At 46.0% G+C, this 57671-nt stretch carries 49 protein-coding genes and 1 other RNA gene (1 of these 50 running past the window's edge); 22 read left to right on the top strand and 28 right to left on the bottom strand.

The genetic code is table 11. The features are described from left to right. Nucleotides 1-312: 312 nt before the first annotated feature. Nucleotides 313-849 carry a hypothetical protein gene (locus CAN90_RS13380; protein WP_143750839.1) on the top strand — a complete coding sequence of 179 codons (537 nt, stop codon included), beginning with the start codon at nt 313-315 and terminating at the stop codon, nt 847-849. Nucleotides 850-1751: 902 nt separating this feature from the next. On the opposite strand, the gene sigK is transcribed toward CAN90_RS13380, so the two are convergent. Next, nucleotides 1752-2438 carry an RNA polymerase sporulation sigma factor SigK gene (sigK, locus tag CAN90_RS13365; RefSeq protein WP_085834289.1) on the bottom strand — a complete coding sequence of 229 codons (687 nt, stop codon included), beginning with the start codon at nt 2436-2438 and terminating at the stop codon, nt 1752-1754. Nucleotides 2439-2606: 168 nt separating this feature from the next. Here sigK and CAN90_RS13360 point away from each other — a divergent pair, with 168 nt between their 5' ends. From CAN90_RS13360 to CAN90_RS13545, 3 genes are all read left to right on the top strand, one after another. Beyond that, complete coding sequence (locus CAN90_RS13360) at nt 2607-3014, top strand: Fur family transcriptional regulator (protein WP_085834288.1); 408 nt, start codon at nt 2607-2609, stop codon at nt 3012-3014. 17 nt (nt 3015-3031) lie between these two features. Continuing rightward, the gene (locus CAN90_RS13355; protein WP_085834287.1) at nt 3032-3871 is read left to right on the top strand and encodes a carbon-nitrogen hydrolase family protein; all 840 of its coding nucleotides are present in this window, start codon (nt 3032-3034) and stop codon (nt 3869-3871) included. 1914 nt (nt 3872-5785) lie between these two features. Continuing rightward, the gene (locus tag CAN90_RS13545; protein ID WP_143750838.1) at nt 5786-6025 is read left to right on the top strand and encodes a hypothetical protein; all 240 of its coding nucleotides are present in this window, start codon (nt 5786-5788) and stop codon (nt 6023-6025) included. A gap of 118 nt (nt 6026-6143) precedes the next feature. On the opposite strand, the gene CAN90_RS13350 is transcribed toward CAN90_RS13545, so the two are convergent. From CAN90_RS13350 to CAN90_RS13305, 10 genes are all read right to left on the bottom strand, one after another. Beyond that, a complete protein-coding gene (locus CAN90_RS13350) occupies nt 6144-6563 on the bottom strand; it encodes a sulfite exporter TauE/SafE family protein (protein ID WP_085834286.1) in 420 nt (139 codons plus the stop codon). Further along, on the bottom strand, nt 6563-6910 hold the full coding sequence (locus CAN90_RS13345; protein WP_085834285.1) for a TSUP family transporter: 348 nt from the start codon (nt 6908-6910) through the stop codon (nt 6563-6565). The genes CAN90_RS13350 and CAN90_RS13345 overlap by 1 nt, the downstream gene beginning before the upstream one ends. A 119-nt stretch (nt 6911-7029) precedes the next feature. Next, nucleotides 7030-7221: non-coding RNA, 6S RNA (gene ssrS / locus CAN90_RS13340), on the bottom strand. Between the two features lie 60 nt (nt 7222-7281). Beyond that, nucleotides 7282-7599, bottom strand: coding sequence for a DUF1292 domain-containing protein (locus CAN90_RS13335; protein ID WP_085834284.1), 318 nt, complete (start codon nt 7597-7599; stop codon nt 7282-7284). Nucleotides 7600-8549: 950 nt separating this feature from the next. Continuing rightward, nucleotides 8550-9620, bottom strand: coding sequence for a hypothetical protein (locus CAN90_RS13330; RefSeq protein ID WP_085834283.1), 1071 nt, complete (start codon nt 9618-9620; stop codon nt 8550-8552). Between the two features lie 188 nt (nt 9621-9808). Further along, nucleotides 9809-13276, bottom strand: coding sequence for a transcription-repair coupling factor (gene mfd / locus CAN90_RS13325; protein ID WP_085834282.1), 3468 nt, complete (start codon nt 13274-13276; stop codon nt 9809-9811). Nucleotides 13277-13386: 110 nt separating this feature from the next. Beyond that, on the bottom strand, nt 13387-13998 hold the full coding sequence (pth, locus tag CAN90_RS13320) for an aminoacyl-tRNA hydrolase (protein ID WP_085834281.1): 612 nt from the start codon (nt 13996-13998) through the stop codon (nt 13387-13389). Between the two features lie 142 nt (nt 13999-14140). Continuing rightward, nucleotides 14141-15100, bottom strand: coding sequence for a ribose-phosphate diphosphokinase (locus CAN90_RS13315; protein ID WP_085834280.1), 960 nt, complete (start codon nt 15098-15100; stop codon nt 14141-14143). 60 nt (nt 15101-15160) lie between these two features. Further along, nucleotides 15161-16207, bottom strand: a complete 1047-nt coding sequence (locus CAN90_RS13310) for a sugar phosphate nucleotidyltransferase (RefSeq protein WP_085834279.1) — start codon at nt 16205-16207, stop codon at nt 15161-15163. A 234-nt stretch (nt 16208-16441) separates the two neighbouring features. After that, a complete protein-coding gene (locus CAN90_RS13305; RefSeq protein ID WP_085834278.1) occupies nt 16442-17320 on the bottom strand; it encodes a hypothetical protein in 879 nt (292 codons plus the stop codon). Between the two features lie 747 nt (nt 17321-18067). Between CAN90_RS13305 and ppdK the strand changes: the two genes are divergently transcribed. The 4 genes from ppdK (at nt 18068) to CAN90_RS13285 (ending at nt 23278) form a co-directional block, all read left to right on the top strand. Further along, nucleotides 18068-20707, top strand: coding sequence for a pyruvate, phosphate dikinase (ppdK, locus tag CAN90_RS13300; protein WP_085834277.1), 2640 nt, complete (start codon nt 18068-18070; stop codon nt 20705-20707). A 306-nt stretch (nt 20708-21013) separates the two neighbouring features. Continuing rightward, entirely contained in the window at nt 21014-22267 is a 1254-nt protein-coding gene (locus CAN90_RS13295; RefSeq protein WP_085834276.1) for a glycoside hydrolase family protein, read from the top strand. A 137-nt stretch (nt 22268-22404) separates the two neighbouring features. Then, complete coding sequence (locus tag CAN90_RS13290; RefSeq protein WP_085834275.1) at nt 22405-22830, top strand: bacteriohemerythrin; 426 nt, start codon at nt 22405-22407, stop codon at nt 22828-22830. Beyond that, nucleotides 22823-23278 carry a chemotaxis protein CheX gene (locus tag CAN90_RS13285; RefSeq protein ID WP_085834274.1) on the top strand — a complete coding sequence of 152 codons (456 nt, stop codon included), beginning with the start codon at nt 22823-22825 and terminating at the stop codon, nt 23276-23278. Before CAN90_RS13290 ends, CAN90_RS13285 begins: the two co-directional genes overlap by 8 nt. A gap of 300 nt (nt 23279-23578) precedes the next feature. Here the strand turns inward: CAN90_RS13285 and CAN90_RS13280 are convergent, their stop codons facing one another. Both CAN90_RS13280 and CAN90_RS13275 read right to left on the bottom strand, forming a co-directional pair. After that, nucleotides 23579-24262, bottom strand: a complete 684-nt coding sequence (locus CAN90_RS13280; protein ID WP_085834273.1) for a trimeric intracellular cation channel family protein — start codon at nt 24260-24262, stop codon at nt 23579-23581. A gap of 113 nt (nt 24263-24375) precedes the next feature. Further along, nucleotides 24376-25161, bottom strand: coding sequence for an HAD family hydrolase (locus CAN90_RS13275; protein ID WP_242953661.1), 786 nt, complete (start codon nt 25159-25161; stop codon nt 24376-24378). A gap of 154 nt (nt 25162-25315) precedes the next feature. On the opposite strand from CAN90_RS13275, the gene spoVAE reads away from it, so the two are divergent. Continuing rightward, a complete protein-coding gene (gene spoVAE, locus CAN90_RS13270; RefSeq protein WP_085834272.1) occupies nt 25316-25672 on the top strand; it encodes a stage V sporulation protein AE in 357 nt (118 codons plus the stop codon). 66 nt (nt 25673-25738) lie between these two features. Here spoVAE and CAN90_RS13775 read toward each other — a convergent pair whose 3' ends face one another. Both CAN90_RS13775 and rpsT read right to left on the bottom strand, forming a co-directional pair. Next, nucleotides 25739-25891 (bottom strand): hypothetical protein, encoded by a 153-nt coding sequence (locus CAN90_RS13775; RefSeq protein ID WP_009060536.1) that lies wholly within the window; start codon nt 25889-25891, stop codon nt 25739-25741. Nucleotides 25892-26181: 290 nt separating this feature from the next. Beyond that, nucleotides 26182-26448, bottom strand: coding sequence for a 30S ribosomal protein S20 (gene rpsT / locus CAN90_RS13265; protein WP_085834271.1), 267 nt, complete (start codon nt 26446-26448; stop codon nt 26182-26184). 136 nt (nt 26449-26584) lie between these two features. Between rpsT and gpr the strand changes: the two genes are divergently transcribed. The 4 genes from gpr (at nt 26585) to CAN90_RS13535 (ending at nt 29885) form a co-directional block, all read left to right on the top strand. Further along, nucleotides 26585-27472 (top strand): GPR endopeptidase, encoded by an 888-nt coding sequence (gene gpr / locus CAN90_RS13260; protein WP_085834270.1) that lies wholly within the window; start codon nt 26585-26587, stop codon nt 27470-27472. A 61-nt stretch (nt 27473-27533) separates the two neighbouring features. Next, on the top strand, nt 27534-28706 hold the full coding sequence (gene spoIIP / locus CAN90_RS13255) for a stage II sporulation protein P (RefSeq protein ID WP_085834269.1): 1173 nt from the start codon (nt 27534-27536) through the stop codon (nt 28704-28706). 90 nt (nt 28707-28796) lie between these two features. Then, nucleotides 28797-29105: a hypothetical protein gene (locus CAN90_RS13250; protein WP_242953671.1), complete on the top strand. Its 309-nt coding sequence runs from the start codon at nt 28797-28799 to the stop codon at nt 29103-29105. A gap of 99 nt (nt 29106-29204) precedes the next feature. Beyond that, nucleotides 29205-29885, top strand: coding sequence for a hypothetical protein (locus CAN90_RS13535; protein WP_143750837.1), 681 nt, complete (start codon nt 29205-29207; stop codon nt 29883-29885). Nucleotides 29886-30267: 382 nt separating this feature from the next. Here the strand turns inward: CAN90_RS13535 and CAN90_RS13240 are convergent, their stop codons facing one another. The 3 genes from CAN90_RS13240 to CAN90_RS13230 form a co-directional block, all read right to left on the bottom strand. Then, complete coding sequence (locus CAN90_RS13240; protein ID WP_085834266.1) at nt 30268-31173, bottom strand: PhzF family isomerase; 906 nt, start codon at nt 31171-31173, stop codon at nt 30268-30270. Nucleotides 31174-31543: 370 nt separating this feature from the next. Continuing rightward, on the bottom strand, nt 31544-32320 hold the full coding sequence (locus CAN90_RS13235) for a TSUP family transporter (protein ID WP_085834265.1): 777 nt from the start codon (nt 32318-32320) through the stop codon (nt 31544-31546). Between the two features lie 320 nt (nt 32321-32640). Further along, nucleotides 32641-34935 carry a cell division protein FtsA gene (locus tag CAN90_RS13230; protein WP_085834264.1) on the bottom strand — a complete coding sequence of 765 codons (2295 nt, stop codon included), beginning with the start codon at nt 34933-34935 and terminating at the stop codon, nt 32641-32643. Nucleotides 34936-35221: 286 nt separating this feature from the next. Between CAN90_RS13230 and CAN90_RS13225 the strand changes: the two genes are divergently transcribed. From CAN90_RS13225 to CAN90_RS13210, 4 genes are all read left to right on the top strand, one after another. Next, nucleotides 35222-35845, top strand: a complete 624-nt coding sequence (locus CAN90_RS13225) for a potassium channel family protein (RefSeq protein ID WP_085834263.1) — start codon at nt 35222-35224, stop codon at nt 35843-35845. 109 nt (nt 35846-35954) lie between these two features. After that, on the top strand, nt 35955-36620 hold the full coding sequence (locus CAN90_RS13220) for a potassium channel family protein (RefSeq protein ID WP_085834262.1): 666 nt from the start codon (nt 35955-35957) through the stop codon (nt 36618-36620). Nucleotides 36621-36774: 154 nt separating this feature from the next. After that, the gene (locus CAN90_RS13215) at nt 36775-37311 is read left to right on the top strand and encodes a QueT transporter family protein (protein WP_085834261.1); all 537 of its coding nucleotides are present in this window, start codon (nt 36775-36777) and stop codon (nt 37309-37311) included. Between the two features lie 24 nt (nt 37312-37335). Continuing rightward, complete coding sequence (locus CAN90_RS13210; RefSeq protein WP_085834260.1) at nt 37336-38721, top strand: TrkH family potassium uptake protein; 1386 nt, start codon at nt 37336-37338, stop codon at nt 38719-38721. A 227-nt stretch (nt 38722-38948) separates the two neighbouring features. On the opposite strand, the gene CAN90_RS13205 is transcribed toward CAN90_RS13210, so the two are convergent. The 7 genes from CAN90_RS13205 to CAN90_RS13175 form a co-directional block, all read right to left on the bottom strand. Further along, a complete protein-coding gene (locus tag CAN90_RS13205) occupies nt 38949-39716 on the bottom strand; it encodes a TIGR03943 family putative permease subunit (protein WP_085834259.1) in 768 nt (255 codons plus the stop codon). Nucleotides 39717-39722: 6 nt separating this feature from the next. Beyond that, nucleotides 39723-41282: a permease gene (locus CAN90_RS13200; RefSeq protein ID WP_085834258.1), complete on the bottom strand. Its 1560-nt coding sequence runs from the start codon at nt 41280-41282 to the stop codon at nt 39723-39725. 4 nt (nt 41283-41286) lie between these two features. Further along, a complete protein-coding gene (locus tag CAN90_RS13195) occupies nt 41287-42285 on the bottom strand; it encodes a CobW family GTP-binding protein (RefSeq protein ID WP_085834257.1) in 999 nt (332 codons plus the stop codon). A gap of 19 nt (nt 42286-42304) precedes the next feature. Continuing rightward, entirely contained in the window at nt 42305-43099 is a 795-nt protein-coding gene (locus CAN90_RS13190) for a metal ABC transporter permease (RefSeq protein WP_423236547.1), read from the bottom strand. 143 nt (nt 43100-43242) lie between these two features. After that, complete coding sequence (locus CAN90_RS13185) at nt 43243-43989, bottom strand: metal ABC transporter ATP-binding protein (RefSeq protein ID WP_085834255.1); 747 nt, start codon at nt 43987-43989, stop codon at nt 43243-43245. A 44-nt stretch (nt 43990-44033) separates the two neighbouring features. Next, nucleotides 44034-45005, bottom strand: coding sequence for a metal ABC transporter substrate-binding protein (locus CAN90_RS13180; RefSeq protein ID WP_085834254.1), 972 nt, complete (start codon nt 45003-45005; stop codon nt 44034-44036). Between the two features lie 115 nt (nt 45006-45120). After that, nucleotides 45121-46098, bottom strand: coding sequence for a Gfo/Idh/MocA family protein (locus CAN90_RS13175; protein WP_085834253.1), 978 nt, complete (start codon nt 46096-46098; stop codon nt 45121-45123). A gap of 795 nt (nt 46099-46893) precedes the next feature. On the opposite strand from CAN90_RS13175, the gene CAN90_RS13170 reads away from it, so the two are divergent. The 4 genes from CAN90_RS13170 to CAN90_RS13155 all read left to right on the top strand — a co-directional run bounded on the left by CAN90_RS13170 (nt 46894) and on the right by CAN90_RS13155 (nt 52283). Continuing rightward, complete coding sequence (locus CAN90_RS13170) at nt 46894-49581, top strand: calcium-translocating P-type ATPase, PMCA-type (protein ID WP_085834252.1); 2688 nt, start codon at nt 46894-46896, stop codon at nt 49579-49581. Nucleotides 49582-50567: 986 nt separating this feature from the next. Further along, nucleotides 50568-51335 (top strand): SDR family NAD(P)-dependent oxidoreductase, encoded by a 768-nt coding sequence (locus CAN90_RS13165; protein WP_085834251.1) that lies wholly within the window; start codon nt 50568-50570, stop codon nt 51333-51335. A gap of 34 nt (nt 51336-51369) precedes the next feature. Next, on the top strand, nt 51370-51807 hold the full coding sequence (locus tag CAN90_RS13160; protein WP_085834250.1) for a DUF3783 domain-containing protein: 438 nt from the start codon (nt 51370-51372) through the stop codon (nt 51805-51807). A 23-nt stretch (nt 51808-51830) separates the two neighbouring features. Beyond that, the gene (locus CAN90_RS13155; RefSeq protein WP_085834249.1) at nt 51831-52283 is read left to right on the top strand and encodes a GNAT family N-acetyltransferase; all 453 of its coding nucleotides are present in this window, start codon (nt 51831-51833) and stop codon (nt 52281-52283) included. 160 nt (nt 52284-52443) lie between these two features. On the opposite strand, the gene CAN90_RS13150 is transcribed toward CAN90_RS13155, so the two are convergent. Continuing rightward, nucleotides 52444-53094 (bottom strand): HAD family hydrolase, encoded by a 651-nt coding sequence (locus tag CAN90_RS13150; protein WP_085834248.1) that lies wholly within the window; start codon nt 53092-53094, stop codon nt 52444-52446. A gap of 309 nt (nt 53095-53403) precedes the next feature. On the opposite strand from CAN90_RS13150, the gene CAN90_RS13905 reads away from it, so the two are divergent. Continuing rightward, entirely contained in the window at nt 53404-54561 is a 1158-nt protein-coding gene (locus CAN90_RS13905) for a CAP domain-containing protein (protein WP_085834247.1), read from the top strand. A gap of 264 nt (nt 54562-54825) precedes the next feature. On the opposite strand, the gene CAN90_RS13140 is transcribed toward CAN90_RS13905, so the two are convergent. After that, nucleotides 54826-56028, bottom strand: a complete 1203-nt coding sequence (locus tag CAN90_RS13140; RefSeq protein ID WP_085834246.1) for a homocysteine S-methyltransferase family protein — start codon at nt 56026-56028, stop codon at nt 54826-54828. A 122-nt stretch (nt 56029-56150) separates the two neighbouring features. Beyond that, on the bottom strand, nt 56151-57671 hold the 3' portion of the coding sequence (gene argS, locus CAN90_RS13135) for an arginine--tRNA ligase (RefSeq protein WP_085834245.1). 171 nt of this gene lie beyond the right edge of the window; 1521 of the gene's 1692 nt are visible here — the last part of the coding sequence; the start codon falls outside the window, past its right edge — the gene reads right to left on this strand; its stop codon occupies nt 56151-56153.

Below are 57671 nucleotides of genomic sequence, written 5' to 3'. Positions count from 1 at the left end.
GCTTTTACTTTGTTCAAACCCCAATGGTAAGATTACTTGCTACCCTTAAAATGGTCTTCATACTCTTTTTTTATTAACACAGTTTTCTTATAAAATACTAATATAAATATAATTTAATATTTTTTTAAAAATATATGTAACAAAACACACTGCTAAATCGTTCATATATATGAAAGAGAATTTAGAAGGTGTAAGTGTTTTCAAGTTCAAAGAAACTATTTTTAAAAACAGATTTGGAAGGAATGAAAAAGAGTAAAAAAAGTTATTAGTACAATTAGCGTATGTGCAATGCTAGTAGGGCCTACTGCAAACTTGGCTTTTGCCGCAAGCAGTTCAGAAAATGAGTATGCTGAAATTACAATTAATCAAACTAAAGCAAATTCTTATTTAAATGTTTCTGATGAAGAAAAAGCTGATATTTTAAGAAGTCATGGTTTTTCAGAGAAAGACATCCAATATTATGTGTGGCGTGAAAGCAACAAAAATCCAAACAGGATTATTTTTGGGCCCAAAGGAGCATCTAGTGGTATTAGTACTATGGGCTTTCCAAGCAATCCAAAAATTGGCGATACTTACAGACAATCGTTTAAAATTACAAATACAGAATTAGCAGCATTTGGAGTTATTCCTGAAGGAGCTTCCGTACAAGAAATAGCAAAAGCCTTGATGAAAAAAAAGAAGATTCCAATTCTTGCGGCTTTAGGAGTAGCGGCCTCAATTGCACAAATTTACGGTGATAGTCAAGGTTATCGTGGATATAACCTTGATATTAGATATATGTATACTTATGACAACGATGGATTTGCTAATTGGGTTTATAGTAAATTTGATATCAAAGGATATAGATAATTAGAGTCATGATAAATAAAGGAGTGCAGATGAATTCATTTGTTAGGTATTATGTCGCACAAATTTTATTGACTATTTTTTTAATTTTGTTGGGAATCCAATGTGTATTTCTATTACTAACTGGAAACTCAAACATTCAACTAAGTCTTATCGTCTTAATTTCTTTTTTGATTTTTTTAGTAGTTCAGCAAATTGTTTCCGGGAAACCTCTACAAGACGAAGTACAGAAGGAATTAATGAGCAAAAAAACATACTACTTTTAATAATTATTCAATATATATTTCAGCAGACTCATAATTACAGTAGCTATTCTAATATTGATTTATCTAGTTTTTGTTCAGAGAAAATAGTTTCGGTGGTACCTCAAAAAAAGAGGTGAAATGTATTAAAAAGTTAGGTTTTTATACGCTGCAAGTCCTCCCTATTCTTGTATCGATTCTAATGGTGGTATCTTTTATTAGCTTAATGAATGACCAATCAGTCAAATATTTATTAATAGTTGGAACGCTACTATTAATTGTACAGGAAATCGTTAAACGTAGAATATTAGGTAAAGAGCAAGAACAAGAACTGGAAGAATGGAAGGGAAGCAACAAATCTTATATACTTTTAGAAAAAATCAGTTCGTACTTTTCTAGGGTTTCGTTAACATTTATTCTGATAGGAATTTTGGTTTTATGGTCTCAAGGTCGGTTATAGAACACAGAACACAGAAAAGGTTAAACAAAAGAAAGAAGCCGAAGAGGAAGCATCTACGCTTTCTATTCGGCTTCTTTTATACAAATTTAATGATAATAGCAAATAAGCAACTACAAAAATAGAATTGATTCATATTTCTCTTTACTTAGTTAGAGAAATCTGGTATAATATGGTAAATTATGAGCATTTCTAACCCGTTTCGACTATTTATCAAATTGTTTGAACAGGGTTCCCAATGCTTTTTTCTCAATTCGAGATACATAGGATCGTGAAATATCCAGTGCGGAGGCTACCTCTCTTTGTGTTAACGGTGCCTGACCGTTAAGGCCATAGCGCAGCTCTATAATGGTTCTCTCCCTGGGTGATAGAGACTGGCAAATGTATTTTTTTAGTTGTTCCGATTTAATCTTGCAATCAAGGTTATCTACGATGTTATCTTCCGTAGACATAATATCGATGAGAGTAAGAGTATTCCCATCTTTATCGGTATCGATAGGCTCGTTTAGAGAAATGTCTTGCGCACTCTTTTTTCCGCTGCGGAAAAACATTAATACTTCGTTTTCAATGCACCGGGCCGCGTAGCTTGAGAGTCGTATGCCTTTATCGCTATTAAAGCTGTCTATCGCTTTAATCAGCCCAATGGTGCCAATTGAGATAAGGTCCTCTTGGTCGTTCAAATTAGAGTAGTACTTCTTAATAATGTGTGCAACCAAGCGCAGATTGTGTTCAATGAGTTTACTGCGCGCTTTTGTGTCGCCGTTTTTCCATCGTTCTAGGTACTCTCGTTCTTCTTGTGCGGAAAGCGGTCGTGGGAATGACCCATTACCAGTTACATGCAGCACAAAGAACATCAAATTTGAAATAGCTTCCCGCAGCAAGGACAGCAGCATCCATCATCCCTCATTTTCGGTGTTTTTAGCATCTTATGCGAATAACAGCCTGTATGTTGCAAGTCCTCGGTAAATTCAAAACGGAATCTTTACATTCCGTGAATATCATGATATGATAATCATAAGAAAAATAATGATTATCGTTTTCTTTTGAAAGGAATCGAGTTTATGCAAAGACGTCAGAATTTCAGTCGAAAAAGAAAAGCGATCTTAGATGTGTTGATGAATACCAGCACGCACCCCACAGCAGAATGGATTTATCAGCAGTTAAAGCAGGAGTACCCCGATTTAAGCTTGGGTACGGTTTACCGCAACCTTTCTCGTTTTAAAGAGGAAGGCAAAATCATGAGTGTTGGTGTTGTAAACGGGCAAGAACGCTTTGACGCCATTATTGACCCGCACGAGCATTTTATTTGTGAGGAGTGCGGTTCTGTTCGGGATTTAAAATATCAGCTTCTGCCGGATTCTGTGGACCAGCAGATGTCTCGCAGCTGTGGGTTGCAGGTAAACTCCCATAGCTTGGTATTCTATGGTGTTTGCCCGGAATGCGTGCAGGCAGAAACGGAAGCTCACTGATTTATCAGGAGGTTTGAATGAGAAAATATCAAGTTGGTATGGTTCAGCTAAATTCAGGAGAAGACAAAAAGCAAAATCTTGACCAAATTTGCGATTATATTCAGGAGGCTGCTGAAAACGGAGCACGCCTAGTTGTATTAACAGAGAATATGAATGTAATTGCTAAGGCGTCTTTACCTGCTACTGATTTTGCGGAAGACGAAACTGGTGAAACCTATGAGCGGATTTCTGCTGCAGCCAAACGGTTTGGAGTTTATCTTCATGGTGGCAGCTGGGCAGAAAAAATTCCCGGCGATACACGAGTGCACAATACCAGCTTTTTGTTTTCACCAAAGGGTGAGCTGTTGGCAAAATACCGCAAGCTGCACACCTTTGATATTATTCTTCCTACTGGCAAAGCAGTGCGCGAATCGGAAGAGGTTGCCGCGGGTGACCGCGTGGTAACGGTTGAAACGGAGCTGGGCGTGTTTGGTCTTGCCATTTGTTACGACCTGCGTTTTCCCGAGCTTTATCGCTTAATGGCGGAACAGGGTGCTCAGGTATTGTTTAACCCCTCAAACTTTACATTACCAACCGGCAAAGATCATTGGGAGCCGCTTTTGCGGGCGAGAGCCATTGAAAACAGCTGCTATATGATCGCCCCCAACCAAATTGGTCGAAATGCCCGTCTAACGGCATTTGGCGGCAGTATGGTAATAGACCCATGGGGAACGGTCATTGCACGCGCTAAAGAGGAGCCAGGCGTTACTATGGCTGAAATCGATTTAGATTATCTTGACCGAGTGCGCGCACGGATGCAAACCATGGAAAATCGCCGTTCAGATGTTTATCGGTTGGAAGAGATTTCACACCCTTAATCTATTAAATAGTAGTAAGTAATATAAAAACAGATGCTGTTATAGGCATCTGTTTTTTTGTTAGGTAATCTAGTTTGAATCGCTTGTTTGGTAAATGTAGTTTTGCGCTAGAACGCAGGGGTTTCTGCTGGCGCAGGGCTTTGCCCCTCATGCCGGGGCGGGCACCTACTTTCACGAAAGGGTGAAAGTAGGCAAAGGCCTTTCAAGGGGAGAGTATCGATTCTCTCCCCTTGAATCCCCTCTCAACGACCAAAGGCTCTGCCTTTGGAATCCGAGTGAGCTCCCGCTCTGCATCTCATTTCCGCACAGGGACAAGCCTGTGCGTTGCAGATTGTGCGTAGGGGGTTGCTTTACCACTCGTAAATGAAAAAAGAAACTAGCTACCGAGCATGCTTCTGCGAGGGGACAAGAGCGCTCTAAAAATGACCGCCGACGGAAGATTGCGAATTGCTATCTTTTTGAAATTGCAAAGGAGAGTGGGCATTTTTAATGGAGCGCCTTTACAGTAGCTTTTGTTTTGCGGTTTGGGGTCGTTTCCCAAACGGATTCCAAAGGCGGAGCCTTTGGTGAGTCTTTCCTCCTTTTCTTCTCATCAAGAAAAGGAGAGCCTGCCCCGGCTTGAGGGGCGAATGAAAAGAAAGAAGAAATTATTTGCGGGTCTAGCCGCTTTAAAATCTCTTATTATAAATCACTAGTTATAAATAGTGTTGCGCTCGGGCGCAAGGCATCTGCTGGCGCAGGGCTATGCTCCTAATGCCATATTCACTCCTCCTTTTGCTTTAGGAAGTAACGGCTTAATAGACAAAAGAAGTTTTGCGCTAGGCGCAGGGCTTCTGCTGGCGCAGGGCTTTGCCCCTCATGCTGGGGCGGGCACCTACTTTCACGAAAGGGTGAAAGTAGGCAAAGGCCTTTCAAGGGGAGAGTATCGATTCTCTCCCCTTGAATCCCCTCTCAACGACCAAAGGCTCTGCCTTTGGAATCCGAGTGAACTCCCGCTCTGCATCTGTTTTCCGCACAGGAACAAACCTGCGCGTTGCAGATTGCGCGTAAGGTTTTGTGTTATTGCTTACAAATTAGGAAAAGAAATGTTGCAATACATGTTTCTGCGGGAGGGTGCGAGCGTTTAAAAATAGAGCAAAAAAGAACGCCGTTCCAATCAAGGAACGGCGTGAGCCACACAAACAAAGTGTGCGGCTTATACTCTTACAGACATTAGCGCGGCGAAGCTGGAAAAAAATCTATTATCCCATATGCTCCAAGAGGTGCTCCCGTTTTTTTGCTCTTCCACAGGGGAGTGGAAAACACTGCTGATTCAAAAGTTACTTCCTCCATAACCCACACAACTGTGCGGGAATCCACTTCTGTGTAAGTGAATTCCATTTCCAGCTCCGCGTTGCCTTTGTCTGCAAGGCAATAAAAAAGCGCTTATCACGGAAACCCTCTTTGAAAAGGGTACTCCACAACAAGCGATACATTGCATATCGGTTTCAGTCCTCACATTGCCAAGCTTCGCAATCATAATTCCAAAGGCCCCATTTCTTTTCGCCCTCTATACAAAAGAAAGATAATGGGTTATAATTGTGTGGCAAAGCGCAGTGAAAACTGTTGTTATGGAGGCTACTTCTCCGTAGCAGGGGGTGGGTGGTCGCACACTCATTCCTGCTTTGCTTTTTAAATTACCTTACAACATGAATATTAACATTATTTACCATATAATGCAAGATGAAAATATAAAAATGGGAAAATATATCACAAAATCAATAATTTCGTGCTATTTCGTCGGATTTTTAATCCGGCTTTTTTATTTTATAAGGTAGTTTTGCTCTTTAACGCCAAACCGACTGGTAGGGCTTTCCTTTTGTAAGTGGTAAAGCAAGACCATACGCACAATCTGCAACGCACAGGCTTGTTCCTGTGCGGAAAGAAGATGCAGAGCGGGAGCTCAGTCGGATTCCAAAGGCAGAGCCTTTGGTCGTTGAGAGGGAATCCAAAGGGAGAGAATCGATACTCTCCCTTTGGAAGGCCTTTGCTTACTTTCGCCCTTTCGCGAAAGTAAGTGCCCGCCCCGGCATGAGGGGCAAGCTCTGCGCCAGCAGAAGCCTTGCGCCGATGCGCAAAACTACTTTACTAGCGAAGCAATTCCTTACTATATAAAAAGAAAGAAGAAATATCCTGTGATGGCAGCCGCTTCAAAATTTTATACTATAAATAACTTGATATAAGAAGTTTTGTGCCGTTCTGCGAGCAATAGTTAGCGCTCTCAAAGAATAAGCTATTTTTCTGTCTGCTGTTTGTCGCGCTCTTCTTTTTTCTCTTCTTCCTCTTCTCCCGCGGGAGGTTTCTTCGCAAACAGCTCACGTACACCAATAAATAAAAGCATAATCCCAAAAATGCGGCGAAGCCAAGCAACCTCCAGCCAACCGGAGAGGAATACCCCTCCCAGTGCGCCTACAAGGCCCGCTGCGGCTGCCGCCAATGCAGTGCGGAAATCAATCAGCCCTTTGCGAATATAGCAAACCAGAGCCAATATGGCACAAGGAATGAATAAGATTAGATTAATCCCCTGTGCGGCACGTTGATCGAGCCCGGCAATTAATGTGAGGTAAATGATGAGAACTCCGCCGCCGCCCATCCCCATTGAGCCCAGAATGCCCGATATTAATCCCGCCAAAGCCATCCATATCCATTCCATTAAAACAGCATCCTCCAAGCGGCCCACAGCATCAGTGCGCCAAACAGGCGGCGAAGCAGCATCCGGTTCAGCCGGGGCAATGCCCAGGAGCCGATGAGCGAGCCTGCCAGCATCCACGGCAGGTAGGGAATCGCCTGGCCGATGGTCACACTGCCGCGGGATAAGTACAGCCCGGCGCTTAATACGCAGATAGGCAAAATAATGGCGACGGAGGTTGCGTGGCTTTTTACAACGGGCAAGCCAGACTTTCGAAGCATAGGCACGATTACCATACCGCCGCCTGCACCAAGAAGACCGTTCGCCACGCCAGCGAGAAAGCCGCCCAGCACGCGAAAGCTACGTTTCATACCCACACTCCTTTACCGTGTTATTTTGCCCTTAAATCCAGCAAAAACACGCAAAGAATAGGGGAAGAAAGAAAAACGCCCTTGCAGCATATACATGCTGCAAGGGCAATTGTAGTTATAAAAGGCCCGCCTGGCCGTATCGTGCGAAATAAACCTGCTACTTAACAGCAGGTGGGTGCCCTCCCAACGCTTTCATGCTCCCTTCTTCCAGCCAGAGGCCGGGAGGTCTGCAATCCGTCGCCGGAGTCGGGGCTCCCGATTTGTACATTGTAGGGTTAATTTGCAACGGTCCACGCACCAGGCAGGATATTCTCTGTTCCTGCAAGCATTAGTATAACAGAAAAATACGAAAAAATATTCTTTAAAAGAAATTATTCGTCACTTTCGTCAGAAATATCTTCCTCTTCGTCATACAGCTCATCAAAATGGCTCTCAAAGAGCTCAGCAAGCTTATCCAGCAATTCTTCGTCTTCAACCTCAGCCAACTGCTGTTCGCCGTCTTGCTCGATTGCTTCGAAAATATAATAAGTGCCTTCAGATTCCACACTGTCCTGCGGGCTGTCAAAGGTGGGGAGCAAGGCATAGAAGCAGCCGTCTTCGTTGTCAATTACGTCCAACACTTCAAATTCATGCTCGTTACCTTCGTCATCCACCAGAGTCAAAACATCTGGGCCGAATTCTTCGTTCATATTGTCATCTCCTTATCTCTGTTAAAAGGTATCATTATTGTACCGTTGTTCAGAATGGAAGTCAATAAAAAAATTCCTATAAATAATTACAACATAATTTTACTGTATTATGTGAAAAAACTATTGACTTTAACCTAAGATATGTTATAATATAGTTGCAAAGGGAAAGGATATTGGTAACAGGCGGAATCAGAAAAAACCGCAATTTGCAGTTTTGTTCTGAAAATGGCTTTCGGTGTAGCCACAAAAATGGCCGCATAATAAGCCAGCGGAAGGAACGCCTGAAATCAAGATTTATTTGAAAGGGGTGAGTCCAATGGTACAAGAAGAATCGCAACACCAGTCGGTCGGTCTGTTGGGCTTAGACTGCTTGGCGTGCAAGGGTAATCGCATTAAACAATGAAAGGGTTGAGTCCTAAATATCAGGTAACGTCAGTCACCGCAAATTCGGTATTCAATTGCATGGATCCGGTCCGGCGGGGTTGCTCCTGGGGATTGCGTGGTATAAGTCCCGCTTTCCAATTATGGCTCCCGAGAACAATTTCAGTTTGTGGTAATGGGTTTCCAATGTTCCCTTAGGGTACCTTTCTTTAAAGGGTTTTATTCACAGTAATTAATGACAGGGCATTTCGTATTCGGAAAGTGATTCCCAATATAACTGAAGATATTGCATGACAAAGGTAAGTTTTGTTAGAAAGTTTTGAAAATGCTTTTGATACCAATAGCGGTGCAAAACAATCGAATTTTTATAATATCACTCAGGGGCTGTGGCGAATCGCCACAGCCTTTTCTTATTCGAAGTAGTCTTTTGCTAACGGTTTAACATTCGAGATAAAAGAGAGCTTGATAACATAAATTAGCAATGTAGAAAATAGGATAAAAGTTTACTTATTAGATATAAAGAGGAAAAGACCTCCCGTAAAAAGGGAGGTCTTTGTTTTAGTATTGAATTAGCTTGCGGTGGAAGAACTGCCGTTATCTTTCTGAACAAATTTAGTCGGGGGGTAAGAATCAATTGCCTTCTGGTTAACGGTAATGTCCTTGCTTTCATCAGCAAGCTTTGTCATCTCATCTTCAAATTCCTTTTGCTTCATATGAGCCAGAACCTCGGAGCGAGAGGAATCCACAGAAAGCTGTGTAGCAGTCTTTTTTGTAACGTCATTTCTAACCACAAGGAGTACTGCGTTCACAGAGGCAAGAGTAATGGTCTTGGCCTCGCCAGGCGTCATCCCGTTAATTAAAGTAATGAGCTCCGCCGGATAACCAGATTCCTCATTGAGCACGGTGGTAACTGTTTGTGAGGGAGCATAATCCAGCTTCATTTTCTTCTGTGTGTCAGTAGCTACGGTGTCAAAGGTGGTGCTTCCTTTATTCAAAGCAGCTGCATTATCCTCAAGGAACTTCTTGTATTCCTTTTGAGTCTTATCATCCAACGCCGCGTAGGTGGTGGGGTTATATAGCGGAACCATTACATAAGAGAAATCGGTGTAGCTCTTCTCAAAGTATGCTTTCAGGTCGGCGTCGCTTACCGCTTTGCTTCCCTTCTTGCCATAAAGAGCCTCAAACACCTTGGCGGATTTTGCGTTCATCTCTGCAGTGGCCGTAGTAAAGGATTCTTTCGAGATGCCATAGCCTTCTAACGTATCTTTGTATTGGTTCCACTGGCCTGCTGCAGTGCTGGCAACTTCTTTTGTTTCGGCTTCTGTAAGGGAAAGCTTAAGCTCTTTCATTTTGTTATCGATAACAAAGAGCTGTTTAGTATAACCCAAAGCTTTTTTCTTAATCCACTCGGTGGCATCGGTGTTTTCCACCTTCTGCTCCAGAACAGGTTTTGTAGAATCCTCAATTTTAGAGGAAGCGGTTTGGTAAGCCAGATATTCGTAGTAGATATATACGCCAATGGGAATCGTCTTTTCATTTGTTTTGGCTGCCCAAGTATTATCTGAGCTTGAACATGCCACTGTTCCTGCCAGCATCGCAACACAAAGAAGAGACGCCGTCAGTCTTTTCATAAAATTCATACGTCACACTCCGATTTTTTAATTTCATAGGTGCTTTATTACTTCTAAATCTTTGAATGCAGCATAGGCGCTACCATTTTCTATTACAAACGGGAGCGGAAATACAGTGCATATTCTCCGATTTTTCAGTGATATTACTTTCCACTATACACGCAGAAAAGAGCTTTGTCCAGCAAATGAAGGAAATCTTATCCATCTGCTTCGGTACCTTTCATTGCACGCAGGGCTTCGCGTAAGGTCTCTAACGGTGCTGCGCCTTTGGCTGCTTTTACGCTGATATATGGTTTTGTGCCCGCACTCAGCATAACACGGGAACGCAAGGTGCTGATCATGCCAGAGATGCGCTTCATGTCAACATGCTCTACAAAAAGCAACAGCGTTTCACCCTGCTGTTTAATTTCATAAACACCGAGGGATGCCGCCATATTGCGCAGTAGAGCTACGTCGATGAGTCCTCGTACAGAAGCCGGTGGTTCGCCAAAGCGGTCAATTAATTCATCCAGCACGTCACTGGCATCATCATCGCCACGAATATCTGCAATGTGGCGGTAGATTTCGAGCCTCTGGTTTAAGTTTTCGATATATCGCTCCGGAATATGCGCTTCAATCTGCAAATCGACCAGGCATTCTCCGGGAGGAGGTGCTTCGCCCTTTTCTTGGCTGACTGCTTCACCGAGAAGCTTTAGATATAAATCGTAACCCACGGCTTCCATATGCCCATGCTGTTCACCACCTAAAATGTTGCCGGAGCCGCGGATTTCCAAATCACGCATTGCAATTTTAAAGCCGGAACCAAACTCGGTAAACTCACGGATAGCCGAAAGTCGTTTTTGCGAAATTTCTGTAAGCACCTTATTGCGGGTAAACGTAAGGTAGGCATAGGCACGGCGGGAGGAACGCCCGACACGCCCTCGAAGCTGGTGAAGCTGAGAAAGCCCCATGCGGTCCGCATTATCTATAATGAGAGTATTCGCATTGGGTACGTCCACTCCCGTTTCAATGATGGTCGTGCAAACCAGCACATCAATTTCTTGGTCAACGAGTCGCCGCCAAACCTCAGAGAGCTCATGTTCCGTCATCTTACCGTGGCCAATTCCAATGCGTGCATCCGGAATCAAAGCCTGCAAGGTTGCACTGACACGGTCTATGGTGCCAATGTCGTTGTGCAGGTAATAAACCTGCCCGCCACGGCGCAATTCACGACGAATGGCGTCTGCTAAAATGCCGTTGTCATGCTCGAGTACATATGTCTGCACCGGGTGGCGGTCATGCGGCGCCTCTTCAATGACGGACATATCGCGTATGCCCGAGAGAGCCATGTTCAAGGTGCGGGGGATGGGGGTTGCGGAAAGTGTGAGAACATCCACATTCTTGCACAAATCTTTCAGCTTTTCCTTTTGGGCAACGCCAAAGCGCTGCTCCTCATCGATAACGACCAGCCCTAAGTCCCGAAAGCGTACATCTTTTGAGACGAGCCGGTGCGTGCCTACCACAAAATCGACCTCGCCGCTTTTAAGGCGTTTGAGAATGTCTTCTTGCTGCTTGGGCGTGCGAAAGCGAGATAAAAGCTCCACCCGAACGGGGAAGCCCTCCATCCTCTTTAGAATGGTTTGGTAGTGCTGCCACGCAAGAATGGTAGTGGGAACAAGCATCGCGCACTGCTTGGAATCACTCACACATTTGAATGCGGCGCGTAGTGCCACCTCTGTTTTACCAAAGCCGACGTCGCCGCACAATAGGCGATCCATGGGTGCTTCCCGTTCCATATCTGCTTTGATTTCATCAATGCAGCGCAATTGGTCTTCGGTCTCTTCAAACTCAAAGTGAGATTCAAAATCCCGCTGCCATTCCGTATCTTCTAAGAAAGCGTGTCCTTTTGCGTTCATGCGCTGCGCGTAGAGCTTTATCAGCTCCTTTGCCATGTCCTTTACTGCGGAGCGGACACGTGCCTTCGCCTTTTGCCAGTCTGCCCCGCCAAGGCGGTGCAAGCGAACCTGCGCATCTTCACGTGGACCAATGTATTTCGAAACAAGGTCAAGCTGCGTAACCGGCACGTAAAGCGTATCGTTCTTTGCATAGCGCAGCTTGAGGTAGTCCTTTACAATGCCCTGCATACTAATTTTGTGAATGCCCTCAAACACACCTATGCCGTGTGAGGAGTGAACCACATAGTCGCCGGGGTTCAGGTCAGAAAGGCTGTAAATCTCCTGGCTGTTCTTAGAGCGTTTGCTGCGGGCTTGCTTGCGCTGGGAGAGCAGGCGCCCATGAGTTATGAGCCCGAAATGCGCTCCGGGGTATTCCATACCGGCAGAAAGCCCGCCCTGCGTTACAATCACCTGCCCGGGAGCAAGCTCTTGTGGATCGGTAAGATACAACGCAGGGACACCCTGGTTCTGTAAATCGGATGCCGTATTCTGTGCGGCACGCTCACTGCCAGCTAAGATAACACAGCACCATTTGTTATGCAGCATTGCCTGTACGTCTTCGGTTAAAAGCTGCATGCTACCGCTCCAAATCGAATTTTGGCGTAGAGTCATATTTTCAAGCGCGTGAACGGGAGTTTCGTAGCTGCCACGCGCAAATGCGTCTAAATAAATCGCACCACGGGCAAGAAATTGCTCCAAAGCATAGGGCCAGTCTGCACTATACGTGTCTAACCCACGACAAAGAATGCCGTGAGACAGGTAATCTTTTAAATCTTCGCCCCACTGCCAAAGCGCGGTACGAACCTTTTCTTTGTTTTTTACCGGTTCCGATACAAATAGCAGGGTGTTTTCGTCTGCGTAATCAAATAACGTTGCAGGCTTATCATACAACAAGGGGATATATTTATCCGCACAACCGATGAGTGCACCATCCGCAAGCTTTGTCGCCTCTGCCTCCAGAATTTCGCGAGCGGCAGCAGCCGTTTTCCCCCGTAAAGAAGCAGAGTGCTTGCGAATTTTTTCTGCCAAAGCAATGGGATGCTCAATGAGTGCTTCGACGGACGGTGCGATTGTAATCTCATCTATATTTGAGGTGCGCCGTTGTGTTCCGCGGTCAAAGAACGAAAGCGTATCAATTTCGTCTCCCCAAAACTCTACACGAACCGGCTGCTCTGCATCCGGCGTAAAAAAGTCTAATATACCGCCACGTAGCGCAAATTGCCCAGTTCCCTCGATTTGAGCGGCACGCTCATACCCGCAGGAAAGTAAGGTTTTTACGACTTCTTCGGGTGTGATTTGCTGTGCGGTTCGCAATGTTACTGTGCGCCGCAGCAGTTCTTCCGGTGGCAGCGTATATTGAAGAGCCGCGTCCATACAAAAGATGATGCAGTCACAGCCGCCGGTTAGGTAGCACGAGAGCGCATGTAAGCGCTGGTGTTCGTACTCATGCGAACTGCCCTGGGTATCTCGAAAATTAAAATCGCGCAGAGGGTATAGTGCCGGGCGCATTCCCATGGCGGCTAAGTCATCATGTAAGCGCTGTGCCTCCGATTCTTCCGAGGCCGCAACAAAGGCTCTGCGTTCGTTCAGAGCGCAGAGTGAATAGATGATATTTGCTTTGTGGATACCCGAAAGCCCGGTAACGGCTGCGGGAAGATTTTTCGTTTTTACGGCTTGATCCAGCGCAGAGAATTCCTTCAGCGCGCGGATGGCGGTAGTCAGAAATTTCATGGAAAGCTCCTTGCTTAATGGAAAAATTACATTTTCCGGACTCGCTCCCTTATTCAGAATACGAGGCGTTGGACGAAAAGTTGGTCGGATTTTGCGACTGTACAAACGGTTTAGGAATTATATTGGCTCATTGCCTCATCTATTCTTCCCTGAACCATTAATTCCAATGCCTTTATGGCGTTTTCTTTGGCTTCGCCGAGGCATTTCATTTCTTGTGCAGAGAAAGTGGAGAGAACCCAGTCTGCCAAATCCCAATTGGGGTTTGGTTTTCCGCCAATACCCATTTTTACGCGTGGGAACGCATCACTACCTGAAAGATAGATTATGTTCTTCATTCCGTTTTGACCGCCGTCGCTGCCCTTACGGCGAATGCGCAAACGCCCCGGTTCCAGAGAAATGTCGTCAAATACAACAATTACCTGTTCGGGGGCAAGCTTATAAAAGCGCATAGCTTCCGTCACGCTTTGCCCGCTTAGGTTCATAAAGGTGGAGGGTTTTAAAAGCAGCACCTTTTTGCCGCCGAAGTTTACTTCAGCACACAGGCCTTTAAATTTTAAACGGTCCATTTTAACGCTAAGCGACTGGGCAAGGTGGTCTAGCACCTGAAAACCAGCGTTATGGCGCGTTTGTTCGTATTGCCGGCCCGGGTTCCCCAGACCAACAATGATTGCCTCTACCGGGCCAGGGGTAACCGCAGGCCGGGAAAAGAAAGAGTTTAGCATGATGATACACCTCGCTGGTAGAAATTGAGAATAGGTTGATGGCGGGACGGAAATAAACTCCGCCCCGCCTCACTTTGAGTATGGGATGAAAAACGGGGCAGGAGTATGGCCCTGCCCCGTGAATGTTCTTCCATTTGTAAAATCAAACAAACATGGGAGAAACCGGCTTGTCTTCATAAATGCGCTCAATGGCCTCTGCAAATAGAGGAGCCACAGGCAGAATGGTAAAGTTAGGCATGCACTTCTCTTCGGGTACCGGAACCGTATCTAGCAGAATCAACTCAGAAATACAGCTGTTCTTAATACGCTCTACTGCGGGGCCGGAAAGTACACCGTGTGTTGCACAGGCAATTACCTCTGTTGCTCCGCCAACTTCCACCAAGGCGGTAGCAGCGTTGCAAAGTGTGCCAGCGGTATCAATCATGTCATCCACCAAAATAACTTTTTTGCCGCGAACGTCACCAATAATGTTCATTACTTCAGACACATTGGCTTTTTGGCGGCGTTTGTCTATAATGGCCAGCGGGCTGCCGATACGAGCGGCAAAATTGCGGGCGCGGGTAACAGAGCCGAGGTCGGGGGAAACCACGACATAATCATCGCCGTTTTTGCCCACCCTTTCTTTCAGGAAAGAAGAGAGAATCGGTGCGCCCAAAAGGTGATCTACGGGAATGTTAAAGAATCCCTGAATCTGGGGTGCGTGCAGATCCATAGTAAGAATTCGGTCGGCGCCGGCTGTTGTAATCAAATCTGCCACCAGCTTAGCGGAAATCGGGTCGCGTGCCTTTGCTTTACGGTCTTGACGGGCATAGCCAAAATAAGGAATAACAGCAGTGATGCGTGCAGCAGAGGCGCGCTTCATTGCGTCAATCATAATCAGCAGTTCCATGATGTTGTTGTTAACTGGTGCACAGGTAGACTGCACAATAAAGCAATCAGAACCACGAACAGATTCAAACAACGACATGGCAATTTCCCCGTCGCTAAAGGTAGAAACTTCTGATTTCCCCATGGGCAGGCTAAGGCAATCTGCAATTTGCTTGGCGACTTGCGAGCTAGCGTTCGCCGCGAAAATCTTGATATCCTTACCATGAAAATTCATTAAAAAAATCCCCCTAAACTATTTTGCCGCCAAAGGCGGCGATTTATAAACGTTAATTTATCAATACACGCTCCGTGCGCGCAGATTGGTGAAGGGTTTGAGCGTTTGCTCGTCTTTTATTTCTACTCCACTGCACTGCACGTTTTGCAGTACGCAGCTATTGCCGGCAATCGTATCTTCCAGTAAGGCATTTGGGCCAATGGTACAGCCTTTGCCTACACGGGTGCGGCCGGTTAAAATACTGCCAGGTAGAATTCTTGTATCGTTCCCAACTGTTACATCGGGCCCGATTAAAATGCCATCCGGGCAGGGAATATCGACTCCATCGGCCATCAAACGGAGTAGTACGTTTTGTTTGGCGATCAAGTTCAGTTCAGAAAGCTGCTTTCTATCATTCGCGCCAAGCACAACATTGCTGTCGTTTGTTAAAAAGGCACCAGCCTTTTGGCTACGCGAGAGGAGCAGGCGAATTGCATCGGGAAGATAATACTCACCCGTGCTGTTTTCGTTTTCTATATTGTGCAGCACCGAAAGCAAACTGTCTACTCGGAACCAATAGGCACCGGAGTTGATTTCACGAATTTGCTTTGTGGGAGCGTCTGCTTCTTTTTCTTCTACAATTGCTTTTAAAGCACCTGTGCTCCTGTCGCGTACAATGCGCCCGTATCCAAATGGATTAGACGGCTCCGCAGAGATAACGGTAACCGCTTGTTCGCTTTCTATATGCTCGAGAAGAGCAGAGCGAATGGTCTTGGGGTCTAAAAATGGTGCATCACCGCTTAAAATGAGCACATTGGCACCGGTGTGGTGGCGTAGAAACTGCTCTGCCATCATAACGGCATGTGCAGTACCTTTCTGCTCGGCTTGGTACACATGCTCATAGGGAGCGGTACGCTGCTTCGTTTTGGCTAGCCCATCCAAAAAGGATTCTACCTCGCTGTGCAGGTGCCCGGTTACTACGCATAAGTTCAAAACTCCGGCGCCCTCTACGGCGTCAATCACCCATTCGAGCATGGGTTTAAATAAAACCTGACACAATACCTTGGGCCCTTGGGACTTCATTCGTTTCCCCTCACCCGCCGCAAGGATAATGGCACAGTTTTCCATGTTGAATCCTCCGTCAGTTTCGCAAATAATCATACGGTATTATTATCGCATATCATCAAAATTTTTCAAGACCTATTTTACGGTTTTGTTAAAAGATTGTTTTAATTGCGTGAGAAAAAAGACGATTTGTATTCTTTTTTAGAGAAAATCTGCACTTTGCCTCTCGAAAAGCAAAGTGCAGATTTCATACTAAGGAATTTTGCCACGAAAACGGTAGCATTAATCCTCTAAATATTATTTTACAATAGAAATTGTAGTGCATGCAGTTTTTTCGCCATTCACATAAATGCTTCCGTATTGGCCAACTTTACCCACTGCTTTTACAAGGTAGTGGTAGTCGTTGCCTCTTTTGGCTTTAAAAGATACTTTGAAAGCGCTACCTGTTACGTTGAAGGTAGGCTGCTTGCCGTTTAAAGAGGTAATTTTGAACTCGTAAACCTTGTTTGCTTTAATATTCAGGCTTTTGCCGGTGTCGCTCTTATAAGTAGCGGCTGTGGCAGCAGCAGGAGTAGCAGCGGGAGCGGCAGGATTTGTAACAGCTGCCGGTGCAGTTGAAGAGGGAGTTGCGGAGGAATTCACATAGAAATAAGCATAAATGCTCTCCGGGTTCTCGCCGCGGTTGCTAATAATGGTGGTCAGAGCAGCAATCATTTTCCCTTCCATTGCAGCAGGAACAGTGTAGGTAGTGCCGGCGTTAGGAATGTAAATATTATCCTGCTCTACAAAAGCACCGCTGGTGTTTTTCGCAAAGGTGTTAATGGATGTGTGGGTGCTGCCATCAAACTTAAATCCATCTTGAACAGCTACTGAAATAACAGCGCCAGCAGGAATAACGTTATACGTAATTTCACGCTGTTTTACAACATCAACAAATGTAACATCGCCATCACCAGTGGAGCGGGGCTCGCTCTCAACAAAAGAAACTGCTTCTGTTTTTTGAGCAGTTAAGGTCGAAACGGAATAGGTACCAAATTCGCCGTTTGTCTGTTTTTTAATTACAGATGCCAAGTACCCGCCAATATAACCGGGTACTGCGGTTGCGGCAAATGCGGTTGTGGTAAAGCTTACGGCCATAGCGGTTGCTAAAATTGCGGATAGAACTCTTTTCTTCATAAATAATACCACCTCAAAAATTTTTATATACACATCAATTCGTTATGTCGATTTTTTTGCGGTGAACATTCAAGTAAAAAAATCAGTAAAATTAAAACCCTCAAGTTCAGCAGTTATGAATGTCGCCGCAATAGAATTTCCCACGTAAAAATAATCCCGAAAACGAATTGATTGTGAATCTCTAATTAAAAAACGAGTGGTTAGAAAAGGTTAAAAACAAAAAAGACGCTGGAAGAGGATTCGGTTCCTATTCACAGGCGTCATTAAAAGTGTTAAGTATATAATTGCAACTCTATACTTCCCAGTTTTTATTCGTATGCGAATAATTTTTAACTCTTTACTATTCAAGATTAGGAACTGCAATTTACTTGTTATATTTTTCCAAATTATATCATAGAAGAGAATTGTTCTGCAAGAGGTTTTAGTCACTATTTTTTTACGAATGTTTTCATTGAACTTTAAAATATGACCATGACAAATTGAAAAAAGAACAGCTTGTGAATATGGATAAGAGTAAATCGAAATTTTGTGAAAAAATTACTAATCGCATGAGAGCGCTTTATTCTGTTCAAGGTTTATACATAAAAAAACCCGGCATATTAACAAAAAATTATCATATTAGATGTGAAATGGGATGGATTTTTGATGCGGACTTTGATATAATCCACAATAGACGTCCAATTGCTTATCCCAATATGAGGATAAACTGGTTCCATAGATTTCTTAAATTTATAGGAGGTAGAAGTAATGAGTCATAAGTATGTGTATCTGTTTTCAGAAGGAAACGGCAGTATGAAAAATCTGCTGGGCGGCAAAGGTGCCAACCTGGCAGAAATGACGGTGCTGGGAATGCCGGTGCCGCAGGGCTTTACCATTACAACCGAGGCTTGCACGCAGTACTATAATGATGGGCGACAGATTAACGAAGAAATTCAATCTCAAATTTCAGAATATCTTTCGAAGATGGAAGAGATTTGCGGCAAAAAGTTTGGAGATTCCAAAAATCCGCTGTTGGTTTCTGTTCGTTCCGGCGCACGCGCATCCATGCCCGGTATGATGGATACCATCCTCAATTTGGGCCTGAATGATACCGTAGTGGAAGGCTTGGCAGCGCTAACCAATAACCCCCGCTTTGCTTACGACTCCTACCGCCGTTTCATCCAGATGTTCTCCGACGTTGTTATGGAGATTCCCAAAAGCGATTTTGAGCGTGTTATCGACGCAAAGAAGGAAGAAAAGGGCGTAAAGCAGGATACTGATCTGGATACCGAGGATATGAAGGATTTGGTTGTTCGCTTTAAGGCACTGTACCGTGAGAGAAAGGGAACTGAGTTCCCCACAGAGCCCCGCGAGCAGTTAATGGAAGCCGTTAAGGCGGTGTTCCGCTCTTGGGACAATCCCCGTGCAAACGTATACCGTCGCATCAACGAAATTCCATATGATTGGGGCACCGCAGTCAACGTGCAGTCTATGGTATTTGGTAACATGGGCGATACCTCTGGTACTGGCGTTGCGTTTACCCGTAACCCTGCTACCGGCGAAAAGAAGCTGTTCGGTGAGTACTTAATTAATGCACAGGGCGAAGACGTTGTGGCCGGTATTCGTACCCCAGAACCGATTGACCACCTAAACAGCATTATGCCGGAGGTTTATACCCAGTTCGCAGAAACTGCCCAGCGCCTGGAAGACCACTATACCGACATGCAGGACATGGAGTTCACCATTGAGAATGGTAAGCTGTACATGCTGCAAACCAGAAACGGTAAGCGCACCGCCGCCGCTGCATTAAAGGTTGCGGTTGATTTGGTGGAAGAAGGAAAAATCAGCACGGAAGAAGCTGTTCTGCGTGTAGAGCCCAAGCAATTGGATTCTCTGCTGCATCCTCAGTTTGACCCGGCAGAGCTGAAAAAGGCACAAGCAATCGGTAAGGGCCTTGCGGCATCCCCTGGAGCGGCTTGCGGCCGTGTGGTATTTACCGCGGAGGACGCAAAGGCTTGGAGCGATAAGGGCGAAAAGGTTGTTCTGGTTCGCCTAGAGACTTCTCCCGAAGACATTGAAGGCATGGCAGTTGCACAGGGTATTCTTACCGTTCGTGGCGGCATGACCTCTCACGCTGCGGTTGTTGCCCGTGGAATGGGAACCTGCTGCGTTTCCGGCTGCGGTGAGATTTCGATGCACGAAGAAGAGAAATATTTCACTCTCGGCGGTCAAACCGTGCGTGAGGGTGACTATATCTCCATTGACGGAAGCACCGGCAGCATCTATGGTCAGGCAATGCCCACCATCGAAGCTTCTATCTCCGGTGACTTTGATAAATACATGACTTGGGCAGACGAAGTCCGCCGCTTGCAGGTTTACACCAATGCAGATACTCCGCATGACGCTGCACAGGGCAAAGCATTTGGCGCTCAGGGAATCGGCCTGTGCCGTACCGAGCACATGTTCTTTGAGGGCGACCGCATTAAAGCAATGCGTGAAATGATTGTTGCGAAAACAACAGATGCCCGCCGTAAGGCACTTGCGAAGCTTCTGCCCTACCAGCAGAGCGACTTTGAGGGCATTTACGATGTCATGGAAGAGCTACCGGTGGTTATTCGCTTTATTGACCCACCTCTCCATGAGTTCTTGCCCACCAAGGAAGAGGATATTAAAGAGATTTCAGAAGAGCTTGGCCTCACGGTAGAAGAGCTCAAAGAGATTATTGCAAGCCTGCACGAGTTTAACCCGATGATGGGTCACCGTGGCTGCCGCCTTGCGGTTTCTTATCCTGAAATTGCAGAAATGCAGACCACCGCTGTCATCAGCGCTGCAATTAACATTTCTCGCAAGAAGAATATTAACATCGTGCCTGAGATTATGATTCCGCTTGTTGGCGAAGTAAAAGAGCTGAAATTTGTTAAGGACGTTGTTACCAGCACAGCAGATAAGCTCATTGCAGAATCCGGCATGAACATGAAGTATGAAGTAGGTACAATGATTGAAATTCCCCGCGCTGCTTTAACTGCGGATGAAATTGCAATGGAAGCAGACTTCTTCAGCTTCGGTACCAATGACCTTACCCAGATGACCTTCGGCTTCAGCCGTGACGATGCGGGTAAGTTCCTGGATTACTACTACGAGAACAAGATTTACGAATCCGATCCCTTTGCTCATATTGACCAAAATGGCGTTGGCAAGCTCGTAGAAATGGCAACCGAAAAAGGCCGCGGCGCAAATGCACACCTGCATGTAGGTATTTGCGGCGAGCACGGCGGTGACCCCACCTCCGTAGAGTTCTGCCACCGTACAGGGCTAGACTACGTTTCTTGCTCTCCTTACCGTGTGCCGATTGCTCGCTTGGCTGCTGCTCAGGCTGCAATTAAAGAGAAAAGAGCATCTGCAAAATAATTAATTTTTCAATTTAAAATTATAAATAAGGCGAGTACTGGAAGCGTTTTGCTTTTCAGTACTCGCCCTCTTTTTACCAAAGCACAAGTCGTTATTCCTGTGAAAAAAGGTTACAATAGAGCTCAGTAACCTGTGGCAAAATTCATAATAATATATACAAAAAATAGAATTATTTTTTCTTAATACCCGCGATTTACCAGAATGATTACAGTTCCGTTATTCTCATTGACTTTTCATTTTTATTCGGGTACTATATCGTCAGATTATACAAGAGAAATTGTTTTCCCGGAAAGAGGGTGTTCAGATATGACGAATTTAACTCGTCGTGTGGCAGTAACACTTGTCGCAATTTGTATTTCTGTGACAATGTTGGCAGGTTGTTCTTTGCATAAAAAAAGTGAGAGGATTACCCCAAATCCTACTCCCAGTGAAATAGAAACTGTGGTAAAGCCAGCAAAGCAAGATTCTGGGAAAAAACCAACCACAGAACCGCTGGAGCGGCCAATGGGAACACGGGGAACCTTTAGCTCTTCTTTCTTAACATTGCAAAAGCTATATAATCTTGCTGCCGTACCAACGTATGACGGTTACAACCAATCTACACACCCTAAGATTTTATATTTCCCCAAAGGGTGGAACGGTTATGAATATTGGATGTCAATTACACCGTATCCATTTGGAAACGACGATTATGAGAACCCCTGCATTGTTGCTTCAAACGATGGAAAAACTTGGGTTACGCCTGCGGGGCTGAAAAACCCAATCTCGGGTATTCCATCCGACGTAAAACAGGGCGCACATTATTCCGATTCTCACCTTGTCATGACCGGTGATGTAATGGAAATGTGGTACCGCTATAACAAAGGGAACCCCAAAACAAAGCGCCCAGATTCCAGCATGGATTATTATTACCGTACAATCAGCAGCAATGGCGTAGATTGGTCTGTACCGCAATTGATGCAACAATCAAAAGCTGGCATACTTAGCTTGGCTGTGAATCACGAAAACAATCAATATCAGTTATGGTACACCACGGCTCAAAAGAAGCTGATGCACGCCGTTAGTACCGATGGAACTGCATGGACTGATATAAAGCAGTGCTCTATCGAACTCCCGCAGGGCTACCTGCCTTGGCACCAAGATGTCATTCACTATCAGGGAACATATTACCTGCTCCAAACTGGTATTATGCAAAAGAATTATTCTTTTGCACTCTTTTTATCAAAGTCTACGGATGGAATTAATTTTACAAAGGGTGTTCCTTTTTATCCAAGCAATAATCCTGTAATTTTGGAGAAAACATGGTTGTACCGTAGTACCGTATACGGGGATGGAAATTCGCTTCGTATGATGGTCTCGTACCGTCTGCCTCAAAAGAAATGGTATATGACAGGTGCTTCCGTTACGGTACAGCAATGGAATGATGCGTGTGATAAACAAAAGCCCTTAATTCTGCAAGATCCCAAGCTTCCTGTAAAGAAAAAAACAGAGGACACGGCTCCCCCGAAGGGAATCACGAAATTATCGGAAGAAAAGCCCATTCAAAAATCAAACATATAACTCTCATTTCCCCACTTACAAAACACAGTGTGTGCTTTGTAAGTGGGGATTTCTTTTGCCTTTTTACTGTGCTATAATACGAATGAAACAAAAATCGCTAAAATATTCCATATTTCTTACGAAAAGGGGAGCTTTGTATGCTCTGGAAAGAAAAATACATGCTGGGTGTGCCGCTCATTGATGAACAGCATCAGGAGCTGTTCCGCCGTGTTACCGATTTTGTAGAGATTGTTCGAAAACCAATACCATGGGAACAAAAGACGGAGCGGGTTAGCCAAACTCTAGAATTTATGAAGGATTATGTGGTAACTCATTTTCAAGATGAAGAAAACCTACAGCGAGAGGTGGGGTACCCCGACCTGTCATCACACAAAAAGCTGCATTATGAAATGGTGGCGTATGTGCTGCAAACCTCGCGCGAATACGAAGAAAATGATTACCAGGAACAGCTTATGCAGCAGTTTGCGGGTCGCCTGTTGGCGTGGCTGATTAACCACGTTGCTTCTGAAGACCAGCTGATTGCTAACTTCGTAAAGAGAAAGGAGCAGCAAGCTCATGAATAATACTTTACACCGTTCTTTTTTTGAGGCAACTCAAGAAGTGTTCGAGCTCATGCTCGATTTGGAGGTAACGGAAAACCTTGCATCCACCAATCAAGATGACTGCGGCGATTTTACCATTGCCATCGGCGTAACAGGAGATTTGACGGGAGATGTTTTATATATATTCCCTAAGAGTACCATGCTCCAGATGGTTCGCATTTTAACCGGCGGTATGGAAGTAAACGAGGTAGATGATTTTGTGACCTCCGCTATTGGCGAAATTTCGAATATTATCAGCGGTAAAGCATTAATTGCACTATCTGAAAAAGATGTTACCTGCGATATTCTTCCCCCTCAAATCATACCAAGAGAAGAGAGTAAATGTTCCTATTCAATGGATTCAGGTACTCAAATCGATACGGAGATTGGCAACCTAGGGCTTTTAATACAATTACAAAGCGAGAAGTGATGGGTGCAGACGAATAGTTTTTACTCTATAATTCTTTTTCATTTAAGATAGAACGAAGCGAAAAGGAGCTGTAATAATTTGGATGCAATAAAGCGGTATTTATGTGCGACGAGCTTTTTTACCTTAAGTATCGTTTGTCTTTTGTTTTCAAAGTTTAGTGAATGGGATGTTCCTCTCTACATTTTCTGGGGAAGTGTCCTTATCGGAATGTACCAGCTTTTGTGCGCATGTCTCACAAAAGAGGATTAAGTAAAAAAACAGCACCCAAAGCCAGTATAAACTGGAGGTCGGGTGCTGTTTTTAGTTTACGTGTTCGGTTGGTTCTTCTGTGGGTACATCCTCTTTTATGTCGGGGGAGATGGAAGGAACGTGGATATTGAAATATAGACTAAGCATTCGAATGCTTGTGGTGAAGATGACACTGATTAACACCGCGATGGATTGCGGGATGTGTGTTCTTGTTAGGTAATACAGCAATGCGCCTGCCACCGAGGCCAAGGCGTATATTTCGCGGCGAAGTACAACGGGGATACGCTGAACGAGTACATCGCGAATCATGCCACCGCCAACACCAGTCAGCATCGCAACAAAAATGCACAAGAAGGTCTCGTGTTCATAACCGGCCGAAATGGCGGCATCTACTCCAATTACGGTAAATACAGCCAGCCCCAATGCGTCTGAAATAAGATAGCTCCAGGTGTAAAAGGGATTGTTGCCGTTTACAATTCGGCGGAATCGGCTAAGAGCCAGTAATAAAAATGTAGTGATTGATGCCACAATTAAATAGATTGGATTAACCAGTCCCACAGGGGGAGAAACCCCCAGTATCACATCTCTTAAAATACCGCCCCCAATGGAGGTAGTAACAGCAAGTAAATAAATGCCGAAATAATCGAGCTTGTGCTGCATCGCAATAATTGCGCCAGAAATTGCAAAGGCTACGGTTCCTATTACTTCAAATATCAATAAAAGAGTGGTTGACATCGTGTTGTATCTCTCCCAGTGCAGACCGTCGTCTGAATCCTCTTTAATACATTCTACCTATGCAGTATGCCTTTTTTTGAAAGAATGTTCCAATTCTCATTTCAAAACCCGGCTTAAATAAGCCCCAAATGCCGTAACCCCTTTTCAATTCCGCCACAGAGCATGGAGTCGGTTACATAGTCAGCGGCAGCTTTGGCTTCGGGGACACCGTTCTCCATTGCTACACCGATTCCCACGGTTTTGAGCATGGTAACATCGTTTGAACCGTCGCCAAAAGCAACGGTGTCCTTTAAATCGATTCCGGTATGCTCGCAAAAGTAGCGTATCGCCTGTGCCTTATCCTGATTGGGAAAAGATAAGTCGCCGGAACGTCCACCTGGGTGCAAATTGAGTACCATAGAGCCGGTAAACGCAGGGCGGCAGCGCTCATAATGGTCCTTGTCTAAAAAAATGCAATCCATTGCGCCGGCCTGAACCTGTTCAGGCTCCCAGTCGGTAATAATATAATCGCCCAAATGGTAAACCTGATTAAGCAGCTCAATCATCTCAGGGTTTAAATTTCTGCCCCAGCCATGGTGTAGGCCTACAAAGTTATAAGAGATGTTGTAGGCGTCAAAATGCTCCATAATTTCGCGAATGCGCTCCGTTGAAAAAAATTTCTGCAAAATAGTTTTGCCTTCATGCACCACATGCGTACCGTTCATTCCTATGTAGCTTGTAAAAAAATCTCCAAACATTTTTTTAATGAAGGTTTCTTGCCTGCCAGAGCAGATTGCTACCCCGTGTCCGTTTTGCTTTGCAAGCGCAATGGCTTGCAGTGTACCTTCCGGTACGAAATACCCGTCATTATTGGAGGTAAGGAGGGTGCCGTCTATATCAAAAAAAATCATCTTTTTCATAGGTATCGCTCCTTGTGAATCAATTACGAATGCTACCTTTATTTTTATTTAAACAGAGTGGTTTCTATTTGAAAGGCTCGAAACGGTCTGCAATACATAATTAAAGGAAGCTACGGAAACAATAGCCTTGAAAAATGGGAAAGGATCTGAATCCATGGAATATATCAAGGCATTTGTGGTAGGTGGTCTCATCTGTGTGATCGGCCAGATACTGATCGATAAAACAAAGCTGACTCCCGCCCGCATTTTAGTAATGTTCGTTACTCTGGGCGTTGTTTTAACGGCGGTGGGCCTGTATGAGCCGCTCGTAAAATTTGCAGGGGCCGGTGCTACGGTGCCGTTGTCCGGTTTTGGCTATGCAATGGCCAAGGGCACAGAAGAAGCAGTACGGGAGCATGGCTTGCTCGGCGCGCTGATGGGTGGTGTTACCTCCAGTGCAGCAGGAATCGCAGCAGCTGTATTTTTCGGCTACATTGCAGCGCTTTTAGCGAAGCCGGGGGATAAGTCGTAATAAAACAAAACGGGCAGGAACGGGAACATAAGCTCCTGTTACCCTGCCCAATTTTTTTGCTTTCACTTACTGGATGGAGTAATCCAAATAATGCTCCAGCTCTTCTTCATCCTTCTTCTTCTTTTCAAGGAACAGAAGCGTGGTCGTTACGATCGCGGCTACCGCGACGGCGGCGGAAACAATTCCAAGAATAAGTGCCAACGTATTGTTTTTCCTCATTACAAACGCCTCCAAAAACAAATTAAGCAACCCAGTGTTCGTCCAATTCAATCGTTTGTTATTATGATACCCAAAATTCGCGTAAAAGTCAATTCACAAGCAAATTGCAAGGAGAAGTAAAAGAATTCACTCGAACCCATATAGGGCAGGGTGATTCGTAATTATTTTTATCAAATGGTGCAAATAATAATGCAGTCATTGATTGGAAAGCTAATTTTGGGAATAAAAAAAGCAGAGCACAAAGCTCTGCTTTTCAATACAAAGATTTTGAATACAACCTGTCCTAAAAATTAGGAAGCGCTGGTTGTGTTCAGCTTGCGGGCAAGGGCAGACTTCCTTCTGGCGGCGGTTTTTTTGTGAAGGATTCCTTTAGCAGCAGCTTGGTCAATCTTCTTTATCGCAGTACGAACAGCCTCCGCCTTGTCCTCAGCCTGAGCCTCAAGAGCAAGGTTGGCCTTTTTAATCTCTGTTTTCAAAGCAGAATTGATCGCTTTGTTCTGAAGAGTCTTAGCAGCGATTACCTTAACGCGTTTCTTGGCTGATTTAATATTCGGCATAGTCACACCTCCTTTGTCGCATCTGTCATGTAACAGAAATATTAACACAAAGTAAAAAAAAATGCAAGAATTTTTTCTTACGTTTCGCAAAGTCTTAATAACTTAATGAGTATAGCATAAGAGAGGAGAAAAAGCAATGATTTTTCGCACAGATTTAGCGATTGAAGCAACAGAAACAATTACCCACCCGTATCCCGATATTTCTCAGTCAGAAGAGCAGCATGGAAGATGCAAAATAACACGCATACAAATAGAGGGGCCTGAGGGTGCAAGGCAATTAAATAAAGAAATAGGGAATTACGTTACACTTGAAATGCCGCCCATTTCAGACACCGTCGATTTGGAGGATGAGTGCCAAGAGTTACTGCGAAAAGAAATTGCTGCGCTTTTGCCGGAGGATGGCCTTGTGTTAGTTGCAGGGCTAGGCAACCGGCAAATAACACCCGATGCCTTGGGCCCGCAAACCACGGCTCGCGTGCTAGCCACACGCCACATTAAAGGGGAGCTTGCGCGGGTAACGGGGTTGACCGGACTGCGTGGTGCGGCGGTAATCACCCCTGGTGTTCTGGGTGATACCGGGCTTGAAACAGTAGAGTATCTTCAGGGAATATGCAAGCAACTAAAACCAAGTGCGGTGGTTGTGATTGATGCACTTGCCGCACGCAGTCTGGCAAGGCTTGGCTGTACCGTACAGCTTAGTGATACTGGCATTTCCCCCGGTGAGGGAGTGGGAAACATGCGCCCCCGTATTGACCAGCACACAATGGGCGTTCCTGTCATCGGAATTGGCGTACCCACCGTGGTGGATGTAGAAACTTTGGCGCTCGATTTGTTCGGTGGAGACCGTTCCCGAACGGAAAGCAGTGAAGAAAAATTAACCCCCGGCGGCGCACGAATGGTGGTTACCCCCCGTGAGATTGATTTGCTGGTATTTCGGGCAGCGCACATGCTGGCGATGGGCATTAACCGTGCACTGAATCCCACCCTATCCGTAGAGGATTTAACGATGCTTACCGCACCGTAAATCTGGTATATCCCCAAGCAATAGCGCATACCAATATAACAGTCTGTTTGGGGAGAAGTATATGAAAATTATCAATTTGCAAAGGAAAAAAAGAAATGGTTCCTCGCCGCTGCGTAACGCAACGGCTTTGGTAGTTGCGTTAATTTCAGTTACCTGCTTTATTACACGACTTGGCCCGGAGGTGCTGGCACAAAGAGAAGCGGCGGCTCTCGCCGCGGCTGGGTTTATTATGCCGGACGGTGCTGCAGAGCTTTTGCGTACAGGCCTTTCCGAGCATGATGTTGAAGATCTTGTAGAGCAGCCGGGTCAAAGTAGTTCCCCGGAAAGTTCCTCCGTTGCTGTACGTGACCCCGCAGAGGAGCAAAGCTCTTCTACCGCGGCCTCTGCACAAGAGGGAGACTCATCAGCCACAGCGCAAGAAAGCCAGTCTCCCACTGCCAGCGGGCCCGGCGCAGCGATTCAAGAGCTGGCCATTCAGAATTCAGGAGTACAATTTCAGAATGTATTTGTAAAAAATAGCAATCAAAACCATAAAATAGACATTAAAGCTGAATTAGAGAAGCAACCTGCGGTCAAAATACAAACAGACGGCAAGCCGCAGGTGCTCATTTACCACACACATACAACAGAGGCCTATCTACTTCAAGAAGCGTCTTCTGTCCCCGCTGGGTCGGAAAGCAGAAGTACGGATGGTTCCCGCAGTGTTGTTATGGTAGGCAATGCCATTGCGGCGCAGCTTCGTGCAGTTGGAATTGGCGTGGTGCACGATACCACAATTCACGATTCACCGGCGTACAACGGTTCGTATAACCGTTCAGCTCAAACCATAGCAAAAAATTTAAAGCAATACCCAAGCATTCAGGTCACGCTCGATATTCACCGCGATTCGATGACTGCCGCTAACGGAACACGCTATAAGCCAACAGCAGTGATTAATGGGAAAAAAGCGGCGCAAATTATGATATTATCGGGTTGTGATGACGACGGTACGTTGGGGTTCCCAGATTGGGAGTATAACCTGCGTTTGGGAGTGAGAACGCAAAAGCAACTCTCAGATTTGTTCCCGGGCTTGGCACGTCCGCTCAATTTCTGTGCCAGAAAATATAATTTAAATATGACAAAGGGTTCTTTGCTCGTGGAAGTGGGAACGGAAGTGAATACATTGGATGAAGCAGTGTATTCCGGTGAGCTGTTTGGTGAGGCACTTGCCAAAACGCTTAAATCACTCAAATAAATAATGGTAGGAGCCGTTTCTTCCCCTGCTTTTTCAGGGGAAGAAACGATATTTATGATATGAGATAAAGGAGATACAATTTTGAAGGATGTGAAAGATAGGCGCTGTTTTTGGGCGTCGTTTTTCTCAACTCTCTGCCTGATTATACTTGCCTGCGGAGTGATAATGGTAGATTACCAAACAACAAAGGTGGGTTTTGGGGAAAGGCAGCCCATGATTTTGGTGCAGGTAAGTGAAGAAAAAACAACTCTGAGCCTGCATGTTTTGGGTATGGGTGGGGAGTGGGATATTACCAAGCTAGACCACTGGACACAGCGTGCGGAAAGTGCGGTTATTACGGCAGTGGATGAGGGGCGTAAGCTTTTAAAGGAGATAGAGTTACAAAAAGCTTACAAATAACGACAAAGATTGCTTTTTACGACTTTTTTTGTTATACTGTTTCCTGTAAAAAAATCAAATTTCAGTTACCAGTGTAGGATTAAAATGGAGGAATGGCGCATGTACAGAAGTAAACAGTTCATGGTGTCAATGCTGACGCTGATACTGGGCTTTTCTCTCCTTTGCACACCGGTTCTGGCAACATCCACAGAGCCGAATGTAAGCGGACAAGGCCAGTCTCAAGCAAATGCAGGTGATACGCCCTCTGTACCGAATAGTACACCGGAGCAAGTATCTTCGGCACCACCAAGCAGTACACCGCCAAAACAGGAGGCATCCTCTTCGGTGCCAACAAACGCATCAGTTTCTTCGTCGGTGTCGTCCTCTGCTGTGACTTCGTCCCGTATGTCCTCTTCCAAAGCCTCTAAGAAAAAGACAGTGTCTTCCCAAGTATCCTCTCTTTCCTCATCCGAAGATTCGAGTAGTGAACAGGGAGCTTTTTGGGGCGTTTCAGATGTATCTTCATCCACCATTTCGTTGCCCCCAGTGAGTGCCGTGAGTGAGGCAAACAATCTTATTGCATCTGGTGTGGAAGTTCAAACGCAAAAATCCATGAATTGGTGGGGGATTGTCTCTTGGGCACTAATTGGCCTTGGGATACTTATCGTAATTATTGTGCTTCTTAGCACGTTGCGCAGGCCGCCTCCCGGTGGACCCGGCAGAAAACGCTATCGCCGGCACCCATTCCCAACAAAGAAAAAGCGTTTGCTCAACGATAAATACTACCGAAATAAATATTAATACGCAACATAATTTGAATACTTGCCGTACCTCACTAAAGCTCAGTATGATGGAGTACTGAATGGAGTGTTGAGGTACGGCTTTTTTGTTTTCTATCGATTATCTTGCGATTGTTATGTTCTCTTTTGTCTTAGTTTTGCAAGCGGGACTGTAAAGTAAATGACTGTACATTAAAAGCGAGAATTCCGATAATGCTGAAGAAATTCAGATATATCGCTTACTTTTGTCCTCTCATTACTGGAAAAATATGTAAAGGTGTTTCGCTTGACATATAAAAACTATCCATGAAACCGTATATGTTCAAAATTGGCATAGCGAGTGCTTAAAAAGAAAAAAGAATCCCCGCTAAAGGGGATTCTTTTACTATTGAAGTGTTGAAATATTATACTTCGAGCTGTGCGCTAAATACAATCACAGCTTTTCCAGAGATTTGAATTTCTCTTGGCTCGTTGTTTTCCATTTCTACCTTCACTGAGATGATTCCCGGGCGACCCATCGCCTTGCCTTGCAGAACAGAAAACTGCAAAACTCCATCCGTTGGGGAGAGAAAACCGTAATGTGCCAAGTAACCGCCTAAGGGGCCGTTTGCATTGCCGGTTACGGGGTCTTCCCGCACACCACTGATGGGCGCAAACATTCTGCCGCAGTATTTATAATCGGCATCCTTGGGAGCGGGAGCAAACACATAGAAACCGTTGCACCCAACCTTACCACTGAACCGGCAGAGTGCATCCCAATCTGGCTCTAAATGGTCGAGAGTCTCTTCACTTTGTATGGGTACCATTATTTTGCCGAAGCCCGTGGACGCCTCCTGTATTGGCCAACCTTCTCGCAGCTGCTCGGGAGAAAGGCGAAGTGCTGCGCAAAGCTCCTGAATTTGATTAGCCTGCAAGGGCATTCCCAATCGAAAGATTCCTTGCGTCATGGCAATTTCAATGGAATCGCCATTCCGTATAATATCTACTGGCAGAATTCCTGCTCCAATTTTCTGCATCAAACGCCCTTCTGGTAGATTTTGTTCCAGTGAGCGAACGTAGTGTGATGCAATAGTAGCGTGCCCGCACATGGGCACCTCCTGAACCGGAGTGAAGAACCGAATCTCCACATCATATTCCTTTGAGTCGGAAGAAAAAACAAAGGCGGTTTCCGAGTTGTTTAACTCCCTTGCAATCTCTTGCATTTCCTGTTCCGCTAAACCGTCTGCATTCAGTACAACACCAGCCGGATTTCCCCGAAAACGATGCTCTGTAAAGGCGTCAACTTGATACAATTTGTATTTTTTAGACATGTTTTTCCCTCCTGTATTTTAAAACGTCTGTTTTTAAGAGCTTTTGGGAACCTTTGTTGAAGCGAAACGATGAAACGGACAGTCGGCGGAAGAGTAAAGTCGATTCCAATAGAATTCAGTATTTCTATTTTAAGTTCATTTTCATAGAGTCTAGTGCGAAAAAGGGAAGTCCACAACTGTTATGTAATGAAAAACGAATCCAAAGCCCTGTATCGCTTACATATCTAAGAAGGAAAAGCCTCGAATTTGTTTAGAACACAGTATTACAATTTGAACACTCGAACCGCTTTTAATTAGAAAAAAGTGTTACTATTTGTATAGATTGGCGCATTTTCTCCGCATAGGATAGAAAAAACGCACTTTTACACTTTTAAGCGGGCAAAACAATGTCGTATGCAACCTTGCAGAACAGAAGGATAAGAGAAACAATCAGCATAGGTCGAATCACCTTAGTGTTGTAGCGCAAGGCCAAACCGGAGCCAATGTAATTACCCAGAATGCCGAATACGGCACCTGGTAAACCAAGAATGAAGAGTACCTTGCCAGCAATGGCAAAGGTAACGAGTGAGGAAAGGTTCGACATTAAATTAACTACCTTTGCATTTCCAGATGCGGTAGTCGCATCAAAGCGAGTAAGCCCGGTAAACAAAAAGATGAGGAAGGTTCCGGTACCGGGACCAAAAAATCCGTCGTATGTACCGATGACAAAGCCGATTGCCATGGAAAGGATGGTTAACACAGAAGGTTTTAAAAGCGTGTGCTCATCGGTTTCGCCACGATTCTTTTTCTTTTTTAAGGTAATGAATGCAATGACAGGTAGAACTGCAAGCAGCAGGTAGCGCAGGTATTCTTCGTTAAGCACCATATTCAAGTGTGCGCCGAGCACTGCACCAATGAGTGCCATGGCACCGGCAATTGCCGCCGTGCGAAGGTGAATTTTACCACCGCGCAAATAGCGGATAGTTGCAGTAAGGGTACCGGCTGTGGAAGAAAGCTTGTTTGTGCCCATTGCAAGGTGTGGCGGTAGGCCAATCGCTAAATAGGCAGGTAGAGTAATTAACCCGCCTCCTCCTGAAATGGAGTCGATAAACCCTCCCAGAAAGGTGCAAGTACACACAACGATAAGCTGCAGGAATAAATCATCCATGTCGGTCTCTCCTTTTCTTTGCCCAAAGCAGCGCTTCGGGTATGCGGCGTGAGGTTATTATAGCGAAATTTGTCATTTACTACAATAGAAATTGCTCCATTTGAAATATAAATAATCGTATAGGGGGTATAAAGAAAAGAGGGGGTGAAGCCGCTTTTAAAAAGAATTGCGTTCGTTCCTTGTTACTTTGTTATAAGAGATTTGCTTCTATCATAAATCAATAGCATCAGAGATACTTTAATCGTATGCGAATTCGTTCTTTCCAGTGAATATAAATATAGAAAGTACCCGCCTTGTTATAATACGGCGGGTACTTTGTGTTAGTGGGGTCTTATTTGGCCGTCCCAGTAAATTTCTACCTCATCGCCGTCTTTTAATGGCTCTAAGTAGCCTGCTTCACGCCCATTGATTCGTAACACAATGGAACCCTGTGGAGTGGCTAGGTCAATATCTACGAGATTAAGTGTATCAATCAGGCAGTAAGGGGAGCGGTCGGTTTTTCCGCTGAGCCTTACAGCACGACCGTTTAAAAGCACTAGAACGGGAGGCGTAGTTTGTGGAATTGGAGGTGCCTCTTGCACTGGTTCGGTTGGTTCCGCCGGTTTTGGTTCTGGTTCTTGGGGGAAAGCGGGGCTTGTCTCTGCCGTCTCGAGTAGATTGCTCTGCGTGAGCGCCTCTTTTGCGAGTATATCGGCTAAATCCGTCTCAACCTGTGCTTGTGGATGCTCCTGTTCCTTTAAGCCTTGCTCGATTATTTCAGGTTCTTCCACCGGGAGTTCCATTTCATCGGGCTCATATACTGGCTCTGTCGGGGACCCCTCTCGATTCCAGCTTACCGGTTCAATTCGGTCGCCGGGGTGAAGTAAGGTGTGTGGAGGCTGCGCCTCTCCGTTTATTAAAAATACAGTTCCTTCTGGTACGCCTGCATAAGAGAGTAGTTGTTCCAGTGTGTTAACAGGGCGGGTGCGAATACGGTCACGGGCGCAAATGGGTTGCTCGGCAGTACCAGGGTGCCCATTTACCATCACTCGCAGACCAAGAGGAATTTCTTCCTCCATTAAAAATACAGTTCCCGGTGAGTGTAGGTCGGCTACATCGCCAACGGTAAGGGTTGCATCCTTGCCATTTTGAGCAGGGTCAAACAAAATGGAGTCACCGGCACGCACGGTGTCCGATAGAGAGGCGTCTGTTCCGTTAATCTGTATTGTTGCCACCGTGGGGTGGCCACCGTATATGACCTTATTTTCTCCGTCCAGCTCAAAAACAAGGCTTTTCCCGGAGCGGCCAATCATCTGGTCATGCCGCCAGCCGTTCATGAGTAAAACATCCAATACGGAAAGGCTGTTACTGCGGAACAGCTTTGCTATAGCGCCATTGAGCAGAACGGTAAAGCTGTCACTGATTAAATTGAGCGCCGAAGAAACGGCGATACCCAGAGGGGTTGCGAACTCAGGAGTCATCAGGTTAGAGTCTGCCTTCGTTAAATAGGTGGAAAAGTTTTTTCCACCTAAGGCCACACGGTTTGCGGGAAGCTTGAGCATTTCTGCAACGCAAGGGCAAAGGCCGGGGAGTTTGCTACCACCACCAACCAAAAAGACAGCACTGGGCGCTTCTCCATTGGCTTTAAGGATTTGCTGACTAATTTCTTCACCCAAACGGTGCAATACTGGAGTCACCTTTTCGCTTAGCTCCTCGGCGGTTATCTGCTGGTCAAACCCTAATATATCTTGGAAGAAGATGTCCTCTTGCTGTTCTAACTTCATTTTCATGCGTTCTGCCGTGGGGAAGTCCACTAAATACTCCCGCATCAACGCCTCGGTTACTTCGTCGCCTGCAATCGTTGCCATTGTGTAGCCTACCACACCACCATCCTTTGAAACAGCTATGTCTGACGTACCTGCGCCAATGTCAACGAGGGCAAGATTCAAAAGACGAAGATTCTGCGGTATCGCCGCATTCATGGCGGCAATTGGCTCAAGGGTTAAGCTTGCAACCTCAAGTCCACATTTCTGCATGGCGGTATAAAGGCTGTCCACAACCTCACGGGGGAGAAACGTTGCGATGACATCCGCTTCCAATTGCTCACCGCGGTGGTCAAGCAGGCTGCCCATGGGGTATTTATCCAGAAAATAACGCGAAACGGAGTACCCAACAAGGTAAAATACGGAGCGGCTCTCGTCTTCGACTGTAGGTGCAAATTCCTGCTCTGCCTGTTGTACCGCTCCGGCCTCTAGGCGACAGAGTATTTCAGGCGTAATTACCTGTGGGCTTTGCAGGTTTAGCTCATAGTGAACCTCACAGGTGCGCAGGGCACGGCCGGCCGCCGCCACGCAAACACGGGTAAGAGGGTAGCCCACGCGTTCCTCCAGCCGCCTTTTCACAAGCCCAGCGACACGGCTCACCTGTTCAATGTCTTCTATTTGCCCATCAATCATGGCGCGCTTTTCGTGCTCCGCTATCTCAACGGCACACACCTCCAGCTTTTCGCCTTGGGGCAGGCCTACAATACCGATGATACTGCGTGTACCAATATCCAGTGCAAACACATAGTTCTCCGGTGGGGTTTTCTCCCGAGTATCTGTGGCGGTCTGCCACGCTTGGTTTTCTTCCTGCATTGAAAAAGACCTCCGCTTCATTGTGTTCGCCAAATTACGACCAAATCATACCAACTATATTACAATATGAGAGGGGAAAATGCAATTCTTGGCAGGTGGAAAAGCGCTATTTTCCTACAAGAAAAACAAAATAAATTGGGTGCTAGACAGAACGATGCAAAGATGATATGATGATGCTGTTATCTGGTAGAAAGCCCCGGGCGCAGCGCTAATTTGCGCATTGCCAAGGGGCGGTTTGTTATTTTGCCAGTCTTTTTGATATGGAAAGAACCGGAGGGAAGTTGATTTGAATATTTTGGTGGTGGGCTGCGGGCGCCTTGGCTCTGCACTGGCCGAACAGTTGGATACGGAGGGCCACGACGTAGCTGTGGTGGACGGGCTGGAGGATAACCTTCTGCGTTTGCCGGAAACGTTTAGTGGTGTAAAGGTAACCGGTATGCCCATGGATCAGAGCGTGCTGCAAGCGGCGGGAGTTCAAAACTGCGATGCGGTTGCGGTGGTTACTCCGGATGATAATTTGAATATAACGGTCGCACAAATTGTAAAGAACTTTTTTGGGGTGGAAAACGTGGTTGCCCGAATCTCAGACCCCCGGCGTGAGAGTGTGTTTCATCGTTTTGGGCTGCGTACCGTTTGCCCAACCAACCTTGCGGCAGACGCTATGAATACGGTGCTTACCTCACCATGGGAGCCGGTACAAATGACGTTTGAAACGGCTTCTGTCACGTTCCGTGTGAAAGAAGTGGACGAGCACTATATTGGAAAAGGAATTTCTTCAATTCCAATTGAAGATGGCTGGGTGCCCTTTGGTGTGATTCACCAGAATTTTGAATCGGAGCTTTACGATCACCAAACGGATATTGTGCTAAAAGCAGGCGAAAAACTGATGCAGGCACACGTGAGCGACTAAGTATAAAGGTTATACTAACATAAAACTCATCTGTAACAGGCAGAAGAGCAAGAACTGGCCGAACGTAATTGCTTGCAATATGTGACCAGTAAATAAAGGGAGAATTTCGATGAAAATAGTCATTATGGGCGGCGGTAAGCTGGGGTATAATGTAGCCCGCAATATGCTTGACCGTAAGTACCACATTCGCCTAATTGAAAAGGAATATGCCAAATGCGTTAAAATAGCGAACGATTTGGGAGTTGAGGTTACCTGCGGCGACGGTACCGAGCCCGCTATTTTAGAAAGTGCGCAAACGAAAGACGCAGACGCATTTATTGCCGTAACCGGCAGTGACCAAGATAATCTAGTGGCGGCTCAGCTTGCCAAAATGGAGTTTGGTGCCAAAAAAGTGATTGTGCGGGCAAATAACCCGCGAAATCTGGAGGTGCTCAGAACCATGGGGCCAGACATTGCCGTCTCCAGCACTGAAATTATCACCAATATGATTGAGCAAGAGGTCGATTTGGCAGAAATGCACCTGCTGGCTACCCTTAATAAAGGTCGTGCCGGTATTTGCAGCATGGTGCTTACCGATGACACTTCTCTGCATGGGGTGCGTTTGATGGATATTTCTTTGCCGGAAAATACCCTAATTGTTTCGATTATGCGTGCGGGTCAAATGATTATCCCCAATGGCCGCTCGGTTTTACATGCGGGAGACCAGGTAGTGGCCGTGTGTGAGAATAAAAACCAGAAAAAGCTGCTCCATATTCTTGGAGAACGAAACCACTGATTTCTTAGAACATAAGAAAAACAACATCTATAAAAATTAAGCAAGAAATGAATTGCTTTTTCATATCAAAAGGAGTATTCTATATTGCATGCCCAAAAGGGCATAGTCAGTCGCAAGATCCTGACTTAAAATAAAACTACGGGGGAATTTAAAAATGAAAACAACAGTATCCCGGCGCACTGTATTTTTAGTACAGGGCGCTATGATCGCCGCACTCTACGTGGTACTCACCTTTTTGTCATCTGCCATGGGGCTTGCCTATGGGCCGGTACAGTTCCGGCTATCAGAAGCCCTCACCATTTTACCGGTGTTTACGCCTGCGGCGATTCCCGGTATCACCATCGGCTGCCTTATATCCAATTTAGGGAGCCCATATGGTGTGGTAGACATTCTGTGTGGAACAGGAGCCACTTTGCTGGCGGCGGTTATGTCTTACCAATTACGCCGATTTCGTCTGCGTGGCCTCCCAGTTTTGTCTGCATTGCCGCCCGTTCTGTGTAACGCGTTGGTAATCGGTGCTGAGCTGGCTTTCTTTTTGCCGTCTGGCTTTACGGCAGCGGGCTTTTTTGCTGCTGGGGTGTCCGTTGGTGCGGGCGAGCTGGTTGTGCTTGCGGTGCTGGGGCTGCCTTTGGCTTTCTTGCTAGAGAAATCCGGCACAGCGCAAAAGTTATTCCAACAGTCGGGATACTGATTGAATTTTTAAGGGAGAAGACACATGGGATTGGGCACGACTTTGAGCAAAAAAATGAGAACCACTCCGCCGGTAAGGCTAGTGGTCATCAGCTTTTTGATTCTAATATTGATTGGTGGTCTTATTCTAATGCTGCCGGTTTGCTCACGCAGCGGGCAAGGGACAAGCCTGCCGGATGCCCTGTTCACGTCGGTTTCTGCGGTATGTGTTACGGGTCTTACTAAGTTTGACACTTGGCTGCATTGGAGTACATTTGGTCAAGTGGTGATCTTGCTTTTAATTCAGCTTGGCGGCCTTGGCATTATTACTTTTACCACTGGTTTTGCTCTTCTTTTTCGGCAAAAGGTGGGTTTGCGTGAGCTTTCATTGGCACGCGAAAATTTGCAGGGAGATAACCTGAACGTTTCTCAGCTTCTCCGCATGATTTTAACAGTAACCTTTGTGGCGGAAGGAGCCGGCGCACTTATCATGGCGCTTCGCTTTGTTCCCCAATTTGGGCCTTATGGCCTTTGGCTGGCGATATTTCACTCCGTTTCGGCCTACTGCAACGCAGGGTTCGATATAATGGGCTTTCTACACCCCTATGCCAGCCTGGCCCCCTATGCGGGTGATCCCTTGATAATGATTCCGGCCTATATTCTAATGCTCATTGGCGGCGTTGGCTTTGTGGTAATCAGCGATGTATATTACACAAAGATTTACCGCCGTATAAAGGGGCAAAAGCCCTCTCCGCTTAGCTTTCATACCGTATTGGTGCTGGTTAGTGAGCTTGTTTTACTTACCTTTGGTATGCTGGCATTTTTGTCTTTGGAGTATGACAATACCCTGAGCGGTATGAACTGGGGAGACAAAATCGTTACCGCGTGGTTTCAATCAAACACCATGCGTACCGCCGGTTTTACCGCGGTAGATGTAACACAGCAAAAAGACCTTACTACCCTCATTTCTCTGGTACTCAGCTTTATTGGCGCGGCACCTTGCTCTACCGGTGGCGGTATTAAAACCACTACGCTGGTGGTATTGGTGGCAACGGTAGTGAGTGTGATGCGTGGGCGGGAAGATACGGTAATTCGTCACCATATGATTAGCCACAATGTAGTCTATCGTGCGCTTACCATTTTTACCGGAGGAATTCTAACCGTATTTGTCACTACGGGAATTGTGCTTTTGAGCAATACGGAGCTTAACGTGGGCGCAATAGCGGCTTTGCAAGAGGCAGTAGCGGCATTCAGTACCATCGGTATGAGTCCGAACCTCACACCACTTTTAGATGATCCATCGTTAATTGCGCTTTCTTTTGCAATGTTTATTGGCCGTGTGGGGCTAGTGTCACTTGGCCTATCGGTCTCCATTCGCCACTCAGGGAAGCCTGGCTGCGTAATGCCGGAGGCGCGAATCATAGTAGGGTAAATACAGCTGTATAAAATTTGAGCCTGACGCATTCTTTGCGTCAGGCTTTTTTTGTGCTCCTGCATTGTTCTATTATAAAGATAAAATATGGTTGTACATGAATTGCCCAGTTTAAGATTTCTAGAAGAAATAACCAACAAGGTACAAATTCCTACAAGAATAGAAAAGGAACTGCCGCAAAATCATTTTTCGGCAGTTTCTTTATTTATAATATAGATTTTAGGGGGTTAAATGGGATATAAGTACCCGGCAACCTCTTTTGCAGGGGTTGTGGAGGTGATGGTAATTTGCGGTTCTGGGGTACCTTGATATTCCCCGTAATGAAGCGTGCCCTCTACGGTGATCCATTCGTTCTCTTTTAACTCATTTACCTTATCATACTGGCAAAGAAGGCCAAGTGGCGTAAGATCCGCAACACAGCAGCTCATCATTAGCCTTGCAGGTACAAATTCATTGCTCTTCATCTGTGAGGAATCGCGAAAGACAAAGCCTGTCATACGAACATGGTAGCCATCGTACCTTTGCGGATTCTCGTAAAAGGCGGTTATCCACAAGTAAAACTCACTGTCACTTACGGTAATGGTTTGATTGGCTTCATCCAGTCCGGTAAGTGTGCCGTAAGCCTGCTCCGGCTGTTTGGTATTGGAAGCAGCTTGCTGTTGTACTGTATTGGGGGAGTTTGCTGCACCCACATAGCCGGAAGAAAGAGAGGACGAGGTTACTGCACTGTGGGGAAGCAAAAGCAATAAAAGAGGAAGAGCTAGGGTAAGGCAGTGCGCAGTGCGCGGTTTTTGTATGGAGCGGGTACGCCCTAGCATACCAAAAACGCCCCAAAGTAGCATAACGGCAACGGTAAAATATAGGTATGGGAGTGTTTTTGGAGTAACGTACTGCAAATACGCTCCGGTAAGCGCCAAGTACAAAATCATGGCGGCAAACGATAAACAGCAGGCAGCCTCGAGGAGGGTTTGCGAGCTGTGTGTTCTTTTATCCATAGCAGATTAGCCTCCTACAAAAAAGCGTGCGGTAGCGTAAACAACCACAAAGCAGACGGCAAAGCATACAAATAGAAGCTTCGCAACAAATCGGCGGGAGAAGCCACCGGAAAGCATTAATACATTCTTGATGTCCATCATAGGGCCAAATACGAGAAAGCCCATTACTGGCTCCATGGGGAAGCGGGCAGCAAAGCTCTTTGCAACCACTGCATCGGAGGAGGAGCAAAGAGATAGCAAAAACGCCATGGCCATCATAAAGAGCAAGGATAGTGCAAAATCCGTAGGGGTTTGCAGCAAGAGGGAGTTCGACACCATTACTTGGAAGAGAGCGGCGAGGAACGCACCCACCGTCAGGTATTTCGCTACACCAAAGAACTCAGCTTGAGAGTGGCGAAGTAAAAGTGAAACACGCTGTGCCACGGTTGTTGCATCCTCTGCGCCGCCATAGCACCCGCAGGAGCACATAATGCGGTCGTAACCTGAGGAAACGGAGGTCGCCTTGCTGGGCCGCAGTGCAAACCAGCCACCAATCAGTATAGCAGAGAGAATTCCCATGCCGACGCGCCCGAGCATAACCGAAAGATTCCCGTTAAATGCGGCGTAGGTGGAGAGCATGACCACAGGGTTAATGACCGGGGTGGCAGTCATAAAGGTAACCGCCGCCGGTAGAGGTACCCCCTTTTTTACCAGACTGCGAAAGATGGGAATGGAAGCGCAGTCGCATACCGGCAGGCAAAAGCCTGCTAAAATGGCGACCAGCATCCCACCCGCCAGATTTTTAGGGAATAAACGCTCGATGGTTCGTTGCGGGATAAAAACCTGGATTGCCGAAGAGATGAAAACTCCGATGATAAGAAAGGGGATGCCTTGCAGCATTATGCCAAGGAATATGTTAATCACCGTATTGATGCGAGTTTGTGATAAGTGGAAGACTGCCTCGGCACCCAAATACAGTGCGGCAAAAGAGAGGATGAAGAGGGCAAACCCGGCGGCAGGGTTGCTCTTTCGTCGTGTTGCCCGCTGGAAGATTTCTGGGGTTGCGTCATCATCCAGAACCCGTACCCCGGGGTTGATTTCTCGCAGGAGCTTTCGGGCACTGCGAAATTCAGCATCGGTAAACGCATTTCGAATGACTGCAAAATCGCAGGCGGCAATTTGCTCAGGAAGAGCAGAGCCGGTTCGACCCAATAACTGTGATAGCGTTTGCGCATCTGCCATATGTATCATGCGTTTGATTTGGCAGCCAGAAAGCTGCGGACGCGAAAATAAGGAGTACAGCTCTTCAAGGGGCGTTACCCCGTTCCATTCCACCCATATTTCATCTGGCGGGGAATCTGTTACATAGTTACCGATGCTAGTAGCCGCTTTTTCCGGTGACTGCTCAAGTACACGCTTTGGTACCACCATAATATCGCAGCCTGTTTTCTCTGAGATTTCTTCCAGACCCGATTCAAACTGCACGATTAGTCGGTGCTTTTTGGTTCTCTTCTCCAATAAATGATTGAGTAAGGTGGTTTTACCGGATTCGAGGAACCCCGTTACCACATATACAGGAATAGACAAGTGTTCACCTCTTTTTAAAAACCTGTTTTAGCGCTTGCTTATTCAAATCTTTACCAATAATGCACAGCGCACTAGGCTGCAAATCGCAAGGCGTCAAATTCAGCTCACCGGGCAAGTACTGTACGGTAACCGAACCCGTTTCAGTACCAACAATGCCTTTGGCGCGCAGAATATGACCGAATTGCTTCGACTGCAGAGTGCGAAAGACATGCTTCAATTCGTCTGTGGTTATGGTGTGAGGGAGTTGAATATTCAGCGTTTCAAAGGCTTCCTCTGCGGTATGGCTGTGGCAGCACTCGTCATCATGGTGGTGATGATGGTCGTGATGGCAGCATTCTTCGCTGTGATTATGATGGTGATGGTCTTGATGACAGCAGCAGCCCTCGTCGTGGCATTCCTCATGGCTGATGGGTGCGGACGCCTGCCCTAGAAGAGCGGGAATACCCAAAGAGCTCCAAGCTTCATCCATAACCAACACGTTCGGAGCCAGTGAAGCAAGCAGCTTTTTTGCCCCACTTACTTTCTCTGGGTTCTGCTCCGTTCGGCTGAGCAGAATGACATCGGCATGCTGAATTTGATCCTCATAAAACTCACCAAAATTATCTATGTACATGCGGCAGCGGACAACATCTGCAATGGTGATTTTGCGCCGTATCTGTGCTAATTCAGCTATTTTGGGGGCTTGGCACGCCGCTTCAATATCGGAAAGCTTGCCAACGCCGGAAGGCTCAATCAGAATCTGCTTTGGAGAAAATTCGTTTAGTACCTCCCAAATCGCAGCCTGAAAATCGCCAGTTAGGCTGCAACAGATACAGCCGGCACTCAGTTCCTTTACAGCAAACCCTCCGGAGCGGATGAGGGAGGTATCCAGGCTCACCTCGCCAAAATCATTTTCAATGACTACGGTCTCTTCGGGTTTGAATGCTTCCCGCAGTAAGCGGTCAATCAGCGTGGTTTTTCCTGCACCCAAAAAGCCAGAGATAAGGTAAATATCCGTTTTCATAGAAGTCTCCTTCGCAAACCTACACACTTGCTCGCCGATTGGCGCCAAACACGCTTTTTGCGAGCAAAATAATGACCAATACCACAACGCCGATTAATACAATTGTTGCGCCGGGGCGTAAACGGGCGTAGTACGATACAAATAACCCTGAAACCGTAAACAGTAAGGCAAACACAACGGCCCAAAGCACCGTTTGGCGGTAGCTTTTCGCAATCTGCATGGCGCAGGTGACGGGGATAACCATCAGCGATGATATAATAAGCGCACCAACCGTACGTGCCGCTACGGATACCGTAATGGCGGTAAGTATGGTGAAAATAAAGTTTACTGCTTTTACAGGAACACCGGCGAGCCTAGCGGTGCGTTCGTCTAGTGTAATTAAAAACAATTCACGGTACAAAACCAGAAAGCAAATCAAAACAGCCGCACTAATACAGCAAACAAGCACCAGCTCAAAATCACTGATAGCAACGATGCTTCCAAATAAAAAGCTATTAAAATTAGCGGCATTCTTTACAAAGCTGGAAAGTACGCCTGCTAGCCCCACACCGGCAGATAAAATAATGGCGATGGAGAGCTCAGAATACTTGGGGATTTTCTTGCGGATTGCCTCAATACTCAAAGCGGCAGCAATACAGGCAACAACGGCACCCAATATGGGGTTTATGCCCAGTACCAAACCGGCAGCAACACCTGCAAGGCTGGTGTGTGAGAGTGCATCGCCCATCATCGAAAGGCGTTTGAGCACCACCACAATACCAATGCAGGGCACAGTCGCCGCCAAAAGAATGCCGACTAGAAAGGCCCGCCTCATAAATTCATAGTCCAGTATGGACACCAAAAACCATTCCTTTCAATGGGAGAATCGTAAAAATGCAGGAACCCCGTGCATGCCACATAAAAATGGCTTGCACGGGAAAATCGTATTATCGCACTAAAATACGGGCAGTCGCTGCCTTAGTAGGTTCGGTCAACTTGCTTGGGTGGGATGGGGTGCTTGTGCCGGTGTTTTGCTTCATCATGCAATTGTGCGTGGTTCAGCTCAAGCAAAGAGCCTTCTTCCAAGCAAAATACCCGGTTTACCGTATCCATTGCGCCAGCAATGTCGTGTGTAATCATAATAATCGTGAGCCCAGTTTCCCGGTTTAAACGCGCAAGCAGTTCATATAAGGATTGTACGGTCTGGGCGTCTACCCCGGTGGTGGGCTCATCGAGAAGCATCATCTGTGGGTTAGCCGCAAGAACTCTGGCAAGCATCACTCTCTGCTGCTGCCCGCCGGAAAGCTCACTGAGCATCCGTTTGGCGTAAGGCAGCATGTTTACGGACTCTAGCGCTTTTCGGGTTTGTTCCTTTTGGCGTTTACCAAAAAAATGTAAAAGCCCGGTCTGCGAATACAGGTTGGCACGCACAATTTCTTCCGCCGTAGCTGGGAAGTTCTCACTGGCAGCAGCGCCGTTTTGTGGTACATACCCAATTTTTGGCCAGCTGTGAAACTGCGAGAGCTCCTGACCAAATAGCTTAATTTCACCCTGCTGTGGCATCAGCTCACCCAAAAGCAGCTTCATTAGTGTGCTTTTTCCAGCACCGTTCACGCCAATAATGGCAGTAAAATCGCCACGCTTGAGAGAAAAGCTTACGTCTGAAAGGATGGGCTGTGAGCCATAAGCAAAGCTGAGATGATTCACTTCAAGAATAGAATTCATTTGATTCGCTCTTTTCTGTAAGACACTTACCACGTGGCGTAAGCTTAGCCGCCGTTTGCCACGCGGATTGCCTCAAGATTTTTCTCCATAATCGAGAAGTATTCCATGCCCTTTGCTTTATTTTCATCGCTGAGTCCCTCAACAGGGTCTAATACGGCAGTTTTTGCGCCGGTAGCTTTCGCGATGGTTTCTGCAACTTTAGGGCTAACGAGTTCTTCAAAGAAAATGGTAGTGATTTTGCGCTCTTTCGCAAACTGGATGATTTCCGCCATACGAGCGGCATCCGGCTCGGAATCGGGGGAAAGACCCTCAATCGCCACCTGGTTTAAGCTGTACTCTTTGCAAAGGTAGCCAAATGCCTGGTGTGCAACAATTAAATCTTTGTTTTTCAGGCCATTTGTCATTTGGCGGAACTGATTGTCCAGCTCATCCGCCTTTGCAGCATACTTGCTGTAATTGGCTTCAAAGGTTTCTTTGTTGGATGGATCTGCTTTGACAAGCGCATCTTTAATGGTTTCCATCTCTTTTTTTGCATTTACCGGGCTAAGCCACACATGCGGGTCAGTGGAAGCACCCTCTGCATCCGCTTCTTTCTCTTCCGATTCATGCTTTCCTTCTAACAAAGGGATTCCGGAGGAGGCTTCAACAGTAATCAGGTTTTTATTTTGCAGGGTCGAAAGAACGCTGCTCGCCCAATGCTCGAGCCCGGCACCGTTATAAATAAAAACGTCTGCCTTTTCAAGTCCGACGATGTCGTTGGCCTGCGGCTCCCAATCGTGCGGCTCTGTTCCGGAGGGAACCAAATTAACCACCTCTATTTTATCTCCACCGATTTTTTGAGCAAAATCGTACATGGTATAAAAGCTGGTGTAAACCTTTATTTTCTGTATTTCACCGGATGGTGTTATAGCGGCAGAAGAACTGGTAGAGCCTACACCTACGCCTACAGCGGCGCAACCGGCTAAGAGCACCGCACTGAGTGCCGTACTAACCAGCCCGAGTAATATCTTTTTCATGAGAAGCCTCCTGTTATTGTCAATCGCAAATGAAATTCACTTGCATTTAGAATATGGTTATTATAAACCTCTATTCTGGTGACTGTCAAGAAAAAAGAAAGAAAAAATAGGGAGATTATTGTTCGCAGGGGTAGCAAATTCCCCATTGCGTGCGGATGGAATCCATCATGCGTAAGATTCGCAGGGTCTCTGCGTGGGGTATTTCGGGGCATTCTGTTTGCCCTTGCTCCATCGCATGCAGGCAAGAGAGAACCTCATATTCCATGCCGCTAATTTGTTCCGGGCGTTTGTAAATGTGAACCGAGCATCGATTCTCGTCAAACACTTCAATTTGCTCGGGGTTGTTTAAGTTATCAATTGTCAAATAACCCTTGTTGCCATATACATATGCTTTTCGGTCGCTTACGGCGAGCATGGTACTATTTAAAACGGCGAGCTTCTGCCCGGGGTGCGTGAGGGACAAGCAGCTTTGAATATCGATACCCTCTTCGGATTGAATGACAGAGGTAGATATATTTTCAACTTGTGTATCAAACACCATTGCATCTATTGTGAGTAAGTATACCCCAATATCGAGCAGAGCACCCCCGCCAAGTGCAGGGTCTTTCAGGCGCTGCAACGGGGCTAAAGCGCTCATGCTGGCTTGCAGCAGATACGGTTCGCCGATTGCACCATTTTGGAGAAGCTCTTGTAGCTGACGTGAAAGAGGCATATACCTAGTCCATAATGCCTCGGTAACAAGCAGTTTCTGTTCGGCTGCTTTAGCAAAAACCTCTTGTGCTTGGGCTTCATTAATGGTAAAAGGCTTTTCACACAGTACGTTTTTACCATTCTCTAAACAAAGTAAGGCATGTTCACGGTGACAGTTATTCGGAGTTGCAATATAAACAAGGTCAATCTCAGGGTCTTTGGCTAATGCAAGGTAAGAGCCATACGCGCGTGGAGCACCAAAGCGCCGGGCAAATGTTTGCGCCCGCTCTTCATCCCTCGCTGCAACGGCAACGAGCTGTACCTCCGGCATGTGGCAGAGGGTTTGAGCCATTTTTTCGGCAATCCCTCCGGTACCGATAATTCCGATTTTCCATTGGCGCATGGTAAGAGTTCCTTTCTGAATATCGTGTTTTTATTCCGTAACTTCAGTATGAGTGTTACTCCGTAAAATGATTCATATGTATTTTCATTATATAAGGAGTGGTTTTGCAATGCAAGAATTCGTTCTATCGCAAAAGATAAAATAGGTTTAAAACACAAGGAAAAAAGAGGTTATTTTTCAATAAAAGAACACAAATTAAGAATAATTGTAAAAAAGAACATTAAAAAAACATCTATCAGACAGGTAATTGCATAGAAATCGTAGACAGAAAGAGTTCATCCTACTATAATATAGACATGAGAACGTCTTTTTTTAAACAAAGTACGAAGGCAAAAATCTTATTTTATGTCGTGTAAGAACACGAAAGTAGCTAAAAATATTCATATTTACAGGCATGCCGCGTCTTTTCAAACCGAAGAGCCGAAAAAACGCCGAAAATGCGGGGAACAAGAGAAAAAAATTCATAAATGAGACGGAAATTTTAAAAAAGCACTGGACAAATAATGTCTGATGAGAGATAATAGATTTTGTAACAGGAAATGGATTCATATTGTGGGGAACGACTGTGCAATATGGGCTCCAGCCACATTTTTCTCGGGATTGCTGCTCGGCGCTCCCGTCTTTTTCTTTGATTTTGCATATCTTTCGGGGGGAAGAATGTTGTTATTTCTCAGACAAAGACGACCGCTTTTTTTGACGGAAGACGAATACCGTCTTGCAATAACTGAGGGGAAATAACCGGCTGTACCAAATTGGCTACGGTTAAATCAAATTATTGGAGGTTGACATCTAGGAATGAATTGGCACGCTGAAGCTCTAGAAAAAGTTCAGGAAAACCTGAAAACGGACTTCAAGCTTGGTCTGACCTCTGCAGAAGCAAAAGCTCGCCTGCAGAAATATGGTCAAAATAAGCTGAACGAAAAGCCACCCCGTACCTTCTTCCAGCGTTTTATGGACCAGATGAAGGATGTTATGATACTCATCCTGATGGTTGCGGCACTCATCTCGGTTGTACTAAGTATTTACAACACGATGAATGGCCATGAAGCGGAATGGATTGAGCCTATCGTTATTGTTCTGATCGTTGTGCTCAATGGCATTATGGGCGTCATCCAAGAGAGCCGCGCTGAAGCAGCGATGGAAGCACTCAAAAATATGACGGCACCCAATGCAAAAGCATTGCGCGATGGTAAGATGCAGTCCGTTCCTTCTGCTGACCTTGTTCCCGGCGATGTCATTGAACTAGAAGCAGGAGATTATGTACCCGCAGACTGCCGTTTGATTCGTAGCTCTAGCCTCAAATGTGACGAGGCGGCGCTAACCGGTGAATCCGTTCCCGCTGATAAATTGGCAACAGACGACATAAAAGTAGATGCGCCTCTGGGCGATCGTTTTAACATGGTACATTCTGGCTGTGCGGTTTCTTATGGTACAGCAAAAGCATTGGTAATCAGTACCGGCATGGAAACTGAAATGGGTAAGATTGCCGCCTTGTTGGAGGAGGAAGAGAAGGGCCTAACCCCGCTGCAGCAAAAGCTTGCTCAGCTTGGTAAATACCTTGGAATTCTTACTCTGCTTATTTGTGCAATTGTATTTGTGGTTGGTTTAATAGATGTTGTTGGTCCGCTGGAAGGTGAAGCGAGAATCAACGGTATTCTAGAAATGTTTATGACCGCTGTTTCTCTTGCTGTTGCTGCAATTCCTGAGGGCTTGCCAGCAATCGTTACCATTGTGCTTGCAATTGGTGTGCAGCGCATGGTTGATAAAAACGCGATTATTCGCCAACTGCCCGCAGTTGAAACTCTGGGTTGCACCTCTGTTATTTGCTCCGATAAAACCGGTACTCTTACCCAGAATCGCATGACTCTGGTTAAAGCATACACCGAAGAAAAGGGTGTAGTAAATCTTGAGGGTGACCTTTCAGAACAAACTCTTTCCCTGCTGCGTTTGGGCACCTTGTGTACGGACGGCATTGTGCGCATTGAAGAAGATGGCACCGAGAAGCACATGGGAGACCCGACTGAAACCGCAATTGTTGCCTGCGCAATGCGCAATGGCATACTTCGCGAAGAGTTAGAGCATTCTGCTCCTAGAATCGGTGAGGTTCCCTTTGATTCCGACCGTAAGCTTATGTCTACCGTTGTAAGAACCGACGGTAAGATTGTTGTAGTTGTAAAGGGTGCACCAGATATTCTTTTTGGTCGTTGCACCACCGGCAACATTGAAGCAGCTACCCTGGCTAATGAGCAGATGGCGAGTGAAGCATTGCGTGTGTTGGCAATCGCCAGCAAGGTTTTGGAGAAAGAGCCAGCAGCTTACTCTGCGGAAGATTTGGAAAAAGATCTTACCTTAGTTGGCTTGGTGGGTATGATTGACCCGCCGAGACAGGAAGTAAAGGGTTCGATTGCCGAATGCTACAAGGCTGGTATTCAAACCATTATGATTACCGGTGACCACGTTGCAACCGCCTCTGCAATTGCAAAGGATTTGGGTATTCTTCGTGAAGGTGATCAGGCAATTACCGGTGCTCAGCTTCAAGCGATGAGCGACGAAGAATTGTCGCAGAACATTAAGCACTACAAGGTGTATGCTCGTGTTACACCCTCAGATAAAATCCGCATTGTTAAGGCATGGCAGAATGAAGACCAGGTTGTTGCGATGACTGGCGACGGCGTTAACGATGCCCCTGCTCTAAAAGCAGCGGATATTGGCTGCGCGATGGGTATTACCGGTACCGACGTTGCAAAGGGCGCTGCTGCTATGACATTGACTGACGATAACTTCTCTACGATTGTTACTGCTGTAAAAGAAGGCCGTGGTATTTACGATAACATTCGTAAAGCGGTTCACTTCTTGCTGTCTTGTAACCTTGGTGAGGTTGTCACCGTGTTCGTTGCAATGCTGCTGTGGAAAGAATCTCCGCTTATGCCCGTACAGCTTCTCTGGATTAATCTTGTAACAGATAGCTTGCCGGCACTTGCTCTGGGTATGGAGCCTGTTGAATTTGATGTTATGAGTCGCAAGCCCCGTTCCAAATCGGAGAGTATTTTTGCTCACGGTGTTGGTGCGATGGCAATTGTTCAGGGTTTGATTATTGGAACAATTACGTTGATTGCCTACTACCTTGGCAGCCGCGTGATTACTCCCATTTCCCCGAATGCAATGGGAGTTGATGTAGTACTGGGTGAGAGTATGGCGTTTGCCGTACTTGCAATCTCACAGCTGATTCACGCATTTAACATTCGTTCCAGCCATTCTCTGTTCAAGGTTGGCTTCCTTTCCAACAAATACATGAATGGTGCCTTCTTAGCTTCCTTGGCTTTGATGTTAATCGTTCTTCTGGTTCCGTCTCTCAACGACGTCTTCAATGTGGACTTTATGCATATGCAGGCGTGGTCAATCGTAATTGGTTTGGCCGTTGTACCGTTGATAGTAGTCGAAATCATCAAGGCAATTCAGCATTCGATGGCGAAAAAAGACTAATCTTTATTAAGAACAATGAGCCGGATTCCTTTTGGAATCCGGCTTTTTTTCTTTTTCCTTATGTTATTAAATTGTTGCTAAAATAAAAAGTGTTAAAAAGCAACCATTTTTTGGTGATTTGGCCTATATCGTGCCTTGCGGTTTGTATTGGTTGTGTTATAATAACCTCACGGCGTGACCGAAAGCAAAGCTTTCGACGCCTGAGAGAGCATTGAATCATCCAGTTGAGCTTGTTTTTAAAGCGCGTGGCTTGATTAAGGGTTGTTTAGGATTTGATGATTGAATAACCTCACGGCGTGACCGAGAGCAAAGCTTTTGACGCCTGAGAGAGCATTGAATCATCCAGTTGAGCTTGTTATTAAAGCGTATGGCTTGATTAAGGATTGTTCAGGATTTGATGATTGAATAACCTCACGGCGTGACTGAAAGCAAAGCTTTCGACGCCTGAGAGAGCATTGAATCATCCAGTTGAGCTTGTTTTTAAAGCGCGTGGCTTGATTAAGGGTTGTTTAGGATTTGATGATTGAATAACCTCACGGCGTGACCGAAAGCAAAGCTTTCGACGCCTGAGAGAGCATTGAATCATCCAGTTAAGCTTGTATTTAAAGCGTATGGCTTGATTAAGGATTGTTCAGGATTTGATGATTGAATAACCTCACAGCGTGACCGAAAGCAAAGCTTTTGACGCCTGAGAGAGCATTGAATCATCCAGTTGAGCTTGTTATTAAAGCGTATGGCTTGATTAAGGATTGTTCAGGATTTGATGATTGAATAACCTCACGGCGTGACCGAAAGTAAAGCTTTCACGATATAGCCTTACGGTGTGGCCGGACTTCACTGCTTTGGATTCTAAAAGTATGAAGTTGCTTTCTTAACTGATAGGCGAATAATTGAATCACAAGAAGCAATGGGCTTATGGTTGAGCCCATTTTTATGGTATACTAATCCATGTTAAAGTCTGAATAGCTGGAAGGAGTGGCAAGAAGATGAAAGCGTTGATTACTGGCGCCAGCTCGGGAATTGGCCGCGATATGGCACGAATTTTAAGCCGCCGTGGATACGACCTGATTTTAGTTGCTCGCCGAAGGGACCGCCTAGAGGAGCTACAGCATCACCTTCCCTCAAATGTAAAGATTATTTGCTGTGATTTAAGAGACGAAAAGGCCTGTTTTGCCCTTTACGAACAAGCCAAAGGGGAAAACATTGACATTCTCATTAACAATGCCGGATTCGGCTTATTTGGCTCTTTTTTAGAGACAGATTTGCATCGAGAACTCGAGCTGTTGGATGTAAATGTTCGGGCTGTGCATATCCTCACCAAACTTTTCTTGCGCGATTTTGTCAAGCGAGATTCTGGTTATATTCTAAATGTTTCGTCAAGTGCTGCGTTTTTGCCTGGCCCGTTATTGTCATCCTATTATGCGTCAAAAGCGTATGTGTTGCGCTTAACGCAGGCAGTGGGGGAAGAGCTGCGCCGCAAGGGAAGCCACGTTTATATTGGCGCTCTTTGCCCGGGACCCGTTAAAACAGAGTTCGACCAAGTGGCAGATGTGCACTTCAGCGTAAAGAGCATGTCTAGCCAACGTGTGGCGATGATTGCGATACAGCAGATGTTCTCACGCCAGCCAGTTATTATACCCGGGAGCACAATGAAGCTTTCCAAATTCTTTATGCGGGCAATACCAGATTCTCTACTTGTTCGCATTTCTTACCATATGCAAAAAAGAAAGCAAGGCCCAGAGAGGGACCAATAGAAAGGAGTGGCGCACATACGCGCCGAAAAAACATATGAAAGCAAGAGTAGCACAAGAGGTGGTTTTGCTATACCACCTGCCGGAAGAAACAGAAATAGGAAAAAATGCGGTAGAAGCGTTTCGTAGAGCTGGTATCCCTTACCGCCATGTAACACAGGAGCAATTGGGGGAAAGTGTAGGGGCACTTGTAACTGCCTCTTTGGAAGGAAAACGCTATGAGGGAAATATTCCTGAGCGTGGTGCAATGGTGTTTGCGGGCTTTACCTCAAATCGGCTTGACCAAGTGCTCAATCGCCTCCATTCCGTTGACCCGCGCAACCAAGCTATGAAGGCAGTTGTTACCGAAACAAACCGTACTTGGGCATTTGGGGAGCTTTTGAGCGAGCTTTCTCGTGAAAGAGAAGCGATTCGCCAACAGCTGCAAGAACAACAGGAAAAAGCGAAAGCAGAACAGGAACAGCCGGCTCAATAAAAGCAGAAGTTAGGAGAACCAATATGACAATTGTTTCTGTGCGAAAAGAGCAGGAATACGCTCGCACAGCTATAGATTATTTTCAGAAGCAATGGGCAAGCGAAGAGAGCAAAATGGTATATGAAGATTGCATCTTACAATGCCTGAACTCCAAATCGCCCATACCACAATGGTATTTGCTTTACAAAGAGAATAAGATAATTGGCTGTGCAGGGATGGTTACAAATGATTTTATTAGCCGAATGGATTTGTACCCGTGGCTATGTGCGCTTTATATTGAGGAAGAGCACAGAGGTAACTCTTACGGCTCTTTGCTCATAGAGAGAGTAAAGGCGGATGCAAGCCAGGCAGGTTACCAGAATCTTTACTTATGTACCGACCATGTGGGGTATTATGAGCATTATGGATTTGAGTACATAGCACAGGGGTATCACCCGTGGGGCGAAAGCTCCAGAATCTACGAGTGTCACTTATGAAATCAAAAACAGGAGCTGCTTGAAAATCTTCAAGCAGCTCCTGTTTTATGTTTTTAGCTTTGCTTTAAGCAATGTACGGTTGCGAAGAAAAGAATTAAAATAAAAAAATAGAAAATATATTAAGAAAAAACGAGAAAAGGTAATCGATCGCCTACCTGTATTATGGGCGAAGAAAAGAGGCGACCGCCGTTGCGGCAACCGGCTGTGGGCAGGAAAGGTGGTCTAATAAAACGCAAAGCTGTTGTTCGTCGAATACACAATAGTCGGCATTGTCTCGAGCTGCGGGTGCAATGGCACGAGACCCACCAAACCCAATACCGGTAGTGGCGAGGCGCAGCATTTCTGCATCGCTGGCACCATCACCCACTGCTACAACCGGTGTAGGGAAATGCCCGATGATTTCTTTTTTATCCAGATAAAAAGAAATACGGTCTATGTACCCATTTCTTGTAACCGTTTTAGAGGAAAAGCAGCGTTCCTCCATGTTTAGGCGTTTGAGCAAAGGCAGCATCCAAACATCGGGGTGCTCCGTTGCAATAAAACAGCGGTCTCGGTGGCTGCGTATCCAACATGACAGGTGGTCATTTAGTGGTATGTCGCGCGTTATATTTTGCGCTTCTTCAATGGATATTTGCCGCAGCAACTCCATTTGAAGCTGATAGCTTTCTTTAAAGGGGAGAAGGCCGCGTCTGGCCTGCTCTGTAATCTCACTCGACTTTTCTTCCAGCCCAATCTGTCGGGCCAAAAGAGGCAGAATTTCTTCTTGGGTAATGGTTGAGTCTAAATCAAATATGAAATAAGGTTCCAGCATGAACGAAAGTCCCTCCTAGAGTTGATTCTATTATTATAGCGGAAAGAAGGAGCCGAGAAAAGCAAAATGCCAGAAGATACTGCTTTTAACATTATTTACAAAACGGGGTGCCGCCTAGAATTTTTCTACGGTGTTTCCCATTCTATTTTGCTATGAAAGACTTCCTTTTCTCACTTGAAAATAGGCTAATTTAAGGAGCGGAACAATTTAGGAGGACTACTTGCCATTATTTACAGCTTGCAATGTGTTACAAAAATGTTACAATTATGACAAGTTATTACAAGCTAAACACCAAGGAGGTACGAAAGAATGAAATTACATAGGTTATATGCCGCAGTGATTGCGGTAGCCGTGGGTTCCAGCGTAACTGCTTCAGCGGTTGCATTCCAGCAAAAGGCTGTTCCAACCGCAGGGAAGGCAACTTCCTGCCCCACAAGCACTGTGAAAAATACGAGTGCTTGCTCTAGTAACGTTGAAAAAGCGGTAAATCAGGCACTGGCCAATGCTGGTAAAGCGAATACCGCTGTAAAGGGAGCTACAGGTTCCAACTGCAACAATACCACAGTAAAGGCCGCTACGGGCTCCAACTGCAATAACACTGCCGTAAAGGCGGCTACGGGTTCCAACTGCAATAACACTGCGGTAAAAGCCCAAACAACAAGTAATTGCCCCAAGGCAACTTCTATCCCTGATTTGTCTGCTGTATTAAATCAGGTGTCGTGCAAGCAGGCTGCGTGCGCCAACAAAGCCTCAAACGGCTGTGCAGTGGCTATACCGAATTGCTTCCAAGATCTTTTAGAGCGTTGCGGCTACTCGGTGCCAAGTAAAAATAATTGCAGTGGTTCAGACTGCACACAAACAGGGAACAATTGCTCTGGCTCTTCCTGCGGTTCTACCAGCAGCCAGACCCCCAGCAAGCCTTCCGAGTCTTCCAGCAGCCAGTCCAACTCCAGCACACCTTCCTCTAGCTCTTCTTCTAGCGCACCGTCTTCTAGCGCACCTTCCTCTAGCACCCCCGCTTCCAGTTCTTCTAGCGTACCTTCTTCCAGCAATGGAAACTCAAGCACGGTTTCTTCCACAAAACCGTCCGATTCCCTTACTTTTGAAGAGCGTGTTGTTGAGTTGGTAAACCAGGAGCGCGCAAAGGTTGGTTTGAAGGCACTGAAAATGAACCTGAAGCTTTCTGATGTGGCCCGCGTAAAATCGCAGGACATGCACGATAAAAACTACTTCTCTCACACCAGCCCCACCTACGGCTCTCCCTTTGACATGATGAAGCAGTTTGGAATTACGTACCGCACCGCTGGCGAGAATATTGCTATGGGCTACCGTACTCCCGAAGCCGTTATGGAAGGCTGGATGAATTCTCCCGGACATAAGGCAAACATTCTGAATAGCTCTTATACTGAAATTGGTGTAGGCTATGTAGCATCCGGCAACTATTGGACACAGGAGTTCATCGGCTAATTTCGCCAGGCTGGAACTTCGAAAGATTAGTTCATCCTTATTAAAACATTCTTTTGAATGGATAAATGAAAAAGGCATGGGTCGTTTGACCCATGCCTTTTCTGCTAATATAACATTTCATTCTGTATCTCACATAAGCAAATCCACTGCACAAAAAACAGGAGATTTATACTTAGAAATTAAGCGGACAGCATTTTTGCTGTCCGCTTAATTCATTCTCAGAATAAAAGCGAGTTTTATCTTAGAAATACCCAAAATAAATTACTAATAAACGATAGCGCCGTATTTGCTTGCGGTACGTTCTATGAGCTCTAGCTCAATTTGGCAGTTGGAGTCTACAATCAATCGCCCCTGCACGTAGCGCAGTGCGGCTTCTAGAATGTTACGGTTGTCTGTATGCACGGCAAGTGGTAAACGGCTAAACGAAGCAAACTGAGAGAGCAACATTACGTCATCCAACGTGTTGAGCTCAATGAGAGCGGCGCTTACCTGCTCATCGTCCAAGTCGATTAAATCCTCTTCCAGTGCAATGGAGCATTCAATTGGTTCGCTCAGTGTGATGTCGCTTCCCAAGAAAAAAGCCTCATTTTCTGTTGCGGCGGCATAATTGTCGGCGTCCTCGTAATCCGATTCAAACGTAAAGGGCTTCTGCGCGCATTGGTTTAGCTTACGCCAATGTTCTGCTGTTTGGTCGCCCCCAATGCCCAAGAACGGCACTCCCGCATGCAATAATGCCATTGCCTGCAATGCAAACGCATCCGGAGTGAGGTCGTTTGCCGAGGGAATTGCACACAATGGAACCGAAGCATGCGGCATAACCTCTTTTAAAAGAGGCAGCATTTCGAGCGGAGTCATAGAACCGCCGAGTCCAATGGCCTCAACTCCCATCGCCTGCAAGGTAATAACAGCGGGAAGTAAAGAACCACCGGTAAGTGTTTTGCCGCTTTCGTCTACCGTTAAGGTGACAAATACCGGGAAGTCTGAGGTGCGCGATGCGAGCACCGCTGCTCTCATATCTGCCATGGAAGTTTGATTCTCAATTAGAACAAAGTCTGCTCCGCTTTGCTCTAATACACGAACTTGGTCACGGTAGCCGTTGAAAATGTCATCGAAATCTGCTTGACCGTATGGCGGAACAAATAGCTCACTGCTGCCGATTCGCGCACCTACCGGTACCCCAAAGCGCTGTGCCGCTGCTTTCGAAATCTCTAAAAGTCCGGTGTTAAGCAGGCGCACCTGCTCCTGTGAGGCTTCGCGGTGGTCCGGTAAAAAAACATGAGAAAAAGCAGTGGGAGCACATAGCCCGCCAATACCGGCACTGAGCCACTCCTCCTGTTTTTGTCGCAGCAGTTCACCGTTCTGAAGCAGCCATTGCTCTGCACTCAGATCGTCGCCGGCAGAAGAAATGTGAAAATCTTCTGCGGCAGGGCCGCCCAAAAGAAAAGGCAGCCTCCAAGGAACGTTCATGATGACATCCTCCTGAAATTGATCCCTTATAAATACGATAAGACGCTCTAAATAATGCTAGTGATATTTGATCATTAAAAAGGGAGTATAAAATATAAATGCATGCGCAATTAAAGATGTGCTTACATGCTGTCCGGTGCGGAAATTTTAAACATGCTCAGCACGTTTCGAATTACGGTAGAAACCGAGGTGCAAAGAGCGAGTCTTGCTGCCATCAGGCTTTCTTCCTCGCCGCGCACGCGGCAAGCATTGTAGAATTTGTGGAACAGGGTTGCCACAGTAATTACGTAACGGTTGATGCGAGCGGGGTCGTAATCCTTAGCAGCCTGCACAATTTCATCGGTAAAGGAAGAGAGGTGGCGAATCAGCTCCAGCTCTTCCGGTGCAGTAAGAAGCGCAAGCTCACTTTCGGTGCAAGCACGCGGCGTAAAGCCATCGCTCTCAATGTTACGTAAAATGCTGCAAATTCTGGCGTTTGCATACTGAACATAATATACAGGATTCTGCGAATCCTGCTGTACGGCTAAATCAAGGTCAAATTCCATCTGCGAATTTGGCTCACGCATGTTAAACAGGAAGCGTGCCGCATCCACAGGAACTTCATCAAGCAGGTCGGCCAACTGAATGGCTTTGCCGGTACGCTTACTCATGCGAACCACCTGACCATCCCTGGTAAGCTTAACAAGCTGCATGAGGATAACATCGAGCTGCTTGCCGGAGAGACCGACAGCATCTAGAGCTCCCTTGATACGGGCAACGTGACCATGGTGGTCGGCGCCCCATACGTCAATGCACAGCTCGTAGCCACGCATAATTTTGTTGCGATGGTATGCAATATCTGCCGCAAAATAGGTGGGGTTGCCGTTCTGGCGAACGAGAACCTCATCCTTTTCGGCGCCAAAGTCGGTAGCACGGTACCACAAAGCACCGTCCTTTTCATAGGTAGCGCCGCACTGCGATAGAATATCCAGTGCTTCTTTCAGCTCGCCGTTATTGTGCAGTGTACTTTCCAAAAACCACTGGTCGTATTCAATGCGGTATTTTTTAAGGTCATCCTTCATTTTCTGAATGTTGCGAGGCAACACGTATTCTACCAGCTCACGGCGGCGGGTTTCTTCGTCACACTGCATTAGCTTTTCACCGAATACCTCGGCATATGCCTTTGCATTGTCCTTAATATCTTCGCCCTGGTAGCCGTCTTCTGGGAACTCTATGGCATCTTCGCCCAAAAATAGCTGTTGGTAACGGGCAGAGAGGGAAGAGCCAAACTTTTCAATTTGGTTACCGGCGTCGTTAACATAGAACTCACGCCAAACCTCGTAGCCTGCCATATCCAATACAGCGGCAAGGCAGTCTCCCAACGCACCGCCACGGGCGTTGCCCATGTGCATGGGACCGGTGGGATTGGCAGAAACAAATTCGACCATCACTTTTTTCTTCTTGCCGTAGTCACTGCGGCCATAATCGCTGCCCAATGCAGAAATATCCTTTAATACGTCCACATAAAAGCGGGAGGAAAAGAAAAAGTTGAGAAAGCCCGGTCCTGCGATTTCAATACGGTCAAAATAAGTCCCATCTAAAACCAAGTGTTTTGTGATGAGCTCCGCAATTTTGCGTGGGGGCAAACGGAATGCACGAGCAGA

This window comes from Clostridium merdae (assembly GCF_900176635.1).
Lineage (GTDB): Bacteria > Bacillota > Clostridia > Oscillospirales > Acutalibacteraceae > Faecalispora > Faecalispora merdae.
The sequence above is the reverse complement of the archived record's forward strand: the minus strand, read 5'-3'. Positions and strand labels throughout refer to the sequence as shown.

Bases quoted from the DNA above. Each gene is read 5' to 3' on its own strand.
- CAN90_RS13185 (WP_085834255.1), bottom strand. From the start codon at position 43,989: ATGAATTCTATTCTTGAAGTGAATCATCTCAGCTTTGCTTATGGCTCA.
- CAN90_RS13170 (WP_085834252.1), top strand. From the start codon at position 46,894: ATGAATTGGCACGCTGAAGCTCTAGAAAAAGTTCAGGAAAACCTGAAA.
- CAN90_RS13215 (WP_085834261.1), top strand. From the start codon at position 36,775: ATGAAAACAACAGTATCCCGGCGCACTGTATTTTTAGTACAGGGCGCT.
- CAN90_RS13210 (WP_085834260.1), top strand. From the start codon at position 37,336: ATGGGATTGGGCACGACTTTGAGCAAAAAAATGAGAACCACTCCGCCG.
- CAN90_RS13160 (WP_085834250.1), top strand. From the start codon at position 51,370: ATGAAAGCAAGAGTAGCACAAGAGGTGGTTTTGCTATACCACCTGCCG.
- CAN90_RS13195 (WP_085834257.1), bottom strand. From the start codon at position 42,285: ATGAAAACGGATATTTACCTTATCTCTGGCTTTTTGGGTGCAGGAAAA.
- CAN90_RS13305 (WP_085834278.1), bottom strand. From the start codon at position 17,320: ATGAAGAAAAGAGTTCTATCCGCAATTTTAGCAACCGCTATGGCCGTA.
- CAN90_RS13275 (WP_242953661.1), bottom strand. From the start codon at position 25,161: ATGAAAAAGATGATTTTTTTTGATATAGACGGCACCCTCCTTACCTCC.
- CAN90_RS13205 (WP_085834259.1), bottom strand. From the start codon at position 39,716: ATGGATAAAAGAACACACAGCTCGCAAACCCTCCTCGAGGCTGCCTGC.
- spoVAE (WP_085834272.1), top strand. From the start codon at position 25,316: ATGGAATATATCAAGGCATTTGTGGTAGGTGGTCTCATCTGTGTGATC.
- pth (WP_085834281.1), bottom strand. From the start codon at position 13,998: ATGCTAAACTCTTTCTTTTCCCGGCCTGCGGTTACCCCTGGCCCGGTA.
- CAN90_RS13285 (WP_085834274.1), top strand. From the start codon at position 22,823: ATGAATAATACTTTACACCGTTCTTTTTTTGAGGCAACTCAAGAAGTG.
- CAN90_RS13280 (WP_085834273.1), bottom strand. From the start codon at position 24,262: ATGTCAACCACTCTTTTATTGATATTTGAAGTAATAGGAACCGTAGCC.
- CAN90_RS13150 (WP_085834248.1), bottom strand. From the start codon at position 53,094: ATGCTGGAACCTTATTTCATATTTGATTTAGACTCAACCATTACCCAA.
- CAN90_RS13190 (WP_423236547.1), bottom strand. From the start codon at position 43,099: ATGAGGCGGGCCTTTCTAGTCGGCATTCTTTTGGCGGCGACTGTGCCC.
- CAN90_RS13905 (WP_085834247.1), top strand. From the start codon at position 53,404: ATGAAATTACATAGGTTATATGCCGCAGTGATTGCGGTAGCCGTGGGT.
- CAN90_RS13230 (WP_085834264.1), bottom strand. From the start codon at position 34,935: ATGCAGGAAGAAAACCAAGCGTGGCAGACCGCCACAGATACTCGGGAG.
- CAN90_RS13155 (WP_085834249.1), top strand. From the start codon at position 51,831: ATGACAATTGTTTCTGTGCGAAAAGAGCAGGAATACGCTCGCACAGCT.
- spoIIP (WP_085834269.1), top strand. From the start codon at position 27,534: ATGAAAATTATCAATTTGCAAAGGAAAAAAAGAAATGGTTCCTCGCCG.
- ppdK (WP_085834277.1), top strand. From the start codon at position 18,068: ATGAGTCATAAGTATGTGTATCTGTTTTCAGAAGGAAACGGCAGTATG.
- CAN90_RS13315 (WP_085834280.1), bottom strand. From the start codon at position 15,100: ATGAATTTTCATGGTAAGGATATCAAGATTTTCGCGGCGAACGCTAGC.
- CAN90_RS13355 (WP_085834287.1), top strand. From the start codon at position 3,032: ATGAGAAAATATCAAGTTGGTATGGTTCAGCTAAATTCAGGAGAAGAC.
- CAN90_RS13535 (WP_143750837.1), top strand. From the start codon at position 29,205: ATGTACAGAAGTAAACAGTTCATGGTGTCAATGCTGACGCTGATACTG.
- gpr (WP_085834270.1), top strand. From the start codon at position 26,585: ATGATTTTTCGCACAGATTTAGCGATTGAAGCAACAGAAACAATTACC.
- CAN90_RS13290 (WP_085834275.1), top strand. From the start codon at position 22,405: ATGCTCTGGAAAGAAAAATACATGCTGGGTGTGCCGCTCATTGATGAA.
- CAN90_RS13350 (WP_085834286.1), bottom strand. From the start codon at position 6,563: ATGGAATGGATATGGATGGCTTTGGCGGGATTAATATCGGGCATTCTG.
- rpsT (WP_085834271.1), bottom strand. From the start codon at position 26,448: ATGCCGAATATTAAATCAGCCAAGAAACGCGTTAAGGTAATCGCTGCT.
- CAN90_RS13165 (WP_085834251.1), top strand. From the start codon at position 50,568: ATGAAAGCGTTGATTACTGGCGCCAGCTCGGGAATTGGCCGCGATATG.
- CAN90_RS13295 (WP_085834276.1), top strand. From the start codon at position 21,014: ATGACGAATTTAACTCGTCGTGTGGCAGTAACACTTGTCGCAATTTGT.
- mfd (WP_085834282.1), bottom strand. From the start codon at position 13,276: ATGAAATTTCTGACTACCGCCATCCGCGCGCTGAAGGAATTCTCTGCG.
- sigK (WP_085834289.1), bottom strand. From the start codon at position 2,438: ATGCTGCTGTCCTTGCTGCGGGAAGCTATTTCAAATTTGATGTTCTTT.
- CAN90_RS13235 (WP_085834265.1), bottom strand. From the start codon at position 32,320: ATGGATGATTTATTCCTGCAGCTTATCGTTGTGTGTACTTGCACCTTT.
- CAN90_RS13220 (WP_085834262.1), top strand. From the start codon at position 35,955: ATGAAAATAGTCATTATGGGCGGCGGTAAGCTGGGGTATAATGTAGCC.
- CAN90_RS13335 (WP_085834284.1), bottom strand. From the start codon at position 7,599: ATGAACGAAGAATTCGGCCCAGATGTTTTGACTCTGGTGGATGACGAA.
- CAN90_RS13180 (WP_085834254.1), bottom strand. From the start codon at position 45,005: ATGAAAAAGATATTACTCGGGCTGGTTAGTACGGCACTCAGTGCGGTG.
- CAN90_RS13240 (WP_085834266.1), bottom strand. From the start codon at position 31,173: ATGTCTAAAAAATACAAATTGTATCAAGTTGACGCCTTTACAGAGCAT.
- CAN90_RS13345 (WP_085834285.1), bottom strand. From the start codon at position 6,910: ATGAAACGTAGCTTTCGCGTGCTGGGCGGCTTTCTCGCTGGCGTGGCG.
- CAN90_RS13140 (WP_085834246.1), bottom strand. From the start codon at position 56,028: ATGAACGTTCCTTGGAGGCTGCCTTTTCTTTTGGGCGGCCCTGCCGCA.
- CAN90_RS13175 (WP_085834253.1), bottom strand. From the start codon at position 46,098: ATGCGCCAATGGAAAATCGGAATTATCGGTACCGGAGGGATTGCCGAA.
- CAN90_RS13310 (WP_085834279.1), bottom strand. From the start codon at position 16,207: ATGGAAAACTGTGCCATTATCCTTGCGGCGGGTGAGGGGAAACGAATG.
- CAN90_RS13775 (WP_009060536.1), bottom strand. From the start codon at position 25,891: ATGAGGAAAAACAATACGTTGGCACTTATTCTTGGAATTGTTTCCGCC.
- CAN90_RS13360 (WP_085834288.1), top strand. From the start codon at position 2,607: ATGCAAAGACGTCAGAATTTCAGTCGAAAAAGAAAAGCGATCTTAGAT.
- CAN90_RS13330 (WP_085834283.1), bottom strand. From the start codon at position 9,620: ATGAATTTTATGAAAAGACTGACGGCGTCTCTTCTTTGTGTTGCGATG.